Annotated in this window: 51 protein-coding genes and 2 rRNA genes (1 of these 53 cut by a window edge); 35 read left to right on the top strand and 18 right to left on the bottom strand. The window is 67.5% G+C overall.

The annotated features are described in order from the left end of the window. The 12 genes from thrC to ilvA form a co-directional block, all read left to right on the top strand. Positions 1-614, top strand: partial view of a threonine synthase gene (gene thrC / locus DVU99_RS07195; RefSeq protein WP_114239542.1) — the final stretch only. The gene continues 697 nt to the left of window position 1, outside the view; the window shows 614 of its 1,311 coding nt (coding positions 698-1,311); the start codon falls outside the window, past its left edge; its stop codon occupies positions 612-614. Positions 615-782: 168 nt separating this feature from the next. Then, on the top strand, positions 783-1,415 hold the full coding sequence (locus DVU99_RS07185; protein ID WP_157971373.1) for a TetR/AcrR family transcriptional regulator: 633 nt from the start codon (positions 783-785) through the stop codon (positions 1,413-1,415). A gap of 370 nt (positions 1,416-1,785) precedes the next feature. Beyond that, complete coding sequence (locus tag DVU99_RS07180; RefSeq protein WP_114239539.1) at positions 1,786-3,444, top strand: 2-isopropylmalate synthase; 1,659 nt, start codon at positions 1,786-1,788, stop codon at positions 3,442-3,444. After that, positions 3,441-4,442 (top strand): branched-chain amino acid transaminase, encoded by a 1,002-nt coding sequence (locus DVU99_RS07175; RefSeq protein WP_114239538.1) that lies wholly within the window; start codon positions 3,441-3,443, stop codon positions 4,440-4,442. Before DVU99_RS07180 ends, DVU99_RS07175 begins: the two co-directional genes overlap by 4 nt. Next, positions 4,439-5,851 carry a 3-isopropylmalate dehydratase large subunit gene (leuC, locus tag DVU99_RS07170; RefSeq protein WP_114239537.1) on the top strand — a complete coding sequence of 471 codons (1,413 nt, stop codon included), beginning with the start codon at positions 4,439-4,441 and terminating at the stop codon, positions 5,849-5,851. Before DVU99_RS07175 ends, leuC begins: the two co-directional genes overlap by 4 nt. A 184-nt stretch (positions 5,852-6,035) precedes the next feature. Further along, on the top strand, positions 6,036-6,620 hold the full coding sequence (leuD, locus tag DVU99_RS07165; RefSeq protein WP_114239536.1) for a 3-isopropylmalate dehydratase small subunit: 585 nt from the start codon (positions 6,036-6,038) through the stop codon (positions 6,618-6,620). Beyond that, positions 6,617-7,714 carry a 3-isopropylmalate dehydrogenase gene (leuB, locus tag DVU99_RS07160; RefSeq protein ID WP_114239535.1) on the top strand — a complete coding sequence of 366 codons (1,098 nt, stop codon included), beginning with the start codon at positions 6,617-6,619 and terminating at the stop codon, positions 7,712-7,714. The genes leuD and leuB overlap by 4 nt, the downstream gene beginning before the upstream one ends. Positions 7,715-7,879: 165 nt before the next feature. Beyond that, a complete protein-coding gene (gene ilvD, locus DVU99_RS07155) occupies positions 7,880-9,601 on the top strand; it encodes a dihydroxy-acid dehydratase (RefSeq protein WP_114239534.1) in 1,722 nt (573 codons plus the stop codon). Beyond that, entirely contained in the window at positions 9,598-10,629 is a 1,032-nt protein-coding gene (ilvC, locus tag DVU99_RS07150; RefSeq protein WP_114239533.1) for a ketol-acid reductoisomerase, read from the top strand. The genes ilvD and ilvC overlap by 4 nt, the downstream gene beginning before the upstream one ends. A 270-nt stretch (positions 10,630-10,899) precedes the next feature. Beyond that, a complete protein-coding gene (ilvB, locus tag DVU99_RS07145) occupies positions 10,900-12,765 on the top strand; it encodes a biosynthetic-type acetolactate synthase large subunit (RefSeq protein WP_114239532.1) in 1,866 nt (621 codons plus the stop codon). Between the two features lie 122 nt (positions 12,766-12,887). Beyond that, the gene (ilvN, locus tag DVU99_RS07140; RefSeq protein ID WP_114239531.1) at positions 12,888-13,136 is read left to right on the top strand and encodes an acetolactate synthase small subunit; all 249 of its coding nucleotides are present in this window, start codon (positions 12,888-12,890) and stop codon (positions 13,134-13,136) included. Beyond that, positions 13,133-14,695 carry a threonine ammonia-lyase, biosynthetic gene (ilvA, locus tag DVU99_RS07135; protein ID WP_114239530.1) on the top strand — a complete coding sequence of 521 codons (1,563 nt, stop codon included), beginning with the start codon at positions 13,133-13,135 and terminating at the stop codon, positions 14,693-14,695. Before ilvN ends, ilvA begins: the two co-directional genes overlap by 4 nt. A 64-nt stretch (positions 14,696-14,759) precedes the next feature. Here ilvA and DVU99_RS07130 read toward each other — a convergent pair whose 3' ends face one another. Continuing rightward, on the bottom strand, positions 14,760-15,116 hold the full coding sequence (locus DVU99_RS07130; RefSeq protein ID WP_114239529.1) for a hypothetical protein: 357 nt from the start codon (positions 15,114-15,116) through the stop codon (positions 14,760-14,762). A 130-nt stretch (positions 15,117-15,246) separates the two neighbouring features. Between DVU99_RS07130 and ubiA the strand changes: the two genes are divergently transcribed. The 4 genes from ubiA (at position 15,247) to DVU99_RS07110 (ending at position 18,735) form a co-directional block, all read left to right on the top strand. Further along, a complete protein-coding gene (gene ubiA / locus DVU99_RS07125; protein ID WP_114239528.1) occupies positions 15,247-16,275 on the top strand; it encodes a 4-hydroxybenzoate octaprenyltransferase in 1,029 nt (342 codons plus the stop codon). 276 nt (positions 16,276-16,551) lie between these two features. Next, on the top strand, positions 16,552-16,980 hold the full coding sequence (locus DVU99_RS07120; RefSeq protein ID WP_114239527.1) for a YciI family protein: 429 nt from the start codon (positions 16,552-16,554) through the stop codon (positions 16,978-16,980). A 17-nt stretch (positions 16,981-16,997) separates the two neighbouring features. Continuing rightward, entirely contained in the window at positions 16,998-17,411 is a 414-nt protein-coding gene (locus DVU99_RS07115) for a VOC family protein (protein WP_114239526.1), read from the top strand. A 55-nt stretch (positions 17,412-17,466) separates the two neighbouring features. Next, entirely contained in the window at positions 17,467-18,735 is a 1,269-nt protein-coding gene (locus tag DVU99_RS07110; RefSeq protein WP_114239525.1) for an RNA polymerase sigma factor, read from the top strand. Positions 18,736-18,747: 12 nt separating this feature from the next. Here the strand turns inward: DVU99_RS07110 and DVU99_RS07105 are convergent, their stop codons facing one another. After that, positions 18,748-19,086 carry a carboxymuconolactone decarboxylase family protein gene (locus DVU99_RS07105; RefSeq protein ID WP_114239524.1) on the bottom strand — a complete coding sequence of 113 codons (339 nt, stop codon included), beginning with the start codon at positions 19,084-19,086 and terminating at the stop codon, positions 18,748-18,750. Positions 19,087-19,170: 84 nt separating this feature from the next. Next, a complete protein-coding gene (locus DVU99_RS07100) occupies positions 19,171-20,643 on the bottom strand; it encodes a DUF2252 domain-containing protein (protein ID WP_232823496.1) in 1,473 nt (490 codons plus the stop codon). 217 nt (positions 20,644-20,860) lie between these two features. Here DVU99_RS07100 and DVU99_RS07095 point away from each other — a divergent pair, with 217 nt between their 5' ends. Continuing rightward, entirely contained in the window at positions 20,861-21,295 is a 435-nt protein-coding gene (locus DVU99_RS07095) for an MliC family protein (protein WP_114239523.1), read from the top strand. A 130-nt stretch (positions 21,296-21,425) separates the two neighbouring features. Beyond that, positions 21,426-22,094 carry a MarC family protein gene (locus DVU99_RS07090; protein ID WP_114239522.1) on the top strand — a complete coding sequence of 223 codons (669 nt, stop codon included), beginning with the start codon at positions 21,426-21,428 and terminating at the stop codon, positions 22,092-22,094. Between the two features lie 15 nt (positions 22,095-22,109). On the opposite strand, the gene DVU99_RS07085 is transcribed toward DVU99_RS07090, so the two are convergent. Together DVU99_RS07085 and DVU99_RS07080 are read right to left on the bottom strand one after the other, a co-directional pair. Continuing rightward, positions 22,110-22,829 carry a ComF family protein gene (locus DVU99_RS07085; protein ID WP_114239521.1) on the bottom strand — a complete coding sequence of 240 codons (720 nt, stop codon included), beginning with the start codon at positions 22,827-22,829 and terminating at the stop codon, positions 22,110-22,112. A gap of 13 nt (positions 22,830-22,842) precedes the next feature. Next, positions 22,843-23,049 carry a hypothetical protein gene (locus DVU99_RS07080; RefSeq protein ID WP_114239520.1) on the bottom strand — a complete coding sequence of 69 codons (207 nt, stop codon included), beginning with the start codon at positions 23,047-23,049 and terminating at the stop codon, positions 22,843-22,845. Between the two features lie 141 nt (positions 23,050-23,190). On the opposite strand from DVU99_RS07080, the gene bioB reads away from it, so the two are divergent. The 5 genes from bioB (at position 23,191) to bioC (ending at position 28,021) form a co-directional block, all read left to right on the top strand. Then, positions 23,191-24,195: a biotin synthase BioB gene (gene bioB / locus DVU99_RS07075; RefSeq protein WP_114239519.1), complete on the top strand. Its 1,005-nt coding sequence runs from the start codon at positions 23,191-23,193 to the stop codon at positions 24,193-24,195. 103 nt (positions 24,196-24,298) lie between these two features. Then, a complete protein-coding gene (gene bioF, locus DVU99_RS07070) occupies positions 24,299-25,483 on the top strand; it encodes an 8-amino-7-oxononanoate synthase (protein ID WP_114239518.1) in 1,185 nt (394 codons plus the stop codon). A 29-nt stretch (positions 25,484-25,512) separates the two neighbouring features. Next, positions 25,513-26,376 carry a sulfurtransferase gene (locus DVU99_RS07065; RefSeq protein WP_114239517.1) on the top strand — a complete coding sequence of 288 codons (864 nt, stop codon included), beginning with the start codon at positions 25,513-25,515 and terminating at the stop codon, positions 26,374-26,376. Continuing rightward, positions 26,373-27,143 carry a pimeloyl-ACP methyl ester esterase BioH gene (bioH, locus tag DVU99_RS07060; protein WP_114239516.1) on the top strand — a complete coding sequence of 257 codons (771 nt, stop codon included), beginning with the start codon at positions 26,373-26,375 and terminating at the stop codon, positions 27,141-27,143. Before DVU99_RS07065 ends, bioH begins: the two co-directional genes overlap by 4 nt. Then, entirely contained in the window at positions 27,140-28,021 is an 882-nt protein-coding gene (gene bioC, locus DVU99_RS07055; RefSeq protein ID WP_114239515.1) for a malonyl-ACP O-methyltransferase BioC, read from the top strand. The genes bioH and bioC overlap by 4 nt, the downstream gene beginning before the upstream one ends. Positions 28,022-28,059: 38 nt before the next feature. Here the strand turns inward: bioC and DVU99_RS07050 are convergent, their stop codons facing one another. After that, positions 28,060-28,263, bottom strand: coding sequence for a hypothetical protein (locus tag DVU99_RS07050; protein ID WP_114239514.1), 204 nt, complete (start codon positions 28,261-28,263; stop codon positions 28,060-28,062). Between the two features lie 110 nt (positions 28,264-28,373). On the opposite strand from DVU99_RS07050, the gene DVU99_RS07045 reads away from it, so the two are divergent. Next, on the top strand, positions 28,374-29,294 hold the full coding sequence (locus tag DVU99_RS07045) for a LysR substrate-binding domain-containing protein (RefSeq protein WP_114239513.1): 921 nt from the start codon (positions 28,374-28,376) through the stop codon (positions 29,292-29,294). On the opposite strand, the gene DVU99_RS07040 is transcribed toward DVU99_RS07045, so the two are convergent. Continuing rightward, positions 29,295-29,870, bottom strand: a complete 576-nt coding sequence (locus DVU99_RS07040; RefSeq protein WP_114239512.1) for a DNA-3-methyladenine glycosylase I — start codon at positions 29,868-29,870, stop codon at positions 29,295-29,297. It abuts the gene before it with no gap. 13 nt (positions 29,871-29,883) lie between these two features. Beyond that, positions 29,884-30,210 (bottom strand): hypothetical protein, encoded by a 327-nt coding sequence (locus DVU99_RS07035; protein WP_157971372.1) that lies wholly within the window; start codon positions 30,208-30,210, stop codon positions 29,884-29,886. 151 nt (positions 30,211-30,361) lie between these two features. On the opposite strand from DVU99_RS07035, the gene DVU99_RS07030 reads away from it, so the two are divergent. Further along, complete coding sequence (locus DVU99_RS07030) at positions 30,362-31,243, top strand: DMT family transporter (protein WP_114239510.1); 882 nt, start codon at positions 30,362-30,364, stop codon at positions 31,241-31,243. Positions 31,244-31,297: 54 nt separating this feature from the next. Here DVU99_RS07030 and DVU99_RS07025 read toward each other — a convergent pair whose 3' ends face one another. Beyond that, the gene (locus tag DVU99_RS07025) at positions 31,298-32,263 is read right to left on the bottom strand and encodes a pyridoxal-phosphate dependent enzyme (protein ID WP_114239509.1); all 966 of its coding nucleotides are present in this window, start codon (positions 32,261-32,263) and stop codon (positions 31,298-31,300) included. Then, positions 32,260-33,264: an aldose 1-epimerase gene (locus DVU99_RS07020; RefSeq protein ID WP_114239508.1), complete on the bottom strand. Its 1,005-nt coding sequence runs from the start codon at positions 33,262-33,264 to the stop codon at positions 32,260-32,262. The genes DVU99_RS07025 and DVU99_RS07020 overlap by 4 nt, the downstream gene beginning before the upstream one ends. A 66-nt stretch (positions 33,265-33,330) precedes the next feature. On the opposite strand from DVU99_RS07020, the gene pepN reads away from it, so the two are divergent. Further along, positions 33,331-35,988, top strand: coding sequence for an aminopeptidase N (gene pepN, locus DVU99_RS07015; protein WP_114239507.1), 2,658 nt, complete (start codon positions 33,331-33,333; stop codon positions 35,986-35,988). Between the two features lie 182 nt (positions 35,989-36,170). Here the strand turns inward: pepN and DVU99_RS07010 are convergent, their stop codons facing one another. Continuing rightward, positions 36,171-36,356: a hypothetical protein gene (locus DVU99_RS07010; RefSeq protein ID WP_114239506.1), complete on the bottom strand. Its 186-nt coding sequence runs from the start codon at positions 36,354-36,356 to the stop codon at positions 36,171-36,173. A 567-nt stretch (positions 36,357-36,923) separates the two neighbouring features. Here DVU99_RS07010 and mnmG point away from each other — a divergent pair. The 5 genes from mnmG (at position 36,924) to DVU99_RS06985 (ending at position 45,315) form a co-directional block, all read left to right on the top strand. Further along, positions 36,924-38,801: a tRNA uridine-5-carboxymethylaminomethyl(34) synthesis enzyme MnmG gene (mnmG, locus tag DVU99_RS07005; RefSeq protein WP_114239505.1), complete on the top strand. Its 1,878-nt coding sequence runs from the start codon at positions 36,924-36,926 to the stop codon at positions 38,799-38,801. An 80-nt stretch (positions 38,802-38,881) separates the two neighbouring features. After that, complete coding sequence (locus DVU99_RS07000) at positions 38,882-39,646, top strand: RDD family protein (protein WP_114239747.1); 765 nt, start codon at positions 38,882-38,884, stop codon at positions 39,644-39,646. Between the two features lie 318 nt (positions 39,647-39,964). Continuing rightward, entirely contained in the window at positions 39,965-40,702 is a 738-nt protein-coding gene (locus DVU99_RS06995; RefSeq protein WP_157971371.1) for a transcriptional regulator, read from the top strand. An 87-nt stretch (positions 40,703-40,789) separates the two neighbouring features. Continuing rightward, positions 40,790-43,123 (top strand): Tex family protein, encoded by a 2,334-nt coding sequence (locus DVU99_RS06990; protein WP_114239503.1) that lies wholly within the window; start codon positions 40,790-40,792, stop codon positions 43,121-43,123. 167 nt (positions 43,124-43,290) lie between these two features. Next, a complete protein-coding gene (locus DVU99_RS06985) occupies positions 43,291-45,315 on the top strand; it encodes an autotransporter domain-containing protein (RefSeq protein WP_114239502.1) in 2,025 nt (674 codons plus the stop codon). A gap of 206 nt (positions 45,316-45,521) precedes the next feature. Here the strand turns inward: DVU99_RS06985 and DVU99_RS06980 are convergent, their stop codons facing one another. Continuing rightward, positions 45,522-46,391, bottom strand: a complete 870-nt coding sequence (locus DVU99_RS06980; protein ID WP_114239501.1) for a YbaY family lipoprotein — start codon at positions 46,389-46,391, stop codon at positions 45,522-45,524. A gap of 742 nt (positions 46,392-47,133) precedes the next feature. Here DVU99_RS06980 and DVU99_RS06975 point away from each other — a divergent pair. Continuing rightward, positions 47,134-47,706, top strand: a complete 573-nt coding sequence (locus DVU99_RS06975; protein ID WP_114239500.1) for a helix-turn-helix transcriptional regulator — start codon at positions 47,134-47,136, stop codon at positions 47,704-47,706. Positions 47,707-47,782: 76 nt separating this feature from the next. Here the strand turns inward: DVU99_RS06975 and glyS are convergent, their stop codons facing one another. Continuing rightward, positions 47,783-49,933 carry a glycine--tRNA ligase subunit beta gene (gene glyS / locus DVU99_RS06970; RefSeq protein WP_114239499.1) on the bottom strand — a complete coding sequence of 717 codons (2,151 nt, stop codon included), beginning with the start codon at positions 49,931-49,933 and terminating at the stop codon, positions 47,783-47,785. Next, positions 49,930-50,841: a glycine--tRNA ligase subunit alpha gene (gene glyQ, locus DVU99_RS06965; protein ID WP_114239498.1), complete on the bottom strand. Its 912-nt coding sequence runs from the start codon at positions 50,839-50,841 to the stop codon at positions 49,930-49,932. The genes glyS and glyQ overlap by 4 nt, the downstream gene beginning before the upstream one ends. Before the next feature lie 93 nt (positions 50,842-50,934). On the opposite strand from glyQ, the gene DVU99_RS06960 reads away from it, so the two are divergent. From DVU99_RS06960 to DVU99_RS06950, 3 genes are all read left to right on the top strand, one after another. Continuing rightward, entirely contained in the window at positions 50,935-52,746 is a 1,812-nt protein-coding gene (locus tag DVU99_RS06960; RefSeq protein ID WP_114239497.1) for a GspE/PulE family protein, read from the top strand. A gap of 43 nt (positions 52,747-52,789) precedes the next feature. Beyond that, entirely contained in the window at positions 52,790-53,512 is a 723-nt protein-coding gene (locus DVU99_RS06955; RefSeq protein ID WP_114239496.1) for a glutamine amidotransferase, read from the top strand. 69 nt (positions 53,513-53,581) lie between these two features. Further along, positions 53,582-54,706, top strand: coding sequence for a hypothetical protein (locus DVU99_RS06950; protein ID WP_232823495.1), 1,125 nt, complete (start codon positions 53,582-53,584; stop codon positions 54,704-54,706). Between the two features lie 6 nt (positions 54,707-54,712). Here DVU99_RS06950 and DVU99_RS06945 read toward each other — a convergent pair whose 3' ends face one another. The 4 genes from DVU99_RS06945 to DVU99_RS06930 all read right to left on the bottom strand — a co-directional run. Further along, on the bottom strand, positions 54,713-55,036 hold the full coding sequence (locus tag DVU99_RS06945) for a DUF1820 family protein (RefSeq protein WP_114239495.1): 324 nt from the start codon (positions 55,034-55,036) through the stop codon (positions 54,713-54,715). A 9-nt stretch (positions 55,037-55,045) separates the two neighbouring features. After that, a complete protein-coding gene (locus tag DVU99_RS06940; RefSeq protein WP_114239745.1) occupies positions 55,046-55,729 on the bottom strand; it encodes a rhomboid family intramembrane serine protease in 684 nt (227 codons plus the stop codon). Positions 55,730-56,004: 275 nt separating this feature from the next. Continuing rightward, positions 56,005-56,117: ribosomal RNA gene (gene rrf / locus DVU99_RS06935) — 5S ribosomal RNA — on the bottom strand. A gap of 194 nt (positions 56,118-56,311) precedes the next feature. Continuing rightward, positions 56,312-56,614: ribosomal RNA gene (locus tag DVU99_RS06930) — 23S ribosomal RNA — on the bottom strand; the annotation flags it as partial.

The following is a 56,614-nucleotide window of genomic DNA, read 5'->3' as shown; positions in this document are numbered from 1 at the left end:
CGCATGCGGCGATGGGCTGGTGGCAGCGGCAGCGCTCGCCGCTCAACCTGATCGTGCCCACCGGCAACCTGGGCAACGCGCTGGCGGCGGTATGGGTGCGCGAGATGGGCCTGCCGATCGGCGAAATCCAGCTGGCCTGCAACGCCAATGCCACGCTGAGCGACTATTTCGACGGCGAGAACTACACGCCGCGCCCAGCCATTCCCACCCTGGCCAACGCGATGGACGTGGGCGCGCCCAGCAATTTCGAGCGGCTGCGCTGGACCTTCCCGCGCGACTACGAGCTGCGCATGCAGCTGCGCGCCACCAGCGTCGACGACGACACCATCCGCCAGACCATCGTGTGGCACGCGCAGGAACACGGCGAGGTGTTCTGTCCGCACACCGCCACCGCCATGCACGTGCTCGATCGCATGGGCGCCACTGACCTGCCGTGGGCCGTGGTGGCCACCGCGCATCCGGCCAAGTTCGAGAGCGTGGTGGAACCGCTGATCGGCCGGCACGTCGAGGTACCACCGGCCCTGCAGGCCATGCTGCAGCGACCCGCCAGCGCCGAGCCGCTGCCGGCCGACGACGAGGCACTCAAGCACTGGCTGGGCTACCAGCTGGCCTAGCCCGCGCGGTCGTGGCGCCAGATGTCGCCACCCAGGTTCCTCACCCATGGCGCAGGCTCGTACCGCTGCCGCTGCGGCGCTTGCCCGCCGGCCAGCGTGCCGGTAAAAGCCCCGTACACGGAGAGATGGGCGAGAATGGCTGCGCCGCCCGGAGTCGACCAGATCAGGATGTCCCCACGTATCCCCAGCCCCGGCATGCGCGCCCCGCAACGGCGTCGCGGCCACGAACGGGTCGCCGCGCTGCTGTCGGCGGCCTCGAGCTGTTTCGTCGAAAAAGGTTACGACGCCGCCACCATGACGGAGATCGCGGCGCGGGCCGGCGCATCCATCGGATCGCTGTACCAGTTCTTTCCCACCAAGGAAGCCCTCGCCGAGGCCTTGATCGCCGATCATGCCGAAGCGCTCTATGGGCACATGGAACGCCTGGTGGTGCAGACCCCGGGCTGGAGCAGCGACGAACTCGCCGCACGGCTGATCCGCACCTTCGCCGACTACCGCCGGCGGCACCCGTCGTTCGTGGTGCTGGTGGAAGCCGGCGGCTCGCTGCCCTCCATGCTGGGTCGCACCATACGCCACCGCATCCGCGACTACCTGTCGCAGATCCTCGCCATCCATGCACCCGCGCTCGCGGCCGGCGACCTGCGCCCCGCGGCGATGGTCGTGCAGCAGCTGATGAAAGCCGCCGTGGCCCTGCACAACGAGCAGCCGGCGAGCCTTCGCCAGGCTGCGCAAACCCAGCTGCGTAGCGCTCTTGCGCTGTACCTGAAAGATCTCGCTGAACAGCGCCAGCCCACCGCATGACGAGGGGCCTTCCGATGTCTGGACATCTGGACGTCCAAATGTGCCCGGCGGCACGACCTTGCAAAAATTTCACAAGAAACTGTTGACAAGGGATTGCAACCCCCGGTACGGTCGGTTGCATGTCGCAGCGCAACAGCCACGATCGCATTGCCGAACCGATTGGTCCCCCGACCATCGACGGCGCGCCGCGTCTTCGCAACAACCTCCTTCTTGCCCTTGTACTCGTACTCCTTATTACCAACGGAGGTGCGGGCTGAGGGCGTGTGTCCAGGTAAAGCAAAACTGACCTAGATACCACTCAAAAACCCCGCACCCGGTAACGGATGCGGGGTTTTTTGTTGCCCAACGGCGCGTGCCAGCGGAGCCAAAGATGACCCCCCAGGACACCCCCAGCAGCGAGAGCAGCGACGTGACGGACGTAGCCGCCGAACGCGTGCGCATCTTCGACACCACCCTGCGCGACGGCGAGCAGGCGCCCGGCTTTTCGATGGATCGCCGCGCCAAGCTGCGCATGGCGCACGCACTCGAGGCACTTGGCGTGGACATCATCGAGGCGGGTTTCCCCAGCGCCTCGCCCGACGATTTCGGTTCGGTGGCGGAGATCGCCCGCGTGCTGCGTGGCCCTACCGTGGCGGGCCTGGCGCGCTGCCATGACGGCGACATCGACGCCTGCGGCCGCGCGCTGCAGGACGCCCGGCACTCGCGCATCCACCTGTTCCTGTCCACCAGCCCGCTGCACCGCGAGCACAAGCTCAACATGAGCAAGCAGCAGGTGATCGACACTGCCTGCGCGGCCATCGAACGCGCGAAGCAGCTGTGCCACGAGGTCGAATTCTCGGCCGAGGACGCCATGCGCACCGAGCCCGAGTTCCTGGTGGAGGTGTTCAGCGCCGCCGTGGCTGCCGGCGCCACCACGCTCAACGCGCCCGACACGGTGGGCTACACCACGCCGGCCGAGATCGCCGAGCGCTTTGCCTACCTGCGCAAGCACGTGCGTGGCGCCGGGCACGTGGTGTTCTCCAGCCATTGCCACGACGACCTCGGCATGGCGGTGGCCAACAGCCTCGCCGCGGTGTCGGCAGGCGCGCGCCAGGTGGAGTGCACCATCAACGGCATCGGCGAGCGCGCCGGCAACGCCTCGCTGGAAGAAATCGTGATGGCGCTGCGCGTGCGCCCCGCCTACTACGGCGTGGAGACCGGCATCGACACGCGCAAGCTCTACCCCACCTCGCGCCTGCTGACCCAGCTCACCGGGCAGGCCGTGCCACGCAACAAGGCCGTGGTCGGCGAGAACGCGTTCGCGCACGAATCGGGCATCCACCAGCACGGCATGCTCAAGCACCGTGGCACCTACGAAATCATGCGTCCGCAGGACGTGGGCATGGGCGAGACCAAGCTGGTGCTCGGCAAGCATTCGGGTCGCCATGCGCTGCGCCAGCGCCTGCAGGTGATGGGCCACGCGGTGGAAGAAGCGGCGATGGACGACATCTTCGCCCGCTTCAAAGCGCTGGCCGACAAGAAGCGCGAAGTGCACGACGAGGATCTGGAAGCCATCGCGCTGGGCATGGATCCGGAAGCGACTGGCCCGTGGCGCATCGTGCAGCTCAACACCAACACGCACCTGGGTGGCAGCGCCTCGGCCACGGTGAAGCTGTCGCACGACGACGGCCACGAGGCCGGCGAAGCCGCCATCGGCGACGGCCCGGTGGACGCCGTGCTGCGTGCGATCGAACGCGCCACCGGCGCGCGCCTGGATGTCACCCAGTTCCAGGTGCGTGCGGTCAGCGAAGGCGGCGACGCGCAGGGCCAGGCCCAGCTCACTGCGCGCCACGCCGATCGCGACTGGCGCGGCCACGGTGTCAGCACCGACATCATCGAGGCGACCGCGCAGGCCGCGCTCGCCATCGTCAACCGCATCGAACGACAAGCCCCTCCTCGTAACGAGGCTTCCATTGACGAGTGCGGCCATGGATGGCCGCTTCTTGACCTTCGCGCGAATGGACGCGCGCAAAAGGAGAACACGCAATGACCACGCCATTTCTCTGGCACAACGGCCAGATCAAACCCTGGACCGAGGCCACGGTCCACGTCAGCACCCATGCGCTGCACTATGGCTCCTCGGTATTCGAAGGCGAACGTGTCTACGCCACGCCGCAGGGCCCCGCCTATTTCCGCCTCGCCGACCACACGCGCCGCCTGTTCGAGTCGGCCAAGGTGTACGAGATCGAGGTCGGCTTCAGCGAAGACGAGGTCAACGCGGCCTGCCACGAAGTCATCCGCGCCAACCGCATGAAATCGGCCTACGTGCGTCCCATCGTGTTCCGCGGTGCGGGCGGCCTGGGCGTGCTGCCCAAGGGCGATTCGCCGGTGGATGTGGCGATCATGGCGCTGGAATGGGGCGCCTACCTGGGTGATGCGATCGAGCACGGCGCCGATGTGTGCGTGTCCTCCTGGCACCGCCCCGCACCGAACACCCTCCCGAGCTGGGCCAAGGCCGGCGGCAATTACCTGAGCAGCCAGCTGATCGCGCTCGAAGCGCGTCGCGGCGGCTACGCCGAAGGCATCGCACTGGGCCACAACGGCCTGCTGAGCGAAGGCGCCGGCGAGAACCTGTTCCTGGTCAAGAACGGCAAGCTGCTGACCCCGCCCACCAGCGCCGGCATCCTGGCTGGCATCACCCGCGAATCGGTGATCACGCTGGCTGGTGAGCTGGGCATCGCGGTGGAAGAACGCGACCTGCCGCGCGAGGCGCTGTACACCGCCGACGAGATCTTCATGACCGGCACCGCCGCCGAGATCACCCCGGTGCGCTCGGTGGATCGCAAGCCCGTCGGCGCCGGCCGCCCCGGCGACGTGACGCGTGCACTGCAGAAGGCCTTCTTCGGCCTGTTCGACGGCACCACCACCGACAAGTGGGGCTGGCTGAATTTGGTTGGTGCGGTCACCCCTGACCGCGAAGATCAAACAGCGGCCATCCATGGCCGCACTCTTCATCAAACGCCGGCTTCGATGGGAGCCACTGCATGACCGCCAAGACCCTGTTCGAGAAAGTGTGGAATGCGCACGTCGTCGCGCCGGAAACCACCGACACGCCTGCCATCCTCTACATCGACCTGCACCTGGTGCACGAAGTGACCTCGCCGCAGGCCTTCAGCGAACTGCGCGAGCGCGGCCTCCAGCTGCGCCGCCCGGATCGCACGCTGGCCACGCTCGACCACTCCACGCCCACCCTGCCCGCCGATGCGAACGGCGAGCGCCCGTATGCCACGGCCGAAGCCAAGGCGCAGGTCGCGCAGCTGGAAACCAACTGCCGCGAGTTCGGCGTGGAGCTGCATGGCTGGGACAGCAGCGACCGCGGCATCGTGCACGTGATCGGTCCGGAGCTGGGCGCCACCCAGCCGGGCATGACCATCGTGTGCGGCGACAGCCACACTTCCACCCATGGCGCGTTCGGCGCACTGGCCTTCGGCATCGGCACCACCGAGGTCGGCCATGTGATGGCCACGCAGTGCCTGCTGCAGCGCAAGCCCAGGACGCTGGCGATCCACGTGGACGGCCAGCTGCCGGCTGGCGTGGGTGCGAAGGACCTGATCCTGCACATCATCGGGGAGATCGGCGTCGACGGCGGCACCGGCCATGTCATCGAGTACCGCGGCGATGTCATCGAAGCGATGTCGATGGATGAGCGCATGACGGTATGCAACATGTCGATCGAGGCCGGCGCGCGCGCTGGCCTGATCGCCCCGGACGACACCACCTTCGCCTGGCTCAAGGGCCGGCCGCGCGCGCCGCAGGGCGCCGCATGGGAAACGGCGGTGCAGCACTGGCGTGCACTGCGCAGCGACGCGGGTGCGCAATACGACCGCGAAGTGCGCATCGACGCCAGCAAGGTGCGCCCTACCGTCACCTACGGCACCCATCCGGGCATGGCAATTGCCATGGACAAGCCGGTGCCGGCCGCGCGCAACGCGATGGAGAAGCGCGCGCTGGACTACATGAAAGCCGAAGCCGGCAAGCCGATGCAGGGCACCGCGGTCGACGTGGTGTTCGTCGGCAGCTGCACCAACTCGCGGCTGTCCGACCTGCGCGAAGCAGCCCACGTGCTGCGCGGCCGCCGCGTGGCCGAGGGTGTGCGCATGCTGGTGGTGCCGGGTTCCGAGGCGGTGCGCCGTGATGCGGAAAGCGAAGGCCTGCACCACGTGTTCACCGCGGCCGGTGCCGAATGGCGCGTGCCGGGCTGCTCGATGTGCATCGCCATGAACGGTGACCTGGCGCAGCCGGGCCAGCTGGTGGTGAGCACCTCCAACCGCAACTTCGAGGGCCGCCAGGGCAAGGGCGCGCGCACGGTGCTGGCCAGCCCGGCGACCGCCGCGGCATCGGCCGTGGCCGGGCGCATCGCCGATCCGCGGGAATACATGACGGAGGTGGCGGCATGAAGGCCCGCGCTTTTCTTCCTCTCCCCGCCGGGGAGAGGACCGGGCTGACCGGCCCGTCTTGCCAGAGCCTCGCCTCGTTCAATCTTGCCGCGAGCACCCACCCCTCACCCCAACCCTCTCCCCGGCGGGGAGAGGGTGCAAAGCACCGCGCCCTCGCGGCGTGTTGTCCTTCGGAGGTTTGTTAATGCGCCCCGTCACCCGTATCCACTCCCGCACCGCCGTCCTCACCGACGAGAACATCGATACCGACCGCATCATCCCGGCGCGCTTCCTCACCACCACCGAGCGCGCCGGCCTGGGCAAGCTGTGCTTCAACGACTGGCGCTACCAGGCCGACGGCAGCGACAACCCCGCGTTTCCGCTGAACCAGCCGCCGGCGCGCGGCTGCGCGATCCTGGTGGCCGGCCGCAACTTCGGCTGCGGCTCCTCGCGCGAGCACGCGCCGTGGGCCTTGCTGGACTACGGCATCCAGGCCGTGCTGTGCAGCGAGATCGCGGACATCTTCCGCAACAACGCTTTGAAGAACGGCCTGCTGGCGCTGGTGCTGGACGAGGCCGAGCACCGCTGGCTGCTCGAGCACCCCGGCATCGAGCTGAGCATCGACGTGCGCGAGCAATACGTCGCCCTGCCCGACGGCGGCCGCATCGGTTTCCAGTTGGAGCCCTTTGCCCGTCATTGCCTGCTGAACGGCGTCGATCAGCTGGGCTACCTGCAGCACCACGGTGACGCCATCACCGCCTACGAACAACGCGTGGAGAAAGCCGCATGAGAGCGCATATCGTCACCCTGCCCGGCGACGGCGTCGGCCCCGAAGTCACCGCTGCCGCGGTCACCGTCCTCGACGCCGTGGCCGCTCACTTCGACCACCATTTCCATTTCGACGAACACCTGATTGGCGGCTGCGCCATCGATGCCACCGGTGAGCCGCTGCCGGCGGCCTCGCTCGACGCCTGCAAGGCCGCCGACGCGGTGCTGCTGGGCGCCGTGGGCGGCCCGAAGTGGTCCGACCCGGGTGCACCGGTGCGGCCTGAGCAGGGCCTGCTGGCGCTGCGCGCCGCGCTGGGGGTCTACGCCAACCTGCGTCCGTTGCAGGTGCACCCCGCGCTGGCCGAGCTGTCTCCCCTGAAGAACGAGAAACTGAAGAACGTCGATGTGCTGTTCGTGCGCGAACTGACCGGCGGCGCCTACTTCGGCGCCAAGACGCGCACCATCGACACCGCCACCGACGAGTGCAAGTACACCGTGGCCGAAGTGGAGCGCGTGACCCGCCGCGCCTTCAACCTGGCGCGCGAACGCCACAAGCACGTGACCTCGGTGGACAAGGCCAACGTGCTGGAAACCTCGCGCCTGTGGCGCAGCACGGTGCAGCGCATCGCCGCCGAGTACCCCGACGTAAAGCTGGAGCACCAGCTGGTGGACTCCATGGCCATGCTGCTGCTCACCCAGCCGGGCAAGTACGACGTGGTGGTCACCGAAAACCTGTTCGGCGACATCCTCACCGATGAGGCCGCCGCGCTGGCCGGTTCGCTGGGCCTGCTGCCATCGGCCTCGCTGGGCGAGGGCAAGGCCGGCCTGTACGAACCCATCCACGGTTCGGCGCCGGACATCGCCGGCCAGGGCGTGGCCAATCCGATCGGCGCCATCCTCTCCGCCGCGTTGCTGCTGCGCCACTCGCTGGGCCTGGAGCAGGAAGCCTCCACCGTGGAAGCCGCCGTGGCCGAGGTACTCGCGCACGGTCCGCACACCCGCGACATCGGCGGCAAGGCCGGCACCCGCGAGGTGCTCGACGCCGTGCTGGCCGCGCTGGACGAACACGCCTGCAATGCGGCGGCGTTCCTGCGCTGGGGGCGGGCCTGCGGATGATCGATCGCCATGGCTGCCGAAGCCTTTCAACGGCGTCATTCCGGCGAAAGCCGGAATCCAGCGCCTTGAAGGCGCGCGCAAGTCACTGGACCCCAGCTTTCGCTGGGATGACGGCTTTGTCGGGAACGGCAAGCCCCGAACTCGCCATTTCATTGGAACCCACGCATGCGCAGTGATTTGATCAAGACCGGCCCCGACCGCGCCCCGGCGCGCGCCATGCTGCGCGCCACCGGCATGGACGATGCCGCCATCGCCAAGCCATTGGTGGCGGTGGTGCACACCTGGTCCAACGTGAGCCCGTGCAACCTCAACCTGCGCGAGCTGGCCGAGCACGTGGCCGAAGGAATCCGCGCCGCGGGGGGCACGCCGGTGGAGTTCAACACCATCGCGGTGACCGACGGCATCGCCATGGGTACGCCCGGCATGCGCGCCTCGCTGATCAGCCGCGAAGTGATCACCGATTCCATCGAGCTGGCCGTGGATGGCCACTGCCTCGACGCGATGGTGGTGCTGTGCGGCTGCGACAAGACCATTCCCGCCGCCGCAATGGCGATGGCGCGCCTGAACATTCCCAGCGTGGCGCTGTACGGCGGCACCATCTCGCATGGCCTGCACGACAGCCACCCGATCACCATCCAGCAGGTGTTCGAGGCGGTGGGCGCGCACAGCGCCGGCAAGATCGACGACGCCGAACTCACCTCGGTGGAACGCGATGCCTGCCCGGGCGCCGGCGCCTGTGGCGGCCAGTTCACCGCCAACACCATGGCGATGGTGCTCACCACGCTGGGGCTGTCGCCGATGGGTTTCAACGACATACCCGCCACCCACCCGGCCAAGTCGGCCGCGGCTCGCCGCTGCGGCGAGCTGGTGATGGAGTGCCTGGCGCAGGACCGCACGCCGCGCGAGATGCTGAGCGAAACCGCCTTCCGCAACGCCGCCCGCATGGTGGCCGCCACCGCCGGTTCCACCAACGCCGTACTGCACCTGCTGGCGATCGCGCGCGAAGCCGGCACGCGCTGGGCACTGGAAGATTTCGAGCCGGCCTCCAGGCACACCCCGGTGATCGCCGACCTGCTGCCCGGTGGCCGCTACACCGCCGTGGAGATGTTCGGCGCCGGCGGCAGCGCGCGCGTAGCGCAGGAGCTGATCGCCGCCGGCATGCTGGACGATACGCCCACCGTCACCGGCCGCAGCCTGTTCGAGGAAGCCGCCGTTGCCCCGCGCGCAGAGCAGCAGGACGTGGTGCACCCGATCGCGCGGCCGCTGAAGCCGCGCGGTGGCTACTCCATCCTGTACGGCAACCTGGCGCCGGAAGGCTGCATCCTCAAGCTCGCCGGCAAGGGCGCGAATCACTTCGAAGGCCGTGCCCGCGTGTTCGAGAGCGAGGAACAGGCCTTCGCCGCCGTGCAGGGCGGCACCATCGAAAAGGGCGACGTCATCGTCATCCGCAACGAAGGCCCCGCCGGTGGCCCCGGCATGCGCGAGATGCTCGGCGTCACTGCCGCACTGATCGGTCGCGGCATGGGCGACGACGTGGCGCTGATCACCGATGGCCGCTTCTCCGGCGCCACCCACGGCTACATGGTCGGCCACATCGCGCCGGAGGCGGCGCGTGGCGGCCCCATCGCGCTGCTGCGCGACGGCGACCGCATCCGCATCGATGCCGACACGCGCCAGATCAGCACCACCGCCGACCTCGCCGAGCGTCGCGCCGGCTGGCAACCGCCCGCGCCCAAGGTCACCCGCGGCGCGCTGGCCAAGTACGTCTCGCTGGTGGGCTCCGCGTCCGACGGTGCCACCACGCAACCCATCGCAGTACGCAGTCCATCCGCTTCTTCCGCATCCCGACACGTCAACGAAGACACGAACGCAGGAGTCACCGCATGAGCAGCAACAGCACCAACGACACGCTGGCCAAGGCCCGCATCGCCGTCCTTGGCTACGGCAGCCAGGGCCGCGCCCACGCCCTCAACCTGCGCGACTCCGGTCTGGACGTCGTGGTCGGCCTGCGCAAGGGTGGTCCCTCGTGGGAGAAGGCCCGTGCCGAGGGCTTCACCGTGGCCGAGCCGGGCGACGCCGTGAAGGACGCCGACCTGATCGCCGTGCTCACGCCGGACATGGTGCAGCCCAGGCTGTACAAGGAGAGCATCGAGCCGAACATCAAGCCCGGCGCCGCGCTGCTGTTCGCGCACGGCTTCAACGTGCACTTCAAGCAGATCGAGCCGCGTGCCGACATCGACGTGATCCTGGTGGCGCCCAAGGGCCCGGGCGCGCTGGTTCGCCGCGAGTATGAGATTGGTCGTGGCGTGCCCAGCATCTGGGCGGTGTACCAGGACGTCAGCGGCCAGGCCGAGGCCAAGGCCAAGGCGTACGCGGACGGCATCGGCGGCGGCCGCGCGCTGCTGATCAAGACCGACTTCAAGGAAGAAACCGAAACCGACCTGTTCGGCGAACAGGCCGTGCTGTGCGGCGGCGCCAGCTCACTGGTGCAGGCCGGCTTCGAGACCCTGGTGGAAGCCGGTTACCAGCCGGAGATCGCCTATTACGAAGTGCTGCACGAACTGAAGCTGATCGTGGACCTGTTCTATGAAGGCGGCATCGCCCGCATGCTCGAGTTCATCTCCGAGACCGCGCAGTACGGCGACTACGTCAGCGGCCCGCGCGTGATCGATGCCGGCACCAAGGCGCGCATGAAGGACGTGCTCAAGGACATCCAGGACGGCACCTTCGCGCGCAACTGGATCGCCGAGTACAACGCCGGCCTGCCGAACTACAAGAAGTTCAAGCAGGCCGACCTGGAACACCCGGTGGAACAGGTGGGCGCCAAGCTGCGTGCGCGCATGCCGTGGCTGCAGGCCAACGCGCCCAAGCCGGCGGCAGAGCCGGCGGCAGAGCCGCTAAAGAAAGTGGGTTGAGTCTTTAGCTCGTCATTCCTGCGAAGACAGGAATCCAGCGTCTTTCAACATGAAGGCAGGACCACAAAGGCACTGGATCCCTGCCTTCGCAGGGATGACGAGCGTGGAATGTTGTCGCGATTCAAAGGGTGTTGTTCGACTCGAGGGGTGCTTATCCCGCACGCATTACCCCTCCCTTGCCCTCCCCTGACATTCAAGGGAGGGAGTTTTTCCAACCGAAATTCGCATCGCCGAACTGTCTGCGATCTGGGAAAGCCGATTACCGTGAACATGCCACTGCAAAAGGAGATGGCCGCGCCGGCCTCCACCCATCCGCTCGCCGGCCAGACCATGAGCGGCGCCGAGGTGGTGGTACAGGTGCTGGCCGACGAAGGCGTGCACGTCCTGTTCGGCTATTCGGGCGGCGCGATCCTGCCGGTGTACGACGCGGTGTTCCGTTTCAATGCCACCCATCTCTCGCCGATCGGCGGCGAGCCGATGCCACTGATCGTGCCCGCCAACGAGCAGGGCGCCGGTTTCATGGCGGCCGGTTATGCACGCGCGTCGGGCAAGGTGGGCGTGGCCATCGTCACCTCTGGCCCTGGCGCCACCAACATGGTGACGCCGGTACGCGATGCCATGTCCGACTCGGTGCCGATGGTGGTGATCTGCGGACAGGTGCCCACCGGTGCACTGGGCAGCGATGCCTTCCAGGAGGCGCCGGTCAGCAACATCATGAGCCCGTGCGCCAAGCATGTGTTCCTGCTCACCGATCCCTCGCGGCTGGAAACCACCCTGCGCACCGCCTTTGAGATCGCCCGCAGCGGCCGGCCAGGCCCGGTGGTGGTGGATATTCCCAAGGACGTGCAGAACGCCACGCTGACCTTCGCCGGCAGCGGCACCCTGCCCATTCCCGGCTACCGCGCGCGCCAGCACGCCATCCAGAACGCACGGGTGGACGATGCGCAGTGCGCGGCCTTCTTCGAGGCACTGGGCAACGCGAAGCGACCGCTGATCTATGCCGGCGGCGGCATCATCGCCGGCGAGGCATCGGCCACGCTACGCGCCTTCGTGCAGCAGTTCGGCCTGCCCGTGACCACCACCCTGATGGCACTGGGCGCGGTGGATACCACCGAGCCGCTGGCGCTGCACATGCTGGGCATGCACGGCACCGCGCATGCGAACTACGCGGTGGAAGACTGCGATTTCCTGCTGGCGCTTGGCGCACGCTTCGACGACCGCGTGGCCAGCGTGCCGGGCAAGTTTGCGCCGAACGCACGTTTCATCGCGCAGATCGACATCGACCCGGCCGAGATCGGCAAGGTGAAGTCGGTGCAATGGCACCACCAGGGCGACCTGGACCAGACGCTATCGCGCCTGCACCACTACGGCCTGCGCCACGACCTGCATTTCGCCAGCGAGGGCCGCTACGCGGACTGGCACGCGCACATCGCCGCGCTGAAGGCCACCCATGCACTCAACTACGATCGCGACAGCGCGCTGATCCAGCCGCAGGCAGTGATCGAGGCGATCAACCGCCACACCCTGGGCCGCGCGGTGATCAGCACCGGCGTGGGCCAGCACCAGATGTGGGCGGCGCAGTACTTCGATTTCCGCGAGCCGCGCCATTGGCTCACCTCCGGTTCGATGGGCACGATGGGTTTCGGCCTGCCGGCGGCGATCGGCGCGCAGTTCGCGCGGCGCGACGCGGTGGTGATCGACATCGACGGCGACGCCAGCATCCGCATGAACCTGGGCGAGCTGGAAACCGTCACCACCTACGGCCTGCCGGTGAAGGTGGTGGTGCTCAACAACATCGGCGACGGCATGGTGCGCCAGTGGCAGAAGCTGTTCTTCCGCGGCCGCTTCGCCTCCTCCGACAAGAGCCTGCACAAAAAGGATTTCATCAAGGCCGCGCAGGCCGACGGCTTCGAGTGGGCGCGGCGGCTGGAGCGCAAGGAGGAGCTGGCCGACACCATCGCCGACTTCCTCGCCTTCGACGGACCGGCCTTCCTCGAAGTGATGATCGACCCGGATGCGGGCGTCTACCCGATGGTGGGACCGGGTGCCACCTATGCACAGATGATCACCGGCGATTTCATCCCGTCGCGCGTGGCGCTGGCGACGGGTGGGGACGCCACATCCGACATGTTCTAGGCCGTCGGCCCGGCGGACCCCAAAAGGGGGTGAGCGCTGGGCCCCAGCAACTTTTCAGCCTACAGGCGCTGGATCCCGGCTTTCGCTGGGATGACGAGTAGGAGGGATTACGGAGTCTTGCCGTGAAACACACCTTGTCGATCCTCCTGCAAAACGAATCCGGCGCGCTGATGCGCGTGGCGGGCCTGTTCGCCGCGCGCCACTGCAACATCGACTCGCTCACCGTGGCCGCCACGCGCGATCCCGCCGTGTCGCAGCTCACCCTGGTGATGCACGGCGCCGACGACACCATCGACCAGATCATCAAGCAGACGCGCAAGCTGGTGGACGTGATCGAAGTGAATCATCCGGCCAGCGCGCCTGCCCCATGAACGCCGTGGCGACACCGGCCGAGCGCGACCGGCTGAGCGAGCACGAACTGCTGCGGCTGACGGTGGGCGCGCGCGTCTACGACGTGGCGCGCGAGACCGCGCTGGAGCCCGCGCCGCTGCTGTCGGCGCGGCTGTGCCAGCCGGTGCTGCTCAAGCGCGAGGACCAGCAGCCGGTGTTCTCGTTCAAGCTGCGTGGCGCATACAACTGCATGGCGTCGCTGGATGCCGGGCAACGAGCGCGCGGCGTGATTGCCGCCTCGGCAGGCAACCATGCGCAGGGCGTGGCGCTCGCCGCGTCGCGCCTCGGCATCCGCGCGGTGATCGTGATGCCGGTGACGGCACCGCAGGTGAAGGTGGATGCGGTACGCCGCTTTGGCGGTGCGCAGGTCGAGGTGGTGCTGGCCGGCGATTCGTACAGCGACGCCCAGGCAACCGCCGCCCGACTGCAGCACGAGCACGGCTACACCTTCGTGCACCCGTTCGACGACCCGGCGGTGATCGCCGGCCAGGCCACCGTGGGCATGGAGCTGCTGCGGCAGCACCCCGGCCCGCTGCACGCGATCTTCGTGCCAGTCGGGGGCGGCGGCCTGCTGGCCGGCATTGCCGGCTACGTGAAGGCACTGCGGCCCGAGGTGAAGGTGATCGGCGTGCAGACCGCCGATTCCGACGCCATGGCGCGCTCGCTCGACGCCGGCGAACCGGTCAGCCTGGGCGAAGTGGGTCTGTTCTCCGATGGCACCGCGGTCAAGCGCGTGGGCGACCTCACCTTTGCGCTGTGCCAGCGCCATGTCGACGACATGCTGCGGGTGGATACCGACGCCATCTGCGCAGCCATCCGCGACGTGTTCCAGGAAACCCGCAGCGTGCCGGAGCCCGCCGGCGCCATGGCGCTTGCCGGCCTCAAGCAGTACGTGGCCAGCCACGGCGCGCAGGCCGCGCCGATGATCGCGGTAGTGTCCGGCGCCAACCTCAATTTCGACCGCCTGCGTTTCGTGGCCGAGCGCGCGGAAGTGGGCGAGCAGCGCGAGGCGGTGTTCGCGGTGACCATTCCGGAGGAACGCGGCAGTTTCCGCCGCTTCTGCACCGCGCTGGACCAGCGCAACATCACCGAATTCAACTACCGCATCGGCAGCGCCACCGAGGCGCATATCTTCGTCGGCGTGCAGACCACGCAGCGCGACGAACGCGATCGCCTGGTCGGCGCCTTCCACTCGCACGGCTTCGAGGTACTCGATCTCACCGACGACGAATTGGCCAAGCTGCACCTGCGCCACATGATCGGCGGGCGCTCGCCGCTGGCACGGCACGAGCTGCTGTACCGCTTCGAGTTTCCCGAGCGGCCCGGTGCGCTTACGCGCTTCCTCGGCCACATGCACCCGGACTGGAACATCAGCCTGTTCCATTACCGTAACCAGGGCGCGGATTACGGCCGCATCCTGGTGGGCATCCAGGTACCGACAAACGAGCGTGCGCTGTTCCAGGCCTTCCTCGATACGCTGGGCTATCCGTATCGCGACGAGAGCGAGAATCCGGCGTATCGGTTGCTGCTGCGGGAGTGAGGCGGCCCGGGTCGCGCACAGGGTGCGCTCCTACAGGGGCGCAACGCCCAGGCGCCCCGTCACATCACTCTTCCACGACTTCCAGTTCGAAGACGTGGTTGTCGTAGTCGCTGAAATACAGCGCGGTGTCCTGTCGTGCCATCTGGTAATCCAGCGCCAGCGCATCGAGCCGCGAGGCGCAGGCGAGCTGTTCAGCCTTGCTGACGGCGAACGCGATGTGGTCGCCATTGCGCGCGGCGGGGCCCTGGCCACGGATCAGCGCAAACTCCAGCCCGGCCAGTTGCACGATCACTTCCGGATGCGCATCGTCGGGGTCTTCCTCGCGCAGGATCCGCGCGTCGTCGAACACGCCGGTCAGCAGGTGCGCGCTGCGCGTGGGATGGCTGACGATCAGCGCGATGTGACTCAGGGCCCTGGGCATGGCGACGGCTCCGCTCCGTGGTGAAGCGCACAGTGTAAAGAGGCTGATGACCGTGGTGCGACAGGCCGCGCAGGGCAAACCGGCGCTGCGTCACGCCACGGGGGCTGCCGGGCCACGCTAAACTTGATGGATGGCTCCCACATCCCGCAAGCGCCAGCGGCGCAACCTGCCGACCTCCAGCACCGCGCGTCCGCGTCCCGGACCGACGGCTCGGCAGCCCGGCACGGCGCAGCCCGCCGACAGTTCTTCCCGCGCCACGCGCGTGCTGGACTGGCTGCTGCAGCGCCTGCCGGCGCCCTATCGCAGCAAGGCGCGCGACTACCTGGTGCTGACCCGCATGGATCGGCCGATCGGTGCCCTGCTCCTGCTGTGGCCGACCTGGTGGGCCCTGTGGCTGGCCGCGCACGACTTCCCGCCGGTGAAGCTGCTGGTGATCTTCACGCTCGGCGTGTTCTCCATGCGCGCCGCCGGTTGTGCCATCAACGACTTCGCCGACCGCAAGCTGGACCCGCAGGTGGCGCGCACCGCCGGCCGTCCCATCGCAGCGGGGCGGGTAAGCCCGCGCGAGGCGCTGATCGTGTTCGCCAGCCTGCTGGTGTTCTCCTTCGTGCTGGTGCTGTTCACCAACCGGCTCACCGTCTACATGTCTTTCGCCGGTGCCGCGCTGGCGGCGATCTACCCGTTCACCAAGCGCTACACCCACCTGCCGCAGGTGGTGCTGGGGGCGGCCTTTGGCTGGTCGATCCCGATGGCCTTCACCGCGGTGACCGGCACGGCCACCCACCCGGTCGGCTGGCTGCTGTTCATCGCCAACATCATCTGGTCGGTGATCTACGACACCCAGTACGCCATGGTGGACCGCGACGACGACATCAAGGCCGGCGCCAAGTCCACCGCGATCCTGTTCGGCGACGCCGACCTGCCGATCCTGGGCATTCTCATCGCCACCTTCCTGCTGGCCATGCTGTTGGTGGGCCAGCGCAGCGGCCTCGGCTGGCCGTACTGGCTGGGCCTGCTGGTGGCCGCCGGCCTGTTCGGCTGGCAGATGTGGCGCATCCGCGGACGCGAGCGCGACGCCTGCCTGTGGGCGTTCCGCAACAACAACTGGCTCGGCATGGCGCTGTGGATCGGCATCGTGCTGGCGCTGGCGGTACGCTGATCCCCGCCCGCAGGAGCGCACGCTGTGCGCGAAAACCCGACGAAGCGAAACGCCAAGGAGCGAGGGCGCAAGCACCCACACCCGTCGCGGCCTGCACGCCGGCCCCGGGTGGCCGGACCCGGCAGCCCCACGACTGATCCCTCGTCCCTGCTTCGATCCGGTCGCGCACAAGGTGCGCTCCTACACCGCCATGTCGATTTCGGTGGAGCTCGTTCGACGTGAGATTGAAGGCCACCCAAAGGGTGGCCGCCAACCCACGAGAAGGGAGCTACGAACATGCGATTCTTGGCCATGGTGCGCGCGACGGGCGCCTCGGAAGCGGGCGAGATGCCCAGCCCGAAGCTGCTGGAGGACATGGGCCGTTTCAATGAAGAGCTGGTGAAGGCCGGCATATTGCTGGCCGCCGAGGGGCTGCACCCCAGCCAGCGCGGTGCGCGCATCCGTTACGACGGTCGGCAGCGCACAGTGATCGATGGCCCCTTTGCCGAGACCAAGGAGCTGATCGCCGGTTTCTGGCTGTTGCAGTGCTCCTCGCTGGAGGAGGCCATCGAATGGCTCAAGCGCGCACCCAATCCGTTTGATGGCATGCCTTCGGAGGTCGAGATCCGCCGCGTGTTCGAGATGGAGGATTTCGGCGATGTACTCAACCCAGAGCAACGGCAGCACGAACAGCAGCTACGCGCCACCATCAACCAGCAGACCTGACCCGACGGAGATCCCACATGCTGATCCAGCCCTACCTGTTCTTCGACGGCCGCTGCGAAGAGGCCCTGGATTTCTACGGCAGGGCCATCGGTGCCCAGGTGCTTAACCTCAAGCGCTACAAGGACAACCCCGAGCCGGGCAGCGCCGGGCCCAATCCGCCGGACGGGAACAAGATCATGCACGCCAGCATGCGCATCGGCGATTCCACGGTGATGGCCTCCGATGGCATGTGCCGCGGGCAGACCGCTTTCCGCGGCTTCTCACTCACGCTGGAGACGGCCGATGACGCCGAGGCCAGCCGCCGCTTCAAGGCGCTGGCCGAAGGCGGCGAGATCACCCTGCCGCTGGCCAGGACGTTCTTCGCCAGCAGCTTCGGCATGCTGCGTGACCGCTTCGGCGTGAACTGGATGGTGATGGGGCCGGCCGCCTGAGCGTGGGCCGGCGCGCACTTGCGCCCGCCGGCGCCCGCTGCTGTGATCGGCTGCCATGACGGCAACCGACATCCATCGCACCATCGAGGCTGTCTGGCGCATCGAGTCGCCCCGCCTGATCGCCGGGCTTGCCCGCATCGTGCGCGACGTGGGCACGGCGGAGGAGCTGGCGCAGGACGCACTGGTCACTGCGCTGGAGCAGTGGCCCGCCAGCGGCGTTCCGCACAATCCCGGCGCCTGGTTGATGACCACCGCCAAGCGCCGGGCCATCGACCAGTTGCGCCGGCATGCCCTGCACCGGCGCAAGGAAGGCGAGCTGACCCGCGAGATCGAGGAGCAGCTCGAACAAAGCGTGGGGGATATGGATGCCATGCTGGACGATGCCATCGGCGACGACCTGCTGAGCCTGGTGTTCACCGCCTGCCACCCGGTGTTGTCCACCGACGCGCGGGTCGCGCTCACCTTGCGCCTGATCGGCGGCCTGACCACGCCGGAGATTGCCCGCGCCTTCCTGGTGCCCGAAGCCACCCTCGCCCAGCGCATCGTGCGGGCCAAGCGCACGCTGAGCGAGGCCAACGTACCGTTCGAGGTACCACGTGGCGAGGAACTCGCCGTACGCCTGGCCTCGGTGCTCGAGGTGGTCTACCTGATCTTCAACGAAGGCTACGCCGCCACCGCCGGCGACGACTGGATGCGCCCGGCGCTATGCGAGGAGGCCATGCGGCTGGGCCGCGTGCTGGCCGGGCTGGCGCCGGCCGAGCCGGAAGTGCACGGCCTGGTGGCATTGATGGAAATCCAGGCCTCGCGCACCGCCGCGCGCACCGGGCCGAACGGTGAGCCGATCCTGCTCACCGAGCAGAACCGCGCGCGTTGGGATCCCCTGCTGATCCGGCGCGGACTGGCCGCCCTGCAACGCGCCGAGGCGCTCGGCGGAGCCGAAGGCCCCTATGCGCTGCAGGCGGCCATTGCGGCCTGCCACGCGCGCGCGGCCCATGTGGAGGATACCGACTGGCCGCGCATCGCCGCGCTGTACGACAGGCTGGCGCAGCGCATGCCCTCGCCGGTGGTGGCGCTCAATCGCGCGGTGGCGCATGCAATGGCGTTCGGCCCCGAATCGGGTCTTGCCCAGGTCGACGCGCTACGCGACGAACCCCTGTTGCGCCATTACCACCTGCTGCCCGGCGTGCGCGGCGACCTGCTGCAACGGCTGGGACGACACGCCGAAGCACGCGAGGAATTCCTGCGCGCCGCCGAACTGGCGCGTAATGCGCGCGAACGCACGCTGATGCTGCAACGCGCGGCCCTTCTGCAGGATTTGCCCTGAGCCAGGCGCGGACTACTTTCCGTAGGCCGCCACGGCGTCCATCACGCGCGCCGAATACACCAACGCCGCACCGGCGTTGAGGGCCACCGCCACGCCCAGCGCCTCGGCGATCTCCTCGTGGCTGGCACCGTGCTTCAGCGCTTCGGCCGTGTGCACCGTGATGCAGCCATCGCAGCGCGTGGTAACCGCCACCGCCAACGCGATCAATTCGTGCGTCTTGGCATCCAGGTGACCGGTCTTCTTGCCGGCGTTGCTCAGCGTCTGGTAGCCGGCCACCGTATCGGGGCTCAACTTGCCGATGTCACCGATGCGAGCGAGGAGTTCCTTGCGGTACTCGGGCCAGTTCAACATGGGTAGTCTCCTTGAGGGATGCCAGGAGGGCGGTGACTGGCGCTTTGACGAGGTCCCCGCGCCAGCGGCGCGGGGACCTCACACTCAGTTGAGGGTGGCGACGTCGATACGCCCGGCGCGCGCCGCCTTCACCATCGCCGCATGATCGCGCTCGTTCTGGTCGGCGTAGGCCACCGAGAACGACGCGATGGCATCGGCGAAGGCGTCGCTCTTGCCAAGATAGGTCGACAGCAGCACGGCATCGCCCGAACGGGCATGCGCCCGTGCCAGCGCGTGGGCACACAGCCGCCCGTAGCGACGCAGATTGGGCGCCTGCATCAGCTCCACCTGCGGCGAGATCTTGGCGTCACGCAACTGGCGCAGGTAGAAGTGCCGATGCGGCCCTTCGGTCCAGCCGAGGAACATGTCGCTGGCCGATTGCATCAGGCGCTGTCCGGCCACCACGCGCTGTCCCTGGTGCGGGTAGACGTTCTTGCCGATGAAGGGGTCGATCACCGATTCGCGCGCTTCCTTGAACTGCAGGAACAGTGGATCGCCGTTGCCCGACACCATCAGCAGGATGCCGCAATAGGTTCCCACGCTGCCCACGCCCACCACCTTCACCGCCGAATCCACGATCTTGAAGCGATCCAGCAGCACGCGCCGCTCCGGCAGCAGCGACAGGCGATAGTTCTCGAAGGCCTTCTGGCGCTCGTCCTCGCTGACCTCGGACATGATCTTCTCGTCGTGGTAGATCAACGGCGGCTCGTCCTGGATGCGCGGCGGCGTGCCGCCCGCGGCGGTGAGCTTGATGAACTCCTTGGTGTGCGCCGTGTGCTCCATGGCCTTGCGCACGCTCTTGGAGGCGATCTTTTTCATCTGCTCGTCCTGGATGCGATCGATCACATCCTGCAGGTCAATGTGGTCGTACCAGGCATCCAGCAGTGCCATCCGCGCATACTCTGCGGTGTATTCGCGATAGGCCGTGGCAGCCTCCCATGCAATGCCACGTGCGTCGTCGGCCGAGCAACTGTTGGCGCGCGCCGCCACCACCAGGCTGGCGCACAAGCGCTTGACGTCCCACTCCCACGGACCCACGGTGGTCTCGTCGAAGTCGTTGATGTCGAACACCAGCTTGCGCTCGGGCGTGGCGAAGCCGCCGAAGTTCACCAGGTGGCAGTCGCCGCAGATCTGCAGATGGATGCCGGTGCTGACGGTGGTGGACAGGTCGCTGGCCATGATGGCGGCGGCGCCGCGATAGAACGCGAACGGCGACGCCATCATGCGTGCATAACGGATCGGCACCAGCGATTCGACGCGACCCTTGGAGGTTTCGATCAGGATGTCGACCGGGTCGCGCCGGTCCTTGGGCGCCTTCCAGCCACCCAGCGATTTGCGCGAGCACTGCTCGCGGATGCCCTTGGCCATGGCTTGCCGCAACTCGGGCGAGAGCAGCAGGCTCTGCTGGGAGATCGGCGCGGATGGCGTGACTTCGGGTGCGAACGGCAGCTTCGGGCTCTTGCGCCCCGCATGGCGTTCGGCGACCGGGGTGGTGGCTTGCTCGACGGTGGTAGACATGGATGCCCCCGACTCATGAGACATGGACAGAAATGGCTGGCGACGAGGCCAGTGCTCCATTTGACACCCGGGGGCAGTGAAGAAAAACCGTAAAAATACCGGCTTCTTCGTAAAGGCCAGGCGCTGGGTGCGTCGCATACGCGTCTTTCACGCAGGAGCCACCCGCGACACCCGATGCTGGGCGTGCGTCACCTCGAACACCACCAAGGATTTGCCCATGCGTGCTGCCCGCTGCCTGTGGATCACCCCGTTGTTGCTGGTGCTCGCCGGCTGCCAGTCCAGCGACCACCAGGCTGCCGAACGTGCTGCGGCCAGCGCGCCGACCACCAAGGAACCGGCGCCCGCCACCTCGGCGCCGGCGGCGGGAAATACGCCGGCACAAGCGGTTCACAGCTATGCCTACCAGTGCGGCGACCTCGCGGTGACCGGGCGCTTCACGCCGGACCAGGTGGAGCTTTCCTATGGCGGCAAGACGCTGGTGCTTCCGCACGCCGTCTCCGCCGATGGCGCGCGCTATGCGGACGCCAACGGCAACGAGTTCTGGGGCAAGGGCCTCAAGGACGCCACGTTCACCCTCGCCGGCGAGTCTCCGCGCACCTGCAGCGGCTCCGGCGAGGAACTGCCGGCCGCGGGCGGCTCGCCGTCCGGCTGAACGGCTGCGGCGCCCACGGGCCGGACGGCAAGCTTGCCCGCGTACCGCGCCTTGTGATGCCATGCCGCTGCGCCACCGGCCCGATCACCGGCGCGCCAGCGAGTCTTCCCCGTCGCGGAGAGCGTGAGCCATGCTCAAGGAATTCACCCAGACCCTGCTGCTGCTCGTCACCGGCCTGTTTCCCATCATCAATCCACCGGCCTCGGCGATGATCGTGCTGAGCATAGTGCCCAACGCCACGCCGGCGGAGCGCTCGGAGCTGGCCTGGCGCATCACCACCAACAGCCTGGCGATCCTGCTGGGCTCGCTGCTTCTCGGCGCCTACGTACTGTCCTTCTTCGGCATCTCCATTCCGGTGTTGCGCGTCGCGGGCGGCATCATCATCAGCATGGCCGGCTGGAACCTGCTGCAGAAACCCGACGACGACGACACCAAGGACGAAACCGCCGAACTGCAGGCCCAGCCGCGTCATGGCTCGCTTGCCGCCAAGGCGTTCTATCCACTGACCCTGCCGCTCACCGTGGGCCCCGGCTCCATCGCGGTGGCGATCGCGCTGGGCACTGGTTCACCACGCGAAGGCCTGTCGCTCGGCCACATCGCCGGCGTCGGCGCCGCCTTGCTGGTGCTGTGCGCCAGCATCTACATCTGCGTGCGCTTTGCCGGCGACCTGGAGCGGCTGCTGGGCAACATCGGCACCAAGATCACCATGCGCCTGTTTGCCTTCGTGATCTTCTGCATCGGCGTGCAACTGCTGTGGACGGGCTTGTCCGAGCTGCTGGATTCACTGCATTTCAAATAGACGTCCGCGGGCCCGTCAGCGCCGGTGCGGCGCACGCGCCAGTGCCCATAGGTCGACCCGCTGCACGCCTGCCCGGCGCAGGCATCGTGCGGCTTCCGCGAGGGTGGCGCCGGTGGTCATCACGTCGTCGAGCAGGGCGACGTGGGCAGGGATGGCCGTGCCGTCGCGTACCGCGAATGCACCACGCACGTTGCGGCGTCGCGCCAGTGCGCCGAGTTCGGTCTGCGCCTGGGTGGCACGCGTGCGTTGCAGCAGGTCGTGGCGCAACGGCAGTTTCAGGTCGCGGGCCAGCGGGCGGGCCAGCTCGATGGCCTGGTTGTAGCCGCGTTCGCGCAGGCGCGCCCGATGCAAGGGCATCGGTACGATCACCTGCGGCAAGGACATCAGGGGCGGCTCGCGCAGCCATAGCGTGGAAAGCACCCTGCCCGCCGCCAGCGAGCCGGCGAACTTGAAGCGCGACTCCAGCCGGTCCAGCGGCCAGCCATAACGAAAGGGCACCCAGGCCACCTGCCATGGCGGCGCGCGGCGCTGGCATTGGCCGCACAGGGCGGCCGCTTCGGCCAGCGGCAGGGCGCACCGTGCGCAGCAGCTGCGGTTGCGGGGCAGTTCGGCGGCGCAGGCCCGGCACAGGTCCAGTTCGTCCTCGCCCTGTGCGCCGCACAGCAGGCAATGCAGGGGCAGCAGGAAGCATCGCAGCGGGCGGCTGATGGCTTGCCAGGCGATTCGCGCATCCATGCGCCGGGGCCTCTCAGTCGCGCCGCCGGTAGATGGCGGCGTCCAGGCAGGACCACAGGTGGATGACCCAGCCCATGCGGATGATCCACAGGATGACCGCCAGCACGATCATCACCAGGGCGATCCACGGGCGCCGCTGCAACAACTGGCCCAGGCCAGGGATGAGCAGGCTGGCGATCGCTGCGGGCACCTTGCCGATGCCACCCTCACCTTCACTCATGCCGGAAGCTCCCAAGGCCGATTCCCCGATGGTAGCGGCTGCCATACGTTCGCGCATCGTCAACCTTAAGTCACGTTTAAAAGTTGACAGAGGCCAAACCGCTGCCACACTGTCGCGCTTTCTCCCCCCAGAGCTGTCGCCATGGCCCAACCGATCCGTCATGACTGGAGCCGCGCCGAAGTCGCCGCGCTGTTCGCCCTGCCGTTCAACGAACTGCTGCACCGCGCCCATTCGGTGCACCGCGAACACCATGATCCCAACGCCGTGCAGGTTTCCACCCTGCTCTCGATCAAGACCGGCGGCTGCCCCGAGGATTGCGCCTACTGCCCGCAGGCCGCGCGCTACGACACCGGCGTGCAGGCGCAGAAGCTGATGAGCGTGGAAGCCGTGGTAGCCCGCGCGCAGGCGGCCAAGAACGCCGGCGCCTCGCGCTTCTGCATGGGCGCCGCCTGGCGCAGCCCGAAGGACCGCGACGTGGCGAAGGTGGCCGAGATCGTGCGCGCGGTGAAGGGCCTGGGCCTGGAAACCTGCGCCACCCTGGGCATGCTCAACGGCGAGCAGGCCACCACGCTGAAGCAGGCCGGCCTGGACTACTACAACCACAATCTGGATACCGCACCGGAGTTCTACGGCGAGATCATCCACACGCGCCAGTACCAGGACCGCCTGGACACGCTGGAGCACGTGCGCGAAGCCGGCCTGAAGACCTGCTGCGGCGGCATCGTGGGCATGGGCGAGACGCGCGACCAGCGCGCCGGGCTCCTGCAGACGCTGGCCAACCTGCCCGAGCACCCCGAATCGGTGCCGATCAACCAGCTGGTGCAGGTGGAAGGCACGCCGCTCAACGGCACCGATGCGATCGATCCGTTCGACTTCGTGCGCACCATCGCCGTGGCGCGCATCCTGATGCCGGCTTCGATGGTGCGCCTCTCGGCCGGCCGCCAGCAGATGGACGACGCGGTGCAGGCGCTGTGCTTCTTCGCCGGCGCCAACTCGATCTTCTACGGCGAAAAGCTGCTCACCACCGGCAATCCGGACGTGGAACACGATCGCCAGCTGTTCAAGCGCCTGGACCTGCATCCGCTGGAAGTGGTGGAAGAGTCCAGCACGGTGCACGCGGACATCCTCGAGCACTGCGTGGCCTGACCGCTCCGCTGCAGGAGCGCACCCTGTGCGCGACCGGCGCCAGGGTGCCCCCGCTCCGTAGGCTTGTCGCGCACAAGGTGCGCTCCTGCACAGGGACCACGGAATGACTTGCCGCCCCGACCTGCTCCATCGCCTGGGCCTGTACGGTGCCGAACGCGCCCGTGCAGGCCTGCAGCGCCGCCTGCGCACCATCGATCGCGCCGACGGCCCGTGGGTGGAGCGCGACGGCCGCCGCCTGCTGTCCTTCTGCAGCAACGACTACCTGGGGCTGGCCCAACATCCCGCGCTGGTCGACGCGCTCAAGCGCGCGGCGGACAGCGATGGCGTCGGCAGCGGTTCGGCGCACCTGATCTGCGGGCATCGCCCGGCGCATGCCGCGCTGGAAGAGGCGCTGGCCGAGTGGACCGGGCGCGAGCGTGCGCTGTTGTTCTCCACCGGCTACATGGCCAACCTTGGCGTGATGCAGGCGCTGCTGCAGCACGGCGACCTGTGCGTGCAGGACAAGCTCAACCACGCCTGCCTGATCGATGGCGCGCAACTGGCCGGCGCCACGCTGAAGCGCTATCCGCATACCGACGTGGACGCGGCCGCGCGCCAGCTCGCCGGCCAGGCCGAAACCGGTGCGCTGCTCGCCACTGATGGCGTGTTCAGCATGGACGGCGACATCGCGCCGCTGCCCGGGCTCGCTGCGCTGTGCCACCGCGAAGGCGCCACCTTCATGGTCGACGACGCCCATGGGCTGGGCGTGCTGGGTGCGCGCGGGGAAGGCAGCGTGGCGGCGGCAGGGCTCGGCCAGGACGAGGTTCCCGTACTGATGGCCACGCTGGGCAAGGCGCTGGGTTGCAGCGGTGCCTTCGTGGCCGGCCCGGCCGCGCTGATCGACGGGCTGGTGCAGTCCGCCCGCACCTACATCTATACGACCGCGATGCCACCGGCACTGGCGGCCGCCACCCTGGCCGCAGTGCGGCTGGCCCAGGCCGAAGGCTGGCGGCGCGCCAAGCTGGAGGCGCTGATCGCCCGTTTCCGCCAGGGCGCCGCCCAGCTGGGCCTGCCGCTGATGCCCTCGCCCACCGCCATCCAGCCGCTGTTGCTGGGCCATGCGCAGGCCGCGCTCGATGCCTCCACCGCGCTGGAACGGCAGGGTTTCCTGGTCACCGCCATCCGTCCGCCGACCGTACCGCAGGGCAAGGCCCGCCTGCGCATCACGTTGTCGGCGGCACACGAGGAAACCGACGTGGACCGGCTGCTGGAGGCACTGTCCCGGGTGCCCACGGGGCAGCCCGTATAATGGCGGCCTTGTCGTACCCGCTCTCCCCCATGTCCATCATCAATCTCTCCGCCTACCGTTTCATCGGCCTCGACGACCTGCCGGCGCTGCGCGATCGCATCCGCGAGCGCTGCGAAGCGCTGGCCCTGAGGGGCACCATCCTGCTGGCGCCCGAGGGCATCAACCTGTTCCTCGCCGGCCCCGGCGAGCCCATCGAGGCCTTCATGGACTGGCTGCGCGAGGACCCGCGCTTCGCCGGACTGGAGCCGAAGGTGTCGATGTCCGACGCGGTGCCGTTCGCGCGCATGCGCGTGCGCCTGAAGAAGGAGATCATCACCATGCGCATGCCGGCGATCCGCCCGGAAGGCGAACGCGCGCCGTCGGTGGCGCCAGTGACGCTGCAGCGCTGGCTGGCGCAGGGCCATGACGACCACGGCCGCGAAGTGGTGCTGCTGGATACGCGCAACGACTACGAGACCGATGTCGGCCTGTTCGACCACGCGGTGGACTACCGCATCGCCAGCTTCACCGAGTTCCCCGCCGCGCTGGCCGCCGACCGAGCGCGCTACGAGGGCAAGACGGTGGTGTCGTACTGCACTGGCGGCATCCGCTGCGAAAAGGCCGCGCTGCACATGCAGGACATCGGCATCGAGCACGTGTACCAGCTCGAAGGCGGCATCCTGAAGTATTTCGAGGAAACCGACGGCGCGCACTGGCGCGGCGATTGTTTCGTGTTCGACGAGCGCGGTGCGCTGGACAAGAACCTCGCGCCCTCACTTCCGCTCCCCGCTGGCGGGGAGATTGGGGTGGGCGACCCGTCTTGCGAAAACCCGTCACAGCTCAACGCTACCGCGAGCATCCACCCCTCACCCCAACCCTCTCCCCAGCGGGGAGAGGGAGTACGGCGCGCATGAGTCTCCACATCGAAACCCACGGCCACGGCGAGATCCCCGTGGTGATCCTGCACGGCTGGGCCATGCACGGCGGCATGATGGAGCCGCTGTGCGACGTGCTGGCCGATCGCTGCACCATGCACGTGGTGGACCTGCCCGGCCACGGCTACTCGCGCGACAGCACGTTGTCGCTGGAGCCCTCAGCCTGTGCGCAGGCCATCGCCGAACGCACGCCGGCGGCGATCTGGATCGGCTGGTCGCTCGGCGGCCTGATCGCCATGACCGGCGCGCTGGAGCATCCGCAGCAGGTGCGCGGCCTCGGCGTCATCGACGGCACGCCGAAATTCTCGCGCAGCGATGACTGGCCGCACGGCAGCGATCCCAAGCTGGTGCGCCAGCTGGCGGAAGACCTGGAAACCGACTACCACGGCACGCTGGAGCGCTTCATCGCGCTGGAGGCCATGGGCAGCCGCGATCCGATGGCGGAAGTGCGCCACCTGCGCAGCCTGATCTTCACCCGCGGCGAGCCCAACCTGCGCGTGCTGCAGGAAGGCATCCGCATCCTGGAAACCAGCGATCGCCGCGCCGACCTCGCCGGCCTCGGCGTGCCCAGTGCGTGGATCGCGGGCCATCGCGACCGCATCGTGCCGCCGCCCGCCATGGCGTGGTCCGCCGGCCAGTCGCGCGGCGACTACGTGGAAATCGCCCACGCCGGCCACGCGCCGTTCTTCGGCTACGCCAACGACGTGGCGGCCGCGCTTGCACCGCTGCTGGACAGCTTCCAATGACGTCTTTGCATTTCGACCAGCGCCAGGTGCGCCGCAACTTCGGCCGTGCCGCCGGCACCTATGAGCAGCACGACGCGCTGCAGCGCGAGGTGCAGACCCTGCTGCTGGATCGCCTCGGCTTCTATCTGGAAACGCCCGAGCGCGTGGTCGACGTGGGTGCCGGCACCGGCCGCGGCACCGCATTGCTGCGCAAGCGCTACCCGAAGGCGCAGGTGATCGCCATGGACCTGGCGCTACCGATGCTGCAGGCGGCGAAGAAGCACGTCAGCTGGCTCAAGCCGTTCCAGCGCGTATGCGGCGAAGCCACTGCGCTGCCGCTGCCCGACCACAGCGTGGACGTGCTGCACTCCAACCTTTGCTTCCAGTGGATCGACGACCTGCCCGCGCTGTTCGGCGAATGCGTGCGCGTGCTCAAGCCCGGCGGCCTGCTGGTGTTCTCCACCTTCGGCCCCGACACCCTGAAGGAACTGCGCGCCGCCTGGGCCATGGCCGACGAGCAGCCCCACGTCAGCCGTTTCCTGGACATGCACGACCTGGGCGACGCCATGATCAACGCCGGCCTGCGTGACCCGGTGCTGGACGTGGACCGCTACACGCTCACCTACAGCGAGCCGCGCATGCTGCTCAAGGAGCTGCAGGGCCTGGGCGCCACCAATGCCGATCGCGAGCGCGAGCGCCACCTGCTGGGCAAGCAGCACTACCGCCGCATGCTGGCGGCCTACGAGACCATGCGCGTGGATGGCCGTATTCCCGCTACCTGGGAAGTGGTCACTGCCCATGCCTGGGGCCCGCCGCCGGGGCAGTCGCGCCGCATGGCCGGCGGCGGCGAAATGGCGAGCTTCTCGGTGGACAGCCTGCGCGGCTCGCGCCGCCGCTGAGCGCCGCCGGGCCGCCACCGCGGCCCGGCCAACCGGTATCAGTCGATACGGAAACGCGCCTCTTCCAGGCGGGCGTCGATGTAATGGTCGAGCCCGTCGACCGCCTTGTCGTCCCCATGACGTTCCGTGCATGGTGCCGGCGCTAGATTGCGCTGCGTGGGTACGTATTGGACTTGCGTCGCCGGCGCGACCTTGGATGACGTCGCCGGGGCTTTGGTGATGGCATAGCCGAACAGCAGCATGATCGCCTTCCTCCAGGCATGTCCGCTTGAGCGGACAACACCGACACTAGGCCAACGGCAGCCCTGCAAAAAGCGAGACTTTTGCATACCTGGATTGAGGCAACTTCAACATGGGCCGTCCGCCACTGACTGCGTTGCAAGGCTTCGTGCTTGCCGCGCGCACCGGCAATCTCTCGCTGGCGGCCCGCTACATGCACCTCACCACCAGCGCGCTCAGCCACCAGATCCGCGGCCTGGAGGATCGCCTCGGCCAGCGCGTGTTCGTGCGCGGCCCGCGCGGCGTGGACCTCACCCCTGAAGGCGCGCGGCTGCTGGCGCTGGTGGGGCCGCAGTTCGAGTCGATCGAGCGCGCGCTGAAGGAATTCAGCGCGCCACCCGGCGACCAGCTCACCCTCAGCGTGATGCCCTCGGTGGCCTCGAGCTGGCTGGTGCCGCGGCTGGCGCGCTTCATGGCCGAGCATCCGCACCTGCAACTGAATCTCCAGTCCTGCGTGGAGCTGGTGGATTTCGAGCGCGAGCCGGTAGATGCCGCGCTACGCTTCGGACCAGGCGAGTGGCCGGGCGTGCGCGCCGAGCACCTGTTCGACGACTGGATCACCCCGATCGCCAGTCCCGAGCTGATCCGGCGGCTGGGCCGCCCCACCCAGCGCCAGCTGGCGCAATGGCCGCTGCTGCGCGATCCGGAGAACCTGTGGGTGAAATGGTTCCACACGTTTGGCGGCGAGCCGCCCAAGCGCTATCTCGCGCATTTCGACGACACGGAAACCCTGCATCACGCCGCCATCGAAGGCATGGGCATCGCACTGGGCCGGCTCACCATGGCGCGGCCGCAGGTGGAATCAGGCCAGCTGCTGCTGCTCAGCCAGCGACGCCTGCGTTCCGACTACGCCCATTACCTGGTGTATCCGCCGCGCTCCGCGCAGCATCCGGCACTGCTGGCCTTTCGCGAGTGGCTGCTGCACGAGGCCCGACACTACGCGCAGGATCCGCAGCGCCTGCCGCGCGCGCCGGCGCGGCACCGGCATCACTGATCACACGGCGTCGTGGCGGAAGCAACTCACCACGTGGTCGTTGACCATCCCGGTGGCCTGCATGAAGGCGTAGCAGATGGTGGTGCCGACAAAGCGGAAGCCACGCTTCTTCAGCTCCTTGCTCATGCGATCGGACAAGGGCGTGCTGGCTGGCACCTGGTTCTGCGCAGTCCAGCGATTGCGGATCGGCTTGCCGTCCACGAACGACCACAGGTAATGATCCAGGCTGCCCAGCTCGTCGATCACCTTCAGCGCGGCGATGGCGTTGTCGCGCGTGGCGTACACCTTGAGGCGGTTGCGCACGATGCCCGGGTCGAGCAGCGCCTTCTCCAGTTCCTTGTCCTTCATCGCCGCCACGCGCGCGATGTCGAAATCGTGGAACACTCGCCGGTAGTGCTCGCGCTTGAGCAGAATGGTGCGCCACGACAGCCCCGCCTGCGCGCCTTCCAGGCACAGGAATTCGAACAGGGCCTGGTCGTCACGCAACGGCGTGCCCCACTCGGTGTCGTGATAGTCGTGCATGTCCGGGCTGTCGCCCCAGGGGCAGCGCGTGCGGGCCGCGGCTTTCGACGTCATGCGAGCATCCTTTTCAGGCAGCCGTCCCGCGGCCACCGACAAAACCAAGCAACGCCCCGGCCAGTGCGGCGACCACCGCGATCCACAGCCAGAACGAGAACACCAACGTGGGCAGCCACAGCAGTCCGGCCAGCAACAGCACGGCCGCCACCACGAACAGCCAGCGGCGCGCGGGCCGGCGCAGCAACAGGCCCAGGCAGGCGACCAGCAGGCACAGTGCGCCGATCACCGTCGGCACCGCCTTCACCACGGCGATCTCGCCGGCCTGCACCATCTGCACCAGCACCGGGAAGCGGAACAGCATGCCGACATAGCCGGCCAGTCCCACGCACGCGATCAAGCTGTTCCAAGCGCTCGTCCGAGCCATCACTACCCCTTGTCAGTTTCTGCGCGACTGGTAAGTTTCCCGGTCAGGCACGACGCTATCCCACCCCCGCGCGCCGGACAAGGGCACCACCTGTCGCACGCGCCGCCTCCCATCACGGATGTCCATGAACGCTCCTTCCTCATCGCGCGGCGCCGTACTGGCGTTGCTGGCCACCATCCTCATCTGGGCCTACAGCTGGGTGGTGATGAAGCAGGTGCTCAACCACGCAGGCCCGTTCGATTTCTCCGCGCTGCGCTATTCGCTCGGCGCGCTGGTGCTGTTTGGCGCCCTGCGGGTGCTGCGCCAGCCGCTGAAGCCGCCGCCGCTGCTGCCCACCGCGATGATCGGGCTGTGCCAGACCACCGCGTTCCAGGGCCTGGGCCAATGGGCGCTGGTGAACGGCGGCGCCGGGCGCATCGCGCTGCTGGCCTACACCATGCCGTTCTGGGCCGTGCTGCTGGCCTGGATCATCCTGGACGAGCGGCTCACGCCCCGTCGCTGGCTGGGGTTGGGTCTGGCCGCGATCGGGCTGGTATGCATCATCGAACCCTGGCATGGGCTGGGCAATGCCCGCAGCACCTTCCTGGCGATCGGCGCCGGCCTGGCCTGGGCCATGGGTACGGTGCTGAGCAAACGCGTGTTCATCCGCCACGCCCCCACGCCGCTGAACCTCACCGCCTGGCAGATGCTGTTCGGTGCACTCGCGCTGGTCGTGGTGGCGTTGTGCGTACCGCAGCGATCGATGGACTGGAACTGGAGCCTGGTCGCCGGCCTGGCCTACAGCGTGCTGATCGCCTCCAGCCTGGCCTGGGGCCTGTGGCTGCTGGTGCTGCATCGCCTGCCCACGGCGGTGGCCAGCGTGGCCAGTCTCGGCGTGCCCATCGTGAGCGTGCTGCTGGCCTGGGCGATCCTGCACGAACGCCCCAGCGCGATGGAGGGCGTGGGCATCGTGTTCATCCTGCTCGGCCTGCTCGCGGTAAGCGGGCTGCGCCTGCGGCGGGCTTGATCGGCGGCTCCGATCTCCCTGTAGGAGCGCACCCTGTTCGCGACCATAGCGGTGTCACCAGGGCAACGCGTCCAGATCCACGTTGCCACCGGTGAGGATCAAACCCACGCGCTGCCCCTTGAAACGCTCCGGCCGCTTCAGCACCGCCGCCAGCACCGTGGCACTGGATGTCTCCACCACCAGCTTGAGCTCGTTCCACAGCAGCCTCATCGCAGCGATCACTTCCTCGTCGCTCACCGTGGTCACTTCCACGCGATGCATGCGCAGCGCTTCGAAGTTGGCTTCGCCGATCAGCGTGCGCAGGCCATCGCAGATGGTATCGGGCACGAACGGCCCCACCCGCTGCCCCGCCGCCAGCGAACGCGCAGTGTCGTCGGCACCAAGCGGCTCCGCACCGTGCACCACGATGCGCGGCGACACGCCGTGTGCCGCGATGGCGGTGCCGGCGTTGAGCCCGCCGCCGCCCACCGGCGTGATGACGGCATCGAGTTCGCCGACCTGGTCGAGCAGTTCGAGCACGGCCGTGCCCTGGCCGGCCATGACGCGTCCGTCGGCATAGGGATGCACCAATTCAGCACCCGTCGCCGCACGCACCTCCTCTGCCTTGGCCTCGCGCGCGGCCTGGGTCGGCGCGCAGCGATGCAGGATCGCGCCTGCCCGTTCGATCGCCTCCACCTTGGTGCGCACTGCGCCATCGGGAACGATCACGTGCGCGGGAATGCCACGCGTGGCCGCGGCCAGCGCCAGTGCATTGCCATGGTTGCCGGAGGAGTGCGTGACCACGCCGCGCGCGGCCTGCGCATCGTCCAGCGACCACACCGCGTTGCAGGCGCCGCGGAACTTGAAGGCACCGCCGCGCTGCAGGTTCTCGCACTTGAAGTGCAGATCCGCGCCACTGAGCGCATTGAGGGCGGCGCTGCGCAGCACCGGGGTGCGCACGGCATACGGTGCGATGCGCGCAGCGGCCTCCTGCACCTGCGCAAAGGTCGGCGGCTGTACCGGATGGGACGACGTACTCATGCGCCTTCGATCTCCACGCCGCAGGCAAACACGCGCTCGGCGCCGGCGTCGAGCCGGATTGCCTGCGCGCAATCGGGACGATTGAACGCATCCGCCCAGCTTTCCATCGGCTCCAGCGCCACCGAACGACGCACATCGCGCGTCACCGTGTCGGCGGTGAAGGCGAGCATCACGCCGGCGTGCTGCCATACCGCGATCGCCAGCCCGCTCGCCGGGTCGCGCAGGCGCGTGCGCGCACGGCCGTCCGCATCGGCGCGAAGCTCGGCGAAGGCATGGTTGAGCGCGCGCGCGCCGATCGGTTGGGCCTGGCGGAAGTCCAGCCCGGGCTCCTGCGCCAGCGGTACGCGCGCCGCATCGCCACGCAGGGGAATGTAATCGGCGTCGGTACGCACCACGCTCTCGGCCGGAATCTGCAACTCCCAGCCATCGATGGCGCCATCGCCCAGGCGGAAGTACGGATGCCAGCCGAAGAAGCACGGCGCCGCGTGGCTACCCACGTTGCGCATGCGCGCCTCCACCGTGAGGCCGCGCGCGTCCAGCGCGTAGGTGACGTCAAGGTCGATGGCGAACGGGTAACCCGGATGCACGCCCGGCCGGATCGCATGGGTGCGGAAGGTCACCTGCGCCCTCTCGCCGTCGGCGGACAAGGCAACGACCTCGAATTCCACCCCGCGCACGAAACCATGCCGGGCGGCGCGCGAGGCGCCCTCCACGCCCGGCTGCAGGTCGTAGGGCTCGCCGTCGAACACATAGCGCGCGTCGTCGATGCGATTGGCGAACGGCACCATCACCGCAAAGCGCGAGCTGGGACGGGTGTCCAGTTCTCCGGCGTCGCGATAGCCATCGGCAATGTCCAGGCTGGCCGTACCCAGCGTCACCTCGAAGCCCAGCACGGTGGCGCCGCGCCGCGCGATCCGCACCCGGCGCCCCCGGCCCGGATCGGCCAGCACCACGATGTCGTGGCTGCCCAGCCGGCCGCGTTCTGCAAGAAACTGCACCATCGACTTGTCCTGCCTGGAAAGGACCGCATGTTAGCCTGATCGGTCCAACCAGCCCCACTGCTCTCCATGACGACTCGCAGCGACGCCTCTCCTACCCTGATCCGCCTCAGCGACTACCGCGCCCCCGCCTGGCGCGTTTCGCAGGTGGAGCTGACCTTCGACCTGGGCATCGACGCCACCGAAGTGACCTCGCGCCTGCAGCTGGCCGGTACCCCGCACCCGCATGAGCCACTGCGCCTGGACGGCGAGGGGCTGGAGCTGCTGTCGATCGCGCTGGATGGCCAGCCCGTGCCCGAAGGCGCCTGGCGCTACGCGGGCAACGTGCTGGAAGTGGACGGCGCCCGCGACGGCAGCGTGCTGGAGACCCGCGTGCGGCTCAATCCGGCCGCCAACACCGCGCTGGAAGGCCTGTACCTGTCCGGCCCGCGCCAGAGCGGCTTCCTGCTCACCCAGTGCGAGGCCGAGGGCTTTCGCCACATCACCTTCTTCCCCGACCGGCCGGACGTGCTGGCCAGCTATACGGTGACGCTGCGCGCCGACCGCGAGCGCTTTCCCGTGCTGCTGGCCGGCGGCAACCCGGATGGCCACGGCGAGCTGGACGACGGTCGCCACTGGGCCCGCTTCGTCGATCCACATCCCAAGCCCAGCTACCTGTTCGCCCTGGTGGCCGGACGCCTGCAGAAGATCGAACGCGACTACGTCACCGGCAGCGGCCGTGCAGTGAAGCTGGTGATCTGGGCCGAGCCCGATGCCATCGAGCGCTGCGCCTACGCGATGGACGCGCTGGAGCGCTCCATGCGCTGGGACGAGGACACCTACGGCCGCGAGTACGACCTGGACGTGTTCCACGTGGTCGCCACCCATGACTTCAACATGGGCGCGATGGAGAACAAGGGCCTCAACATCTTCAACGCCAAGTACCTGCTGGCCGATCCCGACTCCAGCACCGACGAGGAATACCGCGCGGTGGAAGCAGTGGTCGCGCATGAGTACTTCCACAACTGGAGCGGCAACCGCGTCACTTGCCGCGACTGGTTCCAGCTGTCGCTGAAGGAAGGCCTCACCGTGTTCCGCGAACAGCAGTTCTCGGCCGACATGAACTCGGCGCCGCTCAAGCGGATCGAGGACGTCGCGCTGCTGCGCCGCGCGCAGTTCCCCGAGGACGCCGGCCCGCTGGCGCACCCGGTACGTCCGGCGCAGTACAGCGAGATCAACAATTTCTACACCGCCACCGTCTACGAGAAAGGCTCGGAGCTGGTGCGCATGGTGGCCGGCCGGCTGGGACGCGACGGCTTCCGCCGCGGCATGGACCGCTACTTCGCGCGCAACGACGGCCGCGCCGCCACGCTGGAGGATTTTCTTGGCGACCTGGGCGAGGCCAACGGCATCGACCTCACGCCCTACCTGGCCTGGTACGCGCAGGCCGGCACGCCGCGGCTGGCCGCACGCGGCCACTACGACGCGGCGCATCGCAGCTACACGCTGACCCTGTCCCAGCACACGCCGCCCACGCCAAACCAGTCGCACAAGCAGCCGCTGCCGATACCGGTCAAGCTCGCCCTATTCGATCGCGACGGCCACATGATCCCACTGCACCTGGCGGGCGAGAGCGCGGCCGGCGCCGGCGCCACGGAGCGCGTGCTGGTGGTGGACCGCGCCGAGCAGTCGTTCGTGTTCCAGCAGGTGAATACCGCGCCGGTGCCCTCGCTGCTGCGCGGTTTCTCCGCACCGGTAATCCTTGAATGCGATTACGCGCCCGCCGACCTTGCGCTGCTGCTGCGCCACGACGTGGACGGCTTCAATCGCTGGGAAGCCGGCCAGCAGCTCGCCGCGCGCGCCTACGACAACCTGCGCGACGGCGACAGCGCGGATGCACTGGACGCCTGGTGCGATGCGCTGAATGCGCTGTTCGGCGAGACCACGCTGGATCCGGCCCTGCTCGCCGACCTGCTGACTCCGCCGGGCGAGATCGAGTTGGCCGAACGCGAGCGCCAGGTCGACCCCTCGCACGTGCATGCTCTGCGCCAGCAATTGCTGGAAAGTCTTGCGCTACGCATCGGCCGCGAGTCCCTGCAGCAGCGCTACGACGCACTGGCGGCGCACACCAGCCTCAAGCTCGACGCCGCCGCGCAGGGCGAGCGACGCCTCAAGCGCCGCGTGCTGGAACTGCTGGCGCGCATCGATCCCTGGGCGGCCCATACGCTGGCCACCCTGCAGTACGACAACGCGCCCAGCATGACCGATCGCCTCGCTGCGTTGTCGGTGCTGGTCAGGGGCAACGCGCCGCAGGCGCGCGCCGCGCTGCTGCACTTCCGCGAGCGCTATGCCGACAATCCGCTCGCCATGGACAAGTGGTTCTCGGTGCAGGCGCAGCTGCCGGGCGAATTCGTGCTCGAGCGCGTGCGCGCGCTGGAAACCGACCCGGCCTTCACCCTGAAGAACCCCAATCGGGTCAACGCGCTGTTCGGTGCATGGGCCCGCGGCAATCCCGATGGCTTCCATCGTGTCGATGGCAGCAGCTACCAGCTGCTGGCCGAACGACTCCAGCAACTGGACGCGCTTAACCCGCAGGTGTCGGCCCGACTGGCCACGGCCTTCAACGGATGGCAGCGCCTCGAGCCGGTGCGCCATGCCGCCGCGCGCGCAGCGATCGCCTCGCTGGCCGCACAGCCCGGGCTTTCGCGCAATCTCACCGAGATCGTGCAGAGCATGCTGCACGGGTAAGCGGCCTCATGAAGAAAGCGCCCGAGTGCGACCCGTCTTCGACGGGGCACCCGGGCGTAATGTCATCAACGGGAGGCGGGCGGCCGGCGGCTTGTGTTCCGGCACGCCCGTAACGCACATGCTTCACACCTGAATCTGCCAGGACGTCTGGACGTCCAGACGCCCAACCACACCCTCTATCGTCACACTTCGAGTCGCTGCAGCTCGTCGCGCAAACGGCTCATGCGCGACAGAAGACGCGGACGCAAGCTCTGACGCTCCTTTTCGCTGCGGTCCTCGAGGTGTTCCATGGCCATTTCGACACGGCCAAGCTCGATCAGCAGATCGTGATGCTGATAGACCGGTTGGAAATCGATACTCAATTCCATGACGTGAGTCCCCCAGTACGGTTGCCTTGGCTGGCTTGTCTTGGGAAGCAACGCCCGTGCCAGCAATGTGACGGGAATCACACTCGATAAGTGCGTGCATCACGGATTGACGCTGTACGTCACGAGGTGCCAAGACTCGGCACAAACAGGCGTTTTAGTCACTTCACGTTCACGCGGCAGGCGTAAATATCCGTTCCAAGACAAGCAGCTCCGGCTGCTGCCAGACGGCGAAATTCCCGGTTTCTGGCGCCCGGCAACACGGTCATCCTGGATTCCCCCTGTTCCTGAGACCGCCGGGCGCCAGATCTTAAATCTGGCCCAGGAAGCAGCCACCGGCGCTCCAGGCCCAAAAAAAACGACGGCGCCCCAAGGGGCGCCGTCTTGCTTCCTCTCCCGGCACGCAATCGAACCCCTGTCGTTCGATCTCGGCGCGCGTTATCGCGCAGCTTCTGCCCGTGAAAGTGCAGGATAGGGAAAGCAGGAAGCGTGCCAAGCCTGGCGATACCCGCTGGCGTTACCATTAGCGTCGTTTTTGGTCCATTCCTGCGCTTCCAGGGCAGTCACGTCATGTTTCATCCCACTCCATACGACGTCATCGTGATCGGCGGCGGCCATGCAGGCACCGAGGCGGCGCTCTCCGCGGCCCGTACCGGCGCGCGTACCCTGCTGCTCAGCCACAACATCGAGACGATCGGCCAGATGAGCTGCAATCCAGCCATCGGCGGCATCGGCAAGGGCCACCTCGTGAAGGAAATCGATGCCCTGGGTGGCGCGATGGCCCATGCCGCGGACCTCGCAGGCATCCAATGGCGCACGCTCAACGCCTCCAAGGGCCCCGCCGTGCGCGCCACGCGCTGCCAGGCCGACCGCGTCCTCTACAAGGCCGCGATCCGCCGGATGGTGGAGACCCAGCCGAACCTGGAGCTGTTCCAGCAGGCCGTGGACGACCTGATCCTTGAGGGCGGGCGCGTCACCGGCGTGGTGACCCAGATGGGCCTGAAGTTCCATGCCCGCTCGGTGGTGCTGACGGCCGGCACCTTCCTGGCGGGCAAGATCCACATCGGCCCCGCGCAGTACGCCGGCGGCCGTGCCGGCGATCCGCCGGCCAGCACGCTGGCCCAGAAGCTGCGCGAACTGCCGGTGGCCGCCGCCCGCCTGAAGACCGGCACGCCGCCGCGCATCGACCTGCGCAGCATCGACTTCACCGGCCTGGAAGAGCAGCCCGGCGACGATCCGGCCCCGGTGTTCTCCTACCTGGGCTCGCGCGCGGAGCATCCGCGCCAGGTCAGCTGCTGGATCACCCACACCAGCGAGCACACCCATGAGCTGATCCGTGGCGCGCTGGATCGCTCGCCTCTGTACAGCGGCCAGATCGAAGGCATCGGCCCGCGCTACTGCCCCTCGATCGAAGACAAGGTGGTGCGCTTCGCCGAGAAGAACTCGCACCAGATCTTCATCGAGCCCGAAGGCCTGGACACCTTCGAGATCTATCCCAACGGCATCTCCACCTCGCTGCCCTACGACGTGCAGCTGGCCCTGGTGCGTTCGATCAAGGGCTTCGAGCACGCGCACATCACGCGGCCGGGTTATGCGATCGAGTACGACTATTTCGATCCGCGCGGGCTGCACCCCTGGCTGGAGACCAAGGGCATTCCCGGCCTGTACTTCGCCGGCCAGATCAATGGCACCACCGGCTACGAGGAGGCGGGCGCCCAAGGCCTCATCGCCGGCCTCAACGCCGCGCTGGCGGTGAAGGGCGAGGCGCCGTGGTATCCACGCCGCGACGAGGCCTACATCGGCGTGCTGATCGATGACCTCACCAGCAACGGCACCATCGAGCCCTACCGCATGTTCACCTCGCGCGCGGAGTACCGGCTGCACCTGCGCGAGGACAACGCCGATCTGCGGCTCACCGAGACCGGTCATCGACTGGGCGTGGTGCCGCAGGCGCGCTTCGATGCGCTGCGCGCCAAGCGCGACGCGGTGGAGCGTGAGACGCAACGCCTTGGCGCGATCTGGGCAGCGCCCGCCAATGCCCTGGGTGCGAAGCTCGCGTGCCAGCTCGGCATCACGCTGAGCCGCGAGACCAACGCATTGGACCTGCTGCGCCGACCCGAGCTGGATTACGCCAGCCTGACGTCCGTGGAAGGCATCGGTCCGGCCGTCGGCGACGAGGACGTGGCGGCGCAGGTCGAAGTGCAAACCAAATACGCAGGTTATCTCGACCGCCAGCGCGAGGAGATCGACCGCCAGCGCCGTCACGAGCAGACCGCGATTCCTTCCGGTTTCGACTACGACAAGGTACGCGGCCTGTCGGCCGAAGTGCTGCTCAAGCTCAAGCGCGCACTGCCGGAAACGATCGGGCAGGCCTCGCGCATCAGTGGCGTGACGCCGGCCGCGATTTCACTGTTGCTGGTACACCTCAAGCGCCGCGATGCGGCCTGAATGAGCGGCGCTGCACCGGCCACCGAAGGCCACGCGCGCATGGCATGATGGCGGGCGCAAAGATCATCTCGGAGCACATCATGGAAGTCTGGATCGGACGGGACGGCGAGCGACACGGCCCCTATAAGGAAGTGGACGTACGCCAGTGGCTGCGCAGTGGCCAGGTGAGCCCCGACGACCTAGGCTGGTACGAAGGCCTGTCGGACTGGCAGCCGCTCTCCAGCCTGTTTCCCGATGAGCTCCAACGCGACGCAGGCAGCTTCGTGCCCCCGCTGCCCCAGGCAGCGACCGCCACTGCCACCGCCGCGGCGCGCGTGGACTACGCGAGCTTCTGGCAACGCTTCGGTGCATGGGTGATCGACCTGTGCGTGCTGATGGTGCCGTCCACCATCGCGTTCTATCTGCTCGGTGGCTGGGAGGCCTACGAGCACATGCGCGTGCAGCTGGCGAGCAACCCCGATGTCAGCACCGCGATCCGCGATTACGCAGACGCCACCCAAGGCCCCAACATCGCCGTGACGGTGATCGGCTTTCTCTACTACACGCTGTTCGAGGCCTCGCGCTGGCAAGCCACGCCGGGCAAGCTCGCACTGCGCCTGCGCGTCACCGATCTCGATGGCCGCGGCCTGTCGCTGGGTCGCGCGGCACTGCGCAATGCGGTACGCCTGTTCAACATGCTCACCGGCCTGATCCCGTTCGTCTGCTACATCGCGGTGGCCTGGACGGAGCGCAAACAGGGACTTCACGACCTGATGGCGCGCACGCTGGTGGTCAATGGCCGCGTGGACGATGGCGCGCCGGTGAATCCAGACACCGACCGCGGCCACGGATCGTTCAACGCCTGACGCATGCGAAGTGCGCGATGCCTGCGCGCTTTACTTCGTGATTCGCGCAGGCATCACCAGCAGCTGAGACGCTCTTGCCGCATGAGAGCGTACTCCTGATTACATCGTGGGGACGCGACGTTCACACCACGCTTGCATGCGTGCACACGCAATGCGAACGCATAGTTGGCCACGACGCTCCACGCGATGCACGCGCCTCGCGCACGATTGCTCCCGCATCACGCGTGCCAATGCAAGCGTTATGACCTATGGCGGATGCGCGGCGCCGGTAATGAGTGCAAGCTTGCTCGTGCAGGGGGCCGCGCACCTGGCATGGTCATGGCCCAGACACACGCAGACAGTGGTTGGATCTATCACTGCGGCGACATCGTGGTCGAGCCCCGCGCGCATCGCCTCGAACGCGCAGGCGTGGCGCTTTCGGTGGAACCAAAGGCGTACGCCGTGCTGGTGGTGCTGCTGCAGCAGGCCGGCGAAGTGGTCGCCAAGGACGAGCTGCTCGACGCAGCCTGGGGCCATCGCCACGTCACGCCCGGCGTACTGACCCGCGCGATCTCGCAGTTGCGCCATTCGCTGGGCGACTGTGCGGGAGATCCCCGTTACATCGCCACCGTCCACAGCCTTGGCTACCGCTTCATCGGTGAGGTGCGCCGCATCCCCGCGGCGTCCATGCCGGAGGTGGCCGCCAACGATCCCGCGCAGCCGCATCCGGAGATCAAGCCAACCGCCGGCACGCGACGCCGCGAGCATGCACCGCCGCTGCAGTGGCTGGCTGCGGCAATCACCCTGGTGGTGCTGGTGGCGGTGCTGGCCGTGGTGAGCCTGTGGCATCCTCCGCGAGGCTCCCTGTCCTCGCCTCGCCTGTCACCACGCCCCGCGCTGGTGCTGATGCCCTTTGCGCACAGCATGGACCAACGCAGCCTGCAACCCCGCCATTGGCCGCATCACCATCGCGTCGCCACCGGCTACCCCGATGACCCCGATGCACAGCCGCCTGAGCTGCGTGCAACCGGCTATCTGTCGCTGCGGCCAGAACAGGCTCCCGCCGCGCGCGGGTGAGTGCGGGGAACGACTTGCTATCATCGGCAGCCCGGCGCGCGTTCGCGCGTGCCGTCTTGTCGAACGCACAGGAATCGTTTCAGTACCATGCTCAGCATCGAACAACGTATTGCCCAGGACATCGCCGCCAAGCCGGAACAGGTCCACGCCGCGGTGGACCTGCTCGACGGCGGTGCCACCGTGCCGTTCATCGCGCGCTACCGCAAGGAAGCCACCGGCGGCCTCGACGACACCCAGCTGCGCCTGCTGGAAGAGCGCCTGCGATACCTGCGCGAGCTGGAGGAACGGCGCAGCGCCATCCTCGCGAGCATCGAGGAACAGGGCAAGATGACCGATGCGCTCAAGGGCGACATCCTCAGCGCCGACACCAAGGCCCGCCTCGAAGACCTGTACCTGCCCTACAAGCCCAAGCGCCGCACCAAGGCGCAGATCGCCCGCGAAGCCGGCCTCGAGCCGCTGGCCACCACGCTGCGCGACGACCCGACGCAATCACCCGACGCCCTCGCCGCATCCTTCGTCGACGCCGAGAAGGGCGTGGCCGACGTGCGCGCCGCGCTCGACGGCGCCCGCGCGATCCTGATGGAAAGCATCGCCGAGGATGCCGGCCTGCTCGGCGAGCTGCGCGACTGGCTGTGGGACAAGGGCCAGATCCGCGCCAAGGTGGTCGAAGGCAAGGAAAACGAGGGTGCGAAATTCCGCGACTATTTCGACCATGTCGAACCCATCGGCAAGATCCCCTCGCATCGCCTGCTCGCGCTGATGCGCGCGCGCAACGAGGGCGTGATCGAACTGGAACTGGCGCCGAACGTGGATGCCGAGCAAGGCCACCTGGAAGGCGAGGGCCGCGTGGCCTCACGCGCCGGCATCCTCGATCGCGGCCGCCCGGCCGATGCATGGCTGCGCGAAACCGTGCGCCTCACCTGGCGCGTGAAGCTGCACCTGCACCTCACGCTGGACCTGTTCGGCCGCGTGCGCGAAGGCGCCGAGGACGAAGCGATCCGCGTGTTCGGCGACAACCTCAAGGACCTCATGCTCGCCGCGCCCGCCGGCGCCAAGACGGTGATGGGCCTGGACCCGGGCATCCGCACCGGCGTGAAGGTAGCGGTGGTCGACGCCACCGGCAAGCTGCTCGCCACCGACACCATCTACCCGCATGAGCCGCGCAGGCAATGGAACGAATCGCTGGTGCAGCTGGCCAAGCTGTGCAAGCAGCATGGCGTTGACCTCATTGCCATCGGCAACGGCACCGCGTCGCGTGAAACGGACAAGCTCGCCGGCGAGCTGATCAAGAAGCTCACCGACGCCAAGCTGTCCAAGGTGGTGGTGAGCGAGGCCGGCGCCTCGGTGTATTCGGCTTCCGAAACCGCCGCCAAGGAATTCCCCGACCTCGACGTGAGCCTGCGCGGCGCCGTGTCGATCGCACGCCGCCTGCAGGATCCGCTGGCCGAGCTGGTGAAGATCGAGCCGAAGGCGATCGGCGTAGGCCAGTACCAGCACGACGTGAACCAGGTGAAGCTGGCGCGCGCGCTCGACGCCAAGGTCGAGGACTGCGTGAACGCGGTGGGCGTGGACGTGAACACCGCGTCGGCCGCACTGCTCTCGCGCGTGGCCGGCCTCAGCGCCAGCGTCGCCGAGAACGTGGTGAAGCACCGCGACGCCAACGGCCCGTTCGCCAACCGCAAGGCACTGCTGAAGGTGCCGCGCCTGGGCGACAAGGCATTCGAACAGTGCGCGGGCTTCCTGCGCGTGCCCAACGGCGACAACCCGCTCGATGCCAGCGCCGTGCATCCGGAAGCCTACCCGGTGGTCGAGCGCATCATCGCCCAGTGCGGCCGCGAAGTGCGCTCGATCATCGGCGACACCAGCTTCCTGCGCAGCCTCAAGGCCGAGCAGTTCACCGACTCGACCTTCGGCGTGCCGACCGTGCGCGACATCCTCAAGGAGCTGGAGAAGCCCGGCCGCGACCCGCGTCCGGAGTTCGTCGCGCCGAGCTTCGCCGAAGGCGTGGAAGACCTGAAGGACCTGCGCCCCGGCATGGTGCTGGAAGGTCGCGTGACCAACGTGGCCGCGTTCGGCGCCTTCGTCGACATCGGCGTGCATCAGGACGGCCTGGTCCACGTCTCGGCGCTTTCGCACACCTTCGTGAAGGACCCGCGCGATGCGGTGAAGGCCGGCGACATCGTCAAGGTGAAGGTGATGGAGGTCGACCTGCCGCGCCAGCGCATCGGCCTGTCCATGCGCCTGGACGACGAACCCGGCCAGCAGGCCCGAGGCGGCCGCCCGGCAGGCGGCAACGACGCCCCCAAGGGTGGTCCGCGTGACAACCGCGGCCCGCGCCCGGGCGGCGGAGCTCCCAAGCCGACCCCGACCCCGGCCAACAGCGCTTTTGCCGACGCCCTGTCCCGGGCCATGAAGCGCTAAGCCCCGCCTGACTCGCGGAAGCGCCGGGGAGGCGCTTTCGCGGGTTTCCACGCCCCGCCGGGTGGCCCCGGCAAACCGCGATGCGGCGCAGCATGCGCTGACGTATGGGCATGCATTACCGTAACGCGGGAATAACAATGACCCCTCGGTCCAGGAGCGTTACCGACATGCCCCGTACTCGCCTTATCGCCGGCGCGATTACCGCCGCCCTGATCTTCAGCTCGTCCGCCATGGCTTCGAGCTCCCAGTTCAACAGCGTCATCGTGTTCGGCGACAGCCTCAGCGATGCCGGCAATATCTCGCTTGCGACGAACCCGTCGGTCCAGCCGCCGCTCAAGTTCACCACCAACCCGGGTTCGGTGACCGTGCAGAACGTGGCCAGCTACTATGGCTATAACCTGACCGCCTCGCTGGCCGGCGGTACCGACTACGCCTGGGGCGGCGCCGGCCTGCTGAACAACTCGCCGGGCACGCCGTCCGCCGTGCCGACCATCACCACCCAGATCAATGCCTACCTTGCTGCCGGCAAGGTCGACAGCAAGGCCCTGTACTCCATCTGGGGCGGCGGCAACGACATCTTCTATGCGGCCACCGCCGCGGGCGCGGGTGCCACTGCAGAAACCTTGATCCAGCAGAACGTGGCCGCGCAGATCGCCGCCCTCCAGCAGGCCGGTTATTCGGCCAGCCAGATCGCCGCGCTGACCCCTACCATCACCCAGCAGGTCACCACCGCCGTCACCCAGCAGGTGCTGGCGGCGGCGGGCGTATCGGGCTTCATGACCTCTGACCAGGCCCAGGCCTCCATCGTCGCCGCCGCCCAGCAGGAAGTGAAGCTGATCGGCCAGCTGCAGGCCGCCGGCGTGAAGAACATCCTGGTGTTCAACCTGCCCAACATGGGCCTGATCCCCGACGCCCTCGAGGAAGGCACCACCGCAGCCACCGCACTGACGGGCCTCAGCCAGATCTTCAACGGCCAGCTCAATGCCGGCCTCGCGCAGTTGGGCAAGGGCATCGTTCCAGTCAACATCTACAGCCTGTTCAACGAAGTGATTGCCAACCCCGGCGCTTACGGCTTCACCAACGTGACCGCCCCGGCCTGCGGCGTGGGCGCCAGTTCGCTGGAGTGCGGCCCAGCCGGTTCGGGCCTACCGTACACGTATGCAGCTGGCACCAACCAGACCTACCTGTTCGCCGACGGCGTGCATCCGACCACCGGCGCCGACGTGATGCTCGGCCAGTACGTGGTGTCCATCCTCAACGCGCCGGGTTACGCCTCGCTGCTGGCCGAAGCCCCGCTGGCCTCGATCCAGGCGCAGAACCGCGCAATCCGCAACCAGATGCTTGCCGATAACCAGGGCAGCGATACCCGCGTGTTCGCCAACATCGATTACGGCGACCAGCGCTTCGATGGCTCCAGCAGTTCGCCGCGCACCTCCAGCGACAACGTCAACCTGACCTTCGGTGCCGACGTGCGCTTCAACGAGAACGTGTCGGGCGGCGTGGCCATGAACATCGGCCAGCACAATGCCGACTACTCCGGTGGCGGCGGCTACAAGCTGCAGGATGTTTCCGGCCTGGGTTACCTGACCTACTCGCAGGGCGGCGGTTACATCGGCGGCTACGTCGACTTTGGCCAGGACAACTTCTCCAACATCCAGCGCGACATCCAGCTCGGCTCCATGCTGCGCCAGGAGACCGCCAAGGCCGACGGCAACCACGTCGGTGGCGGCGTCACCGGCGGCTGGTGGTTCGATGTGTCCAGCCTGCGCACCGGTCCGTTCGCCACGGTCGAATGGCAGTCGGTCAAGGTCAACGGCTACAGCGAGTCCAGCAGCGACAGCACCTCGATGTGGTTCGGCAACCAGCAGCGCGACTCGCAGGTGTCCACCCTCGGCTGGCGCCTGGAAGGCCACTGGCAGGCCGGCAACACCATGCTGCAGCCGTATGCGGAAATCGCCTGGAACTACGACAGCAAGGCGGATCAGCGCTACATCACGGCGGGCCTCACCGGCATGCCGGGCTCGTTCGAAATGGCCGGTTTCCAGCCGGACAAGAACTGGGGTACCGCCGATATCGGCCTCAGCGCGCAGTTCAGCAAGGCGCTCACCGGCTGGGTCGGGTATAGCGGCCACTTCAGCGACGACAGCCAGAAGTACAACAGCATCAACCTCGGCATGAAGTACGCCTTCTAAGGCAGCCCTTCGGCAGCTTCATCCGGCAAAGGCCGTCCGTGCAAACGGACGGCCTTTTGCTTGGCGGGGAGGCCGGGGCAGCAGCAACGACAGCACCCTCGGTCGCATGCGCCCCAGGGGCATTTCGCGAACGCAGCCAACAAAAAAGCCGCCCGCGGATGCGGACGGCTTTTCGTGTCTTGCCTTGACCGGCTCGGGCGGGGGGCTTACTTGCCCTTGCCACCCGTAGCCAGGTTGAGGATGCTCTCGGCCTGCTTCTGCAGGCTGGCAGCCTCGTCGTCGCCCAGCGGGCTGGTCTTGCCGTTGGAGTCTTCCGTCTTCAGCACCAGCGAACCGTCCTGTGCCCAGGCCGCACGCTCGGTCGAGGTCGGCTTGGCATCCTTGCTGGACTTCTTCTGCTGCACGACCACCCACGGCTTGCCGTCCTTGTAGGCGTAATCGGTGCTGGTGAAGCCCTTGTCGCCGTAGTCGACCTGCTCACGGATGAACTTCACTTCGCCCGCTTCACGGAACACCTGCCAGCCGCGCGAGACCTTGTCGTCGAGCTTGGTGCCGTTGCTGATCTTCATGCCGCCGATCTGCTTCTGCACGGCGGTGAAGGCAGCGAACTCCTTTTCGCCAGCGGTCTGCTCGGCCACCAGCTGGATGCTCACCTGGGTCGGCGCGCCCTTGGTCAGCACCTGGGTCTGCAGCGGCGGCGTGTAGTGACGGTCGCCGTCGACCAGATCAGCCTTCAGCACGTACAGGCCGGCCGGGTTCACGTCCGCCGGATTGAACGGCAGCTCGAACGACAACGGGAAGGTATTGGCCGAGTCCACCGTCTTGGTGGCGAGCGGCGTGGCGTCCTGGGCCGACACATCGACCAGGGTCAGCACGAGCTTTGCCGCGGGCGAAACCTGCTGGCTGGCGTCGCGCAGGGTGATCGAACCGGTAATGGCATTGGCCTTGGCCGGCGTACCCGTGGAGGCGGGAGTTTCACCGCCCTGCGTGGCGTTCTGGGAGGAATCGGAAGAATTGCCGCAACCGGCGAGAGCCAGTGCCGCAACCGACATCAGCGACCAAACCAACCTGCGCATGGAAAAACCTCTATCGACTGTCAGGGCTTAGCGCGAGAACCATCAGGCGCCCAACACGCCACGACTCTACACGGGGGAAGTTCTCAGAATAGCCCAAAGGTCAGGGCTTGTAAAAGTTCGCTCCATGCGCCGGCGTATGCCTGCACAGGGAAAAGACCCAATCGCCGCCATGACTTACGACGCGGCCAAGGCCGGGGAATCGCCTCGCCGAACCCTCGTTTCCCTTGCGAACGATCCCGCAAGAGTCGCATTAACACATCGTAATGTTGTGAATCACCGATTCGCAGCACACTGCGCTTCGCCGGTTCTGGCGCAAGCCAGACGCCAGCTGCCCGAAAGCCCATCCGAATGCCGCCGCCGAACCCTGCGGAGGTGTGGCCTCCGGACGCGTTTCGTAAGATTATTGAAGGGTATCTTGCGGTACATAGGAGGCGCCGATCAGCTCGGAAATTCCCCGGGGCGGATGGCGCCAGGCTGTATGTGACTGGTTACAAAGGCTTGTAGGGTTTACCTACCTGTCTGGGAGCTGAACGAACCATGGAAACGGTGGTTACCAATCAGGGGCCGTTGCGTTCTTGAAGTCGGCAGAAGTTGCTCCACGGGGCAGCGAAATCCGAAAAACTTGCGAAACCTGTGGAAGATAGTGCGGTAGTCAAGGTCAATTCACGCTTGCCTCACGCTCAGAAAGCCAATTTCCGGTTCACGCTCATCACAACTTGTCGCCATCCGCCAGGAAACTGCGATGAACATGCAAAAAATTTCGACCAATGAGCCAACCAGCACCTTTGCGGACCGCATCAAGGTGCTCATCCAGCGTGTGGGCAGCGTCACCGAAATCGCCCGCATGTGCGGTTTTTCTGAAGGCGTGGTGCGCAGCTGGCGCGATGGCAACACCGATCCTTCCCGCGCGCGTTGCGTGACCCTGGCCAAGACCCTGGGCATCTCGCTGGTGTGGCTGGTCGCTGGCGAAGGCCAGATCCAGACGGCCGACGCCATCGCTTCGGGCGAAGAGCTGCCGAACGCCGAAGCTTCGGCCAACCGGCACCGCACCAAGCTGCGTACGGCCGCTGACACGCTGCACGCCAGCGGCTTGGCCATGGATCCGCACCGCCTCAACACGGCGCTGCGCATCCTGCAGTCCGAGCTCGATCTTGCCGAGAGCCGCCTGACCCTGGCCGACAACGCCGACATGCTGGCCGATCTCTACGAGATCCTCGGCCCGGGCGGCACCGACGTCGACGCCACCGCCATGGTCGCCTTCAACCAGCGCCTGCACGAGCGCGTGAAGCGCGGGCGCCAGGTCGCCGTCGCCTGATCACGAAGGCGTTGCCCCAGGCATAAAAAAACGGCAGCCCCAGGGCTGCCGTTTTTTGTAGGCGGCACCCGCGCGCTCAGAGGCGGGCGATGTCCGCAATCGCGCCGAACTGCGCCTTGAGCTGGCCCAGCAAGGCCAAGCGGTTGGCGCGCACGGCCGGGTTGTCGGCATTGACCAGCACACCATCGAAGAACGCATCGACGGGCGCCTGCAACTGGGCCAGGCGGGTCAGCACGGCGGCATAGTCGCCTGCCTGCAGCGGCACACGGGTGTCGGCCAGTGCGCTGTCCAGCGCCGCGGCGAGCGCACGCTCGGCGTCGGCCTCGAAGTGGGACGGATCCACCGTGGTGCCCACCGGGGCGGCACCGGCCTCCTCGGCCTGCTTGCGCAGGATGTTGGCCACGCGCTTGTTGGCCGCGGCGAGGCTCAATGCCTCCGGGCGTCGACCGAACTCAGCCACCGCACGCAGGCGCCGGTCGAAGTCGACCAGCGTCGTCGGCGCCACGGCCAGCACCGCTTCGAACTGCTCGCCGGTGAAACCCTGGTCGGCATAGTAGCCACGCAGGCGCTCCATCACGAAGTCGTACAGCTCATCAACCAGCGCCGCACGCCGCTTGCCGGCGTCGAGTGCCGGTGCCTTGCCGTCCTTGCCCGGCTTGAGGCCCGCAGCCAGCGCAGCTTCGGGCAACAGTTCCAGCGCCTCGACGAAGCTGCCGCGCAGGTCCAGCTCCAGCCCGCCTTCGACCAGCGTGCGGGCCAGGCCCAGCGCCGCGCGACGCAGCGCAAACGGATCCTTGTTGCCGCTGGGCTTGAGGCCCACGGCGAAGATGCCCGCCAGCGTATCCAGGCGATCGGCCACCGCGAGCACGCGGCCCACAGCACCGCCTGCGATGGCGTCACCGGCGAAACGCGGCTGGTAGTAACTGTCCAGCGCGTCGGCCACCTCCTTCGCCTCGCCGTGGTGGGCGGCGTAGTAACGGCCCATCACGCCCTGCAGCTCGGGGAACTCGCCGACCATGCGGGTCAGCAGGTCACACTTGCTCAGCGCGGCGGCGCGAGTCGCCTCGCCGGCGTCCACGTCGACACGGTTGGCGATGATGCGGGCCAGCTCGGCCACGCGCACGCTCTTGTCCCACAGGCTGCCCAGCGACTGCTGGTAGGTGACGTTCTTCAGCTGGTCCTGGTAGCCGGACAGCGGGGTCTTGAGGTCTTCGTCCCAGAAGAACTTGGCGTCGGCGAAGCGCGGACGGATCACGCGCTCGTAGCCCTTGCGGATCTCGGCCGGGTCCTTGCTCTCGATATTGGCCACGCCGATGAAGTGCTCGGTGAGCTTGCCGTTGGCATCGAACACCGGCACGAACTTCTGGTTGGTCTCCATGGTGGTGACCAGTGCTTCGGGCGGCACGGCGAGGAACTCGCGGTCGAACTGGCAGGCGATCGCCACCGGCCATTCGGTGAGGTTGGCGATTTCGTCCAGCAGGGCGCCGTCCAGCTGCGGCACGCCGCCGGTCTGGGCACCCGCGCGGGCCACTTCGCTGCGCACCACCTGGCGACGCTCCAGCGGATCGGCCAGCACCTTGGCGGCGCGCATCGCGTCCAGCCAGCTGTCGGCGTCCACCACGTGCACCGGATGCGGGTGCATGAAGCGATGGCCACGCGATTTGCGGCCGCTGGCCAGGCCCAGCACGGTGCCGTCGATGATGTCGGCGCCGTGCAGGATCACCAGCCAGTGCGCCGGGCGCACGAAGGTGTAGTCATGGTCGCCCCAGCGCATCGGCTTGGGGATCGGCAGGCCCTTGAGCGCCTCGTCCACGATCTCCGGCAGCAAGGCGGCCACCGGCTGGCCCGGCTTCACGGCACGGAACACGAACCACGCGCCCTTGTCGGTCTCGAGCTTTTCCAGCTGCTCCACGCTGACGCCGCACGACTGCGCGAAGCCCTGCAGCGCCTTGCCCGGCTGGCCGTTCGCGTCCAGCGCGGCGTTCACCGCGGGACCGCGACGCTCGATGCTCTGCTCCGGCTGGTTCACCGCCACGCCCGGGATATGGACGGCCAAACGACGCGGCGACGCATAGCGCACTGCCTGGTCCAGCGAAGCTTCCACGCCACGCTTGGCCAGCCCGTCGCACACGCCGCGCAGGAACGCCTGCGAAAGTTCATCCAGCGCCTTGGGCGGCAGCTCTTCGGTACCCAGTTCGATCAACAGCGGCTTGGTGGCGGCGCTCATGCAGCCTGCTCCTTGAGGTTCTTCTTCAGGCCCGGGAAACCGAGCTTCTCGCGTTGCGCCACATAGGTCTCAGCCACGGCACGTGCCAGCGTGCGCACGCGCAGGATGTAGCGCTGGCGCTCGGTCACGCTGATCGCGCGGCGCGCATCGAGCAGGTTGAAGGTGTGGCTGGCCTTCATCACCTGCTCGTAGGCAGGCAACGGCAGGTTGGCGGCGATCAGCTTGTTGGCTTCGCCCTCGCACACGTCGAACCAGCGCAGCAGCTCCGGCACGTTGGCGTGCTCGAAGTTGTAGGTGCTCTGCTCCACCTCGTTCTGGTGGAACACGTCGCCATAGGTGACCTTGCCGTGCGGGCCTTCGGTCCACACCAGGTCGTAGACGTTGTCCACGTTCTGCAGGTACATCGCCAGGCGCTCGAGGCCGTAGGTGATCTCACCGGTCACGGGACGGCACTCCAGGCCACCGGCCTGCTGGAAGTAGGTGAATTGTGTTACTTCCATGCCGTTGAGCCACACCTCCCAGCCCAGGCCCCAGGCGCCCAGCGTGGGCGATTCCCAGTTGTCCTCGACGAAGCGCAGATCGTGCACCAGCGGGTCCAGGCCCAGTTCCTTCAGCGAACCGATGTACAGGTCCAGGATGTTGTCCGGGTTGGGCTTCATCACCACCTGGTACTGGTAGTAATGCTGCAGGCGATTCGGGTTTTCGCCGTAGCGGCCGTCGGTGGGACGGCGCGAAGGCTGCACATAGGCCGCCGACCAGGGCTCGGGACCGAGCGAACGCAGGAAGGTGGCGGGGTGGAAGGTGCCGGCGCCGACCTCGGTGTCGAGGGGCTGCAGCAAGACACAACCCTGGGCCGCCCAGTAGCGGTTGAGGGTCTGGATCACATCCTGGAAGGTGCGCGCGGACATGGCTTCCCGTGGGCTTCAATAAAGCGGGTTAGTATAGCCGGGACCGCTTTCGCCGCTGGATTTTCGGCGAAAACCCACCGGAGAGATCGCCACATGGCCGCTTCACCGCAAACCGTGTCGTTGCTGGGCCGTCGCAGCCGGCTGGCGCTGGACGAGGTCCTCGCTACCCTGGTGGTCGACGGCTACCTGCTGGCGGAAGACGCCAAGCAGGTCCGCATGGGCAACCGCAGCGGGCGCGCCACGGTGGAACTGCACCCGCTGGTGCTGGTGGCCAACGCCAAGCTGCCCAACCAGCGCGAACCGGGCCGCCCGCTGAGCCTCGAGGCGCTGACCGAATGGCTGGCCCGGCATGCCCAGCTGCCGTATCTCAAGATCGACCCGATGAAGATCAACGCGGCAGCGGTGACCCAGGTGGTCAGCCGTGCGTATGCCGAGCGCCACCGCATCCTGCCGGTGGCGGCGGCGGCGGGCGAGGTCACCTTTGCCACCTGCGAGCCGTTCGACCAGGCCTGGGCCGCGGACCTAGCCCACATGATCCGCCGCGACGTGAAGCGCGTGGTGTCCAATCCGCTGGACATCAACCGCTACCTGATCGAGTTCTACGGCGTGCAGCGCTCGATCCAACTGGCGCAGGACGCCAAGGGCACGGGCTACGACTCCTCCGCGATCCTCAACTTCGAGCAGTTGGTGGAACTGGGCAAGGCAGGCGAAGTCGGCGCCGACGACCGCCATGTCGTGCACATCGTCGACTGGCTGCTGCAGTACGCCTTCGAGCAACGCGCCTCGGACATCCACCTGGAGCCACGCCGCGAAGCCGGACAGCTGCGCTTTCGCATCGATGGCGTGATGCACAAGGTATTCGAGCTGCCGCCGCCGGTGATGACCGCGGTGACCGCGCGCATCAAGATCCTCTCGCGCATGGACGTGGCCGAGAAGCGGCGCCCGCAAGACGGCCGCATCAAGACGCGCTCGGCCAGCGGACGCGAGGTGGAACTGCGTATCTCCACCATGCCCACGGCGTTCGGCGAAAAGGTGGTGATGCGCATCTTCGACCCGGATATCGTCGCCAAGGATTTCTCGCAGCTGGGCTTCTCCGCCGTGGAAACCGAAGTGTGGCGCTCGATGGTGGAGCGCCCACATGGCATCGTGCTGGTCACCGGCCCGACCGGTTCGGGCAAGACCACCACGCTGTACTCCACGCTCAAGCACCTGGCCACCCCCGAGCTCAACGTGTGCACGGTGGAAGACCCGATCGAAATGGTCAGTGGCGAGTTCAACCAGATGCAGGTACAGGCATCGATCGACCTGGACTTCGCCACGGGCGTGCGCACCCTGCTGCGCCAGGACCCGGACATCATCATGGTCGGCGAAATCCGCGACCTGGAGACCGCGCAGATGGCGGTGCAGGCTTCGCTGACCGGCCATCTGGTGCTGTCCACCCTGCATACCAACGACGCGCCCAGCGCGGTCACCCGCCTGCTCGACCTCGGCGTGCCGCACTACCTGATCCAGTCCACCCTCACCGGGGTGGTGGCGCAGCGACTGGTGCGCACGCTGTGCCCGCACTGCAAGCAGGAAACCACGCAGGATCCGCATGAATGGACCGCGCTCACCCACGGCTGGCAGTTGCCGCTGCCGGACAAGGTCTACAAGCCGCTCGGTTGCCTGGAATGCCGCAATACCGGCTTCATGGGACGTACCGGCGTGTACGAAATGATGCAGCTGTCGCCCCGACTGCGCGGACTGATCTCGGCCCAGCTCGACCTGGGCCACTTCGGCCACGCGGCATTGGCCGAAGGCATGCGGCCGCTGCGCATTTCCGCCGCCGAACAGGTCGCCCGTGGTCTTACCACCGTGCAGGAAGTGCTGACCGTGATACCGCCGATCGAACACGGTTCAGCGTGATTGCGCATCATCTGTCCCACCCCAAGCCGTACCTATTCACCGCATGAAACCCGTCCTGATCATCCGTACCGGCCGCGCCCCTGAACCGCTCCGCGCGCGCCATGGCGACTTCCCGCATTGGTTCCGCCTCGGCGCCAAACTGGCCCCCGAGCGGGTCCGCGTGGTGGACGTGGCCGCGGACGAGGCGCTGCCTCCGCCGAGCGAGGTCGCCGGCGCACTCATTACCGGCTCCGCCGCCATGGTCACCGAGCGCGCGCCCTGGAGCGAACGCACCGCAGGCTGGATACGTGATGCGATGGACGCCGAACTGCCGCTGTTTGGCGTGTGCTATGGCCATCAGTTGATGGCGCACGCGCTGGGCGGCCGCGTGGACTACCTGCCGGGTGGACGCGAAATCGGCACAGTCTCGATCGACCTGCTGGATGCCGCCAGGCACGATCCGCTGGCCAGCCAGCTGCCTTCGCAATTCCGCGCCCACGCCACGCACGAACAGAGCGTTCTGGAACTGCCCAAGGGGGCGACGGTGCTGGCCAGCTCCTCGCGCGACCCCAACCATCTGCTGCGTTACGGCGCCCATGCGATGAGCACGCAGTTCCATCCGGAATTCAACGCCGACGTGATGCGTGCCTACATCCGCCGCAAGCACCACGACATGCGGCGCGAAGGCTTCGATCCGCACCACACCTGGCAGCAGGTCGCCCCCACCCCGTTGGCAAGGCGGTTGTTCCGCCAGTTCTCCCGCCACCACGGCCTCGCCGCGGGGTGATCTGCCCGTCATCGTGACGGACTAGAATCGGGCCAGTGCCGCAGGCCGATGAGGCAGGGACACGCAAGGATGGACAAGCTACGTCCACACGTACACCGGGCCTCGGTGATGGCGATGCGCCTGGTCGACATCGCCGACACCATCGACCTTGCCGCTGTGGAATCACTGTGGGCGCGCCATGCCCGTACGCTGGCCGCGCGTGGCCGCCTGCTCAGCACCTCGCCCAAGGCCATGACATTTGGTGTCCCGCCGGTGGAGCTGATGCTCGAACCGCTGTCGATCGAGATCGGCGGCAGCGTCGTGCAGGCCGCGGCGATGGCACGGCTGTACGAATTCGGCGTGGCCGCACTCTCGATTCGAGTGCCCGCCGATGACCTTCCCTGGAATGACTTCAGCGCCCGCGTGAATGCGGTGGACGCGGCGCTGGGCATCGCTTCGGGCAGTCCGGTGTGGAGTACCCTGCTGCAGAAGATCATGGACATCATGCAGCCCGCGCTGCGCCGCCCCAGCACCGAGCCACTACACGAGGACTACTTGCTTGGCCTGGTGCAGTCCCTGGAGGGCGTGGGCAATACCGCACGGTTGCACGACGAGCTCGACCTGGTTCCCCTGCTGGCAGGCGAGACACGGCCGCTGTCCGAGCAGGCGCGGCAGGAGCTCCTGCGGCAGCGGTTCTCCTACTACACCGACGACCTGGCCGTGCTTACCTGGGACCGTGCCTTCATCTTCGAGCCACGTGACGAATCGGACGTGGTGGACATCCTGGAAGTGGCCAACGCACAGCTGCTGGAAATGCGCTACTACGACGAGCTGCTCGATGCCGAGTTGCCGCGCATGTACGACCTGGTGGAAGCCACGCACAACGTGGCCAATCCGTTTGCGGCGCGTCGCTACGCCGACCTGGCGCGCCATCTCTACACCTTGGTGGCCGAGGTCACCGAGATCACCGAGAAAGTGGACAACGCACTGCAGGTCACCGAGGACGTCTATCTGGCGCGCGTGTATGCCTCGGCGCTGGAGCTGTTCCGCGTGCCCCACGTGAGCAAGGCCGTCGACCGCAAGTTGTCGATCATCCGCGACAGCTATTCAGCGCTCTACGAAGAGGCCTCGAGCAAGCGCGGCGAGCTGATGGAGCTGGCCATCATCGTGTTGATCGCAGTGGAAATCGTGATCGCCGTGATCCGCCACGTGTAGCCGCGTTCAGCGGCCACGCGGCGGCATCGGAAAGGGCGTGATCTTCTGGCCATCGCTGGCATCGCGGATGACCAGCGCACCCTTGCTCTCCACCTCTTCGATGCGCACCACCGACTGCATGGGCAGGTGCAGCACCCGTGTGTCCTTGAACTCGTCGCGCAGGCGTTCCTCGGTGGGATCCACCAGCAGGCCTTCGCCCGCCGGCTCGAACACCAGTTCACCCACTTCGGTGAAACCCCACAGGTTGCTGGAGGCGACATGGCGGGCATAGAGCTCGTAGCACTTGCCCAGGTGCAGGAAGGTGACCTTGTAGAGTTTCTTGGTGCGCATGGACCTATTTTAGCCGCGCAGGCGCCGGGCGATGTCGTCGCGCGAGAACAGCGCGAAGACCACGCCGAACAGGAAGCCGGCGATGTGGGTCCACCACACCACCGCGCCATAGCTCGCGCCGGCATAGCTGAAAAGCAGCTGCAGCAACACCCAGATGCCAATCAACAGGAAGGCCGGCATGCGCACGAATTCCAGGTACAGGCCCAAGGGCAGCACCAGGCCGAGGCGGGCCCGTGGGAACAGCGCGATGTAGGTGCCCAGCACCGCTGATACGGCGCCGCTGCAACCGATGATTGGGGAACGCACGCCAGCGAGTGACAGCGCACCGACCAGGTTGGCGAACATGCCGCCCAACACGAACAGCAAGAGGAAGCGCAGCGAACCCAATGCACGCTCGGCAGGTATGCCGAAGATCACCAGGAACAACAGGTTACCGAGCAGATGCAGCCAGGCCAGATGGATGAACAGCGCCGTGAAAAGGCGCAGCAGGGCCGGGTCGTGCAGCTGCGGCAGCAGCGGAGCCTTGGCGTCGAAGATGTTGGCCGGCACCGTGCCCCATTCCAGCCACATCGACATGCGCTGCGGCGCGGGCAACAAGGCCAGCCAGACGAAACTGATCACGCAGACGACCACCAGCAACACCGTGGCCCATTGAACGTGCTGGCGACGACGCGTTTCGACATGGACAAACACGGTTTGGCGCTCCATAGGGTCCCGGCCGATCAGCCTTGCATGATAGGCGATTGACCCGTCGGGCAACCAAACCGAGAGGCGGTCGTTGGGGTAGGCCGACCGGCACGAAGCGCGTGGCTTGAAGCCTGTCGCACACCGGGTGTGCTGCCAGCGTGTGGTTCGCGGTGTAGGAGCGCCGCCGGTGCGCGCCCCGCGGCAGCGACGGGGCCTGGGTGTTTTTGGATCGCGCAAAGACAAACGCCTTCCCGGGTGGGAAGGCGTTTGAGGGATAAAGCCCCTGGCGGTGACCTACTCTTGCATGAGGATTCACACTACCATCGGCGCAGCTGCGTTTCACTTCCGAGTTCGGGATGGGATCGGGTGGGACCACAGCGCTATAGCCGCCAGGGAAAGGGTAGAAGTAGCGCTCGAAAGCGCCGGCTTCAAACTTTGAAGAGTCCAGCCATGGATGGCTGGTTTTTACTCTTCCGCGAGACGGATCTCGCGTTGGATAAAGGGTAAACGAGTGACAAGCGTCTGGTGAAATTCTTTTCGAGATGCTCGTTGAGACGAGTTGTCTCTAGCGAAGCGTCTTGGGGTTATATGGTCAAGCCTCACGGCTCATTAGTACGCGTAAGCTCAATGCATTGCTGCACTTCCACACCGCGCCTATCAACCACCTAGTCTTGATGGTGCCTTAAGGAGACTCGAAGTCTCGGGAGATCTCATCTTGAGGCGCGCTTCCCGCTTAGATGCTTTCAGCGGTTATCGCTTCCGTTCGTAGCTACCGGGCAATGCCATGGGCATGACAACCCGAACACCAGCGGAACGTCCACTCCGGTCCTCTCGTACTAGGAGCAGCCCCTCTCAAATCTCCAACGCCCACGACAGATAGGGACCGAACTG

Source organism: Dyella sp. C9 (assembly GCF_003332825.1).
Classification (GTDB): Bacteria; Pseudomonadota; Gammaproteobacteria; order Xanthomonadales; family Rhodanobacteraceae; genus Dyella.
This window is presented reverse-complemented; position numbering and strand designations above follow the sequence as displayed.

Bases quoted from the DNA above. Each gene is read 5' to 3' on its own strand.
- glyS (WP_114239499.1), bottom strand. From the start codon at position 49,933: ATGAGCGCCGCCACCAAGCCGCTGTTGATCGAACTGGGTACCGAAGAG.
- DVU99_RS07020 (WP_114239508.1), bottom strand. From the start codon at position 33,264: ATGGTGCAGTTTCTTGCAGAACGCGGCCGGCTGGGCAGCCACGACATC.
- DVU99_RS07080 (WP_114239520.1), bottom strand. From the start codon at position 23,049: ATGAGTGAAGGTGAGGGTGGCATCGGCAAGGTGCCCGCAGCGATCGCC.
- glyQ (WP_114239498.1), bottom strand. From the start codon at position 50,841: ATGTCCGCGCGCACCTTCCAGGATGTGATCCAGACCCTCAACCGCTAC.
- pepN (WP_114239507.1), top strand. From the start codon at position 33,331: ATGACGACTCGCAGCGACGCCTCTCCTACCCTGATCCGCCTCAGCGAC.
- leuC (WP_114239537.1), top strand. From the start codon at position 4,439: ATGACCGCCAAGACCCTGTTCGAGAAAGTGTGGAATGCGCACGTCGTC.
- DVU99_RS07030 (WP_114239510.1), top strand. From the start codon at position 30,362: ATGAACGCTCCTTCCTCATCGCGCGGCGCCGTACTGGCGTTGCTGGCC.
- leuB (WP_114239535.1), top strand. From the start codon at position 6,617: ATGAGAGCGCATATCGTCACCCTGCCCGGCGACGGCGTCGGCCCCGAA.
- DVU99_RS07175 (WP_114239538.1), top strand. From the start codon at position 3,441: ATGACCACGCCATTTCTCTGGCACAACGGCCAGATCAAACCCTGGACC.
- ilvC (WP_114239533.1), top strand. From the start codon at position 9,598: ATGAGCAGCAACAGCACCAACGACACGCTGGCCAAGGCCCGCATCGCC.
- DVU99_RS07090 (WP_114239522.1), top strand. From the start codon at position 21,426: ATGCTCAAGGAATTCACCCAGACCCTGCTGCTGCTCGTCACCGGCCTG.
- DVU99_RS07085 (WP_114239521.1), bottom strand. From the start codon at position 22,829: ATGGATGCGCGAATCGCCTGGCAAGCCATCAGCCGCCCGCTGCGATGC.
- DVU99_RS06950 (WP_232823495.1), top strand. From the start codon at position 53,582: ATGGACAAGCTACGTCCACACGTACACCGGGCCTCGGTGATGGCGATG.
- DVU99_RS07045 (WP_114239513.1), top strand. From the start codon at position 28,374: ATGGGCCGTCCGCCACTGACTGCGTTGCAAGGCTTCGTGCTTGCCGCG.
- ubiA (WP_114239528.1), top strand. From the start codon at position 15,247: ATGGCTCCCACATCCCGCAAGCGCCAGCGGCGCAACCTGCCGACCTCC.
- DVU99_RS07105 (WP_114239524.1), bottom strand. From the start codon at position 19,086: ATGTTGAACTGGCCCGAGTACCGCAAGGAACTCCTCGCTCGCATCGGT.
- bioB (WP_114239519.1), top strand. From the start codon at position 23,191: ATGGCCCAACCGATCCGTCATGACTGGAGCCGCGCCGAAGTCGCCGCG.
- DVU99_RS07115 (WP_114239526.1), top strand. From the start codon at position 16,998: ATGCTGATCCAGCCCTACCTGTTCTTCGACGGCCGCTGCGAAGAGGCC.
- DVU99_RS07040 (WP_114239512.1), bottom strand. From the start codon at position 29,870: ATGACGTCGAAAGCCGCGGCCCGCACGCGCTGCCCCTGGGGCGACAGC.
- bioH (WP_114239516.1), top strand. From the start codon at position 26,373: ATGAGTCTCCACATCGAAACCCACGGCCACGGCGAGATCCCCGTGGTG.
- DVU99_RS07025 (WP_114239509.1), bottom strand. From the start codon at position 32,263: ATGAGTACGTCGTCCCATCCGGTACAGCCGCCGACCTTTGCGCAGGTG.
- DVU99_RS06955 (WP_114239496.1), top strand. From the start codon at position 52,790: ATGAAACCCGTCCTGATCATCCGTACCGGCCGCGCCCCTGAACCGCTC.
- mnmG (WP_114239505.1), top strand. From the start codon at position 36,924: ATGTTTCATCCCACTCCATACGACGTCATCGTGATCGGCGGCGGCCAT.
- leuD (WP_114239536.1), top strand. From the start codon at position 6,036: ATGCGCCCCGTCACCCGTATCCACTCCCGCACCGCCGTCCTCACCGAC.
- DVU99_RS07100 (WP_232823496.1), bottom strand. From the start codon at position 20,643: ATGTCTACCACCGTCGAGCAAGCCACCACCCCGGTCGCCGAACGCCAT.
- DVU99_RS07180 (WP_114239539.1), top strand. From the start codon at position 1,786: ATGACCCCCCAGGACACCCCCAGCAGCGAGAGCAGCGACGTGACGGAC.
- DVU99_RS07010 (WP_114239506.1), bottom strand. From the start codon at position 36,356: ATGGAATTGAGTATCGATTTCCAACCGGTCTATCAGCATCACGATCTG.
- DVU99_RS07050 (WP_114239514.1), bottom strand. From the start codon at position 28,263: ATGCTGCTGTTCGGCTATGCCATCACCAAAGCCCCGGCGACGTCATCC.
- bioF (WP_114239518.1), top strand. From the start codon at position 24,299: ATGACTTGCCGCCCCGACCTGCTCCATCGCCTGGGCCTGTACGGTGCC.
- ilvD (WP_114239534.1), top strand. From the start codon at position 7,880: ATGCGCAGTGATTTGATCAAGACCGGCCCCGACCGCGCCCCGGCGCGC.
- DVU99_RS06945 (WP_114239495.1), bottom strand. From the start codon at position 55,036: ATGCGCACCAAGAAACTCTACAAGGTCACCTTCCTGCACCTGGGCAAG.
- DVU99_RS06975 (WP_114239500.1), top strand. From the start codon at position 47,134: ATGAACATGCAAAAAATTTCGACCAATGAGCCAACCAGCACCTTTGCG.
- DVU99_RS07110 (WP_114239525.1), top strand. From the start codon at position 17,467: ATGACGGCAACCGACATCCATCGCACCATCGAGGCTGTCTGGCGCATC.
- DVU99_RS07120 (WP_114239527.1), top strand. From the start codon at position 16,552: ATGCGATTCTTGGCCATGGTGCGCGCGACGGGCGCCTCGGAAGCGGGC.
- DVU99_RS06960 (WP_114239497.1), top strand. From the start codon at position 50,935: ATGGCCGCTTCACCGCAAACCGTGTCGTTGCTGGGCCGTCGCAGCCGG.
- DVU99_RS07000 (WP_114239747.1), top strand. From the start codon at position 38,882: ATGGAAGTCTGGATCGGACGGGACGGCGAGCGACACGGCCCCTATAAG.
- DVU99_RS07065 (WP_114239517.1), top strand. From the start codon at position 25,513: ATGTCCATCATCAATCTCTCCGCCTACCGTTTCATCGGCCTCGACGAC.
- DVU99_RS07095 (WP_114239523.1), top strand. From the start codon at position 20,861: ATGCGTGCTGCCCGCTGCCTGTGGATCACCCCGTTGTTGCTGGTGCTC.
- DVU99_RS07185 (WP_157971373.1), top strand. From the start codon at position 783: ATGTCCCCACGTATCCCCAGCCCCGGCATGCGCGCCCCGCAACGGCGT.
- DVU99_RS06990 (WP_114239503.1), top strand. From the start codon at position 40,790: ATGCTCAGCATCGAACAACGTATTGCCCAGGACATCGCCGCCAAGCCG.
- bioC (WP_114239515.1), top strand. From the start codon at position 27,140: ATGACGTCTTTGCATTTCGACCAGCGCCAGGTGCGCCGCAACTTCGGC.
- DVU99_RS06985 (WP_114239502.1), top strand. From the start codon at position 43,291: ATGCCCCGTACTCGCCTTATCGCCGGCGCGATTACCGCCGCCCTGATC.
- DVU99_RS07130 (WP_114239529.1), bottom strand. From the start codon at position 15,116: ATGCCCAGGGCCCTGAGTCACATCGCGCTGATCGTCAGCCATCCCACG.
- DVU99_RS06995 (WP_157971371.1), top strand. From the start codon at position 39,965: ATGGCCCAGACACACGCAGACAGTGGTTGGATCTATCACTGCGGCGAC.
- ilvB (WP_114239532.1), top strand. From the start codon at position 10,900: ATGCCACTGCAAAAGGAGATGGCCGCGCCGGCCTCCACCCATCCGCTC.
- DVU99_RS06980 (WP_114239501.1), bottom strand. From the start codon at position 46,391: ATGCGCAGGTTGGTTTGGTCGCTGATGTCGGTTGCGGCACTGGCTCTC.
- ilvA (WP_114239530.1), top strand. From the start codon at position 13,133: ATGAACGCCGTGGCGACACCGGCCGAGCGCGACCGGCTGAGCGAGCAC.